Here is a 56,273-nt window from a genome sequence, read left to right on the forward strand (position 1 = left end):
CACGGGCTACGGTCTGTCATTTTCCGGTATTTCAATGTCGCTGGAGCAGATCCTGATGGCGACGTCGGCGAGTTTCATCAACCTGAAACTCATTTGATTCCGTTGATGCTGGATGCGATTGACGGCAAGCGAGATGCTTTGACGGTTTATGGTACCGACTATGACACGCCTGACGGGACCTGCATCCGAGACTACGTCCATGTTATGGATCTGGTGGCCGCACATGTTAAAGGCATTGAGTGGCTGTTAGATGGCCGCGATCCTAGGGTGTTTAACCTTGGGACTGGCAGCGGCTTTTCTGTTCGTGAGGTTATTGATCATAGTCGTGCAGTGACCAACAAAGAGGTGCCCATTGTCGAAGGGGCGCGTCGTGCTGGCGATTGCACCAAGCTGGTGTCTGGAAGTGATCGCGCGGTATCAGAGCTTGGTTGGACACCTGAGCGCTCAACCCTGGAGGCGATGATCACCGATGCATGGCGCTGGCACCAATCCGGGCACTACGAAAAATAGACCCTACTCAGTTGTTCTAGACATTACCCGACTTGTGTCACGGGTGGGTCGAGGCCCGTTGACTGGTGTTGACCGTGTCGAAATGGCCTATCTGAACTGGTGCTTGAGTGATCGCAGTGAGCCGGTCTACGGGCTTGCGCGAATCGCTGGCGGATATGTCGTTCTGGATCGTGCTGGGATGTCCACATTCAGAGCAAAGTTGCGTGGCGAAGTTCCTTGGGGAAAACCAGATTTCCGTGCTCGGCTCGGAGTGAAGACATCAAAGGAGCGAGGTGCTGCTGAGTCCGATTTGCGACGTCTCGCTATTGCCCGTTCAAGTAAGGCATCCTTGCCGGATATCCCTTTGACGCAAGGTGTCTATCTGAACACCGGTCACTCGAATCTGAGTGCGACGAGCCTGTCAGGTATCAAAAGAACTGGTCTAAAAATCGCTACGCTGGTGCATGACATGATCCCGCTGGACTGGCCCCAATTTCAACGTGACGGAACGGTTCGGCGGTTTGAAGAAAAGATGCGGGCTGCTGCTGCCTACAGTGACCTGATCATCGCGAATTCTGATGGCACGCGAGGCCGGATAGAACACTATTTTGGCCACTGGGGCGCAGATCCGTTTCAGGTAACTTCGCATCTTGGCGTCGATATATTCAATGAGGCGCGGCCGCTTTCTGGCAATAACAGACCCTATTTTGTGACGACTGGTACGATAGAGCCACGCAAAAACCACAGCCTATTATTAGACGTCTGGGACAGCTTTGAAGCAGAGATACGACCTGATCAAATCCCCGTTCTTCACATCGTTGGCCAGCGCGGCTGGAAAAATGAAGATGTCTTTCAGCGACTGGACTCTTTGCAAGGAAAGAGTTGGCTGTATGAACATAATGACATGGATGACGCTGCGCTAAAGCACCTACTAGCAGGGTCTCATGGTTTGCTTTTGCCGTCGTTTGCAGAAGGATATGGCCTGCCTTCCATGGAGGCCGCACAGATGGGTATTCCAGTGATATGTGGCGAACTTGCCATTCACCACGAGGTGTTAGGTGACTACCCCGTTTACGCAGACCTGCAAGACATATACCTTTGGAAAAAAAGAATACTTGAGCAGGCAAAGCAGAGGCAGAAAGACCTCGTCTACGCAAATTTGGCCAAGAAACCCAAAATTCCGACTTGGTCGGAGCATTTTGATGCCGTTAACGCGGCGGTGGCGAAGCTATTCTAACCAGCGTGGTCAGGGGTGACATAAAATGGGTCTCCTGAAATCATATCGGCTTCGCCTAGAGCGGAAACGGTGGCGCATGCGGGCAGTCCGCAAGCGACGGCAACTTGCGCCGGTGAAGAATCGAACTGACCAGATTGCAAAGTCGGACATCATTGTGTTTTGCACGCTGCGTAACGAAGTTGTTCGTCTGCCCTATTTCCTCAAATACTACCGCGAGCTTGGGGTTGATCACTTTGTGTTTGTCGACAACGGTTCGGATGACGGAACGACCGACTATCTTTCCGCACAGCCTGACGTATCGGTTTTTGGAACTCACCATAGCTACAAGCGATCCCGATTTGGTGTCGATTGGATAAACTGGTTGTTGCGGAAATACGGACATCAGCACTGGTGTCTGGTGCTGGATGTTGACGAATTCCTTGTCTATCCGTTCAGTGATACGCGCCCGATCAAAGCGCTGACTGACTGGCTTGATGCATCGTCGGTCAAATCGTTCGGAACGATGCTTCTGGATATGTATCCAAAGGGGCCGATAGACTCCGTTAAATATGAAGCTGGCAATGATCCGTTCGAGCATGTCCATTGGTTCGACAGCGGTAACTACACAATCCAGAAGAACGAAAGATACGGAAACCTCTGGATACAAGGCGGACCTCGCGCACGCGCATTCTTTGCCGACAAACCTGAACGCGCCCCGGCGTTGAACAAGGTTCCGCTGGTGCGTTGGGATCGGAGTTACGCTTATGTTAGTTCGTCCCATATGCTTCTGCCGCGGGGCCTCAATCTTGTTTATGATGAGTGGGGTGGCGAGAAGACATCTGGCTGTCTTCTTCACGCAAAGTTTCTCGATACCTTCACGTCAAAGTCTGAAGAGGAGCTGAAGCGCAAAGAGCATTTCGCCAATAGCCATGAGTATAAGGCGTATCATAGCGGCCTGGTTGAGGACCCGGATTTGTGGTGCAAATGGTCTGAGAAGTATATCAACTGGCGTCAGCTAGAGATTCTGGGCCTGATGTCCAAGGGGAATTGGGCATGAGTGTTGGGTTTGTCATGTTGGTGCACGACGCACTGGATCGTGCTGCGCAGGTCGCGCGGCATTGGTCCGAGCATGGCAAGCCGATTGTTATCCATGTCGACAAACGCGTCGACGGGCCGGCTTTTGAATACTTCAAAGGTAAGCTTGCTGATCTGGACAATGTCAGATTTTCGGAACGCCACGCTTGCGAGTGGGGCAATTGGTCGATCGTTGCGGCCACCCAATCTGCTTGTGAATTGATGCTGGATGCGTTCACCGAAGTACGTCACGTCTATTTGTCCAGTGGATCGTGCATGCCGCTGCGACCGGTAGAGGAAATACAGACTTATCTGGATGAGCGCCCTCGTACCGACTTTATCGAGTCTGTAACGACTGATGAGGTGGACTGGACCGTGGGTGGGCTAGATCAGGAGCGGTTTACTCTGCGTTTCCCGTTCTCATGGAAACGTCAGCGACGTCTGTTTGACCACTATGTTGATCTTCAACGGCGCCTAAAGCTTGCACGCCGCATTCCGGATGGGGTGACGCCCCATCTAGGGTCGCAGTGGTGGTGCCTGACCAGACAGACTTTATCGGCAATTCTGGAAGATCCCCGCCGCGCCGAATTTGATCGCTATTTCAGGCGCGTTTGGATTCCTGATGAGAGCTATTTTCAGACCCTATCACGGCTCTATTCTACTCAAATCGAAAGTCGCTCGCTGACTTTGTCCAAGTTCGACTTTCAAGGAAAACCACATGTTTTCTACGACGATCACCTGCAACTCCTTCGGCGATCGGACTGCTTTGTAGCGCGTAAAATTTGGCCACGCGCAGAGCGTTTGTATCGCGAATTTCTGGTACCGGCGTCTCGGGCATTGGTGATGGCAGAACCCAACCCGCTGAAAATTGACCGGTTGTTTAGCCGTGCAACAGAACGACGGACCCGTGGCCGTGCAGGTCTTTACATGCAGGGGCGCTTTCCCAACGAGGGTTGGGAGAATGGCAAAACTAGCGGTCGTTATTCCGTGTTCGAAGGGTTTACGGACCTGTTCGAAGATTTTGAAGCGTGGATTGCCCGCCGGACCGGCAATCGGGTGCATGGGCACCTGTTCGCTGAAGACCAAGTTCACTTCGCTGGCGGTGATGCAGTTTATAACGGGGCCTTATCCGATAGTGCGCAGCTGCGGGAGTATAGCCCGCAGGCCTTTATGACGAACCTGATCTGGAACACACGAGGGGAGCACCAGTGCTTTCAGTTTGGTCCGGCAGACGACCAAAAAGTTTCGGAATTTCTAGCCACCGACAGAAACGCGCAAATCTCGATAATCTCTGGTGCGTGGGCCATTCCGCTGTTTCATTCAAACCAGAACTTTTCCGACCTGCGGAAAGTCGCGGCGCATCTTCAACGCATTGAAACCGCTCATTTGGACCTGCTTCGCATGGGTAAAACCAAAGCGCGCGTCCGGATCTGGAGCCTTGCGGAGTTTATCGAAAACCCGATGGAAAATTTGCAGGCAATTCTTGATGAAATCGGCGGTATTGGCCAGAGACGCCTCTCTGAGGTGCCCGTTATGGCGGATCTCAGTGGATTTGGACAATTTTTGCAAAACTTGAAAAACCAGGGGATGAGCCCGCATCTGATGGGCGACTTCCCATTGAATCAAGACAGCCCCGAGAAACCCCAGGGTGGCCGCCCCTATTTGGTGAAATAGATCATGAGCAACCAATTCGAGTATTTCGTTGTTTTTGCCGAAATGCGCACCGGGTCCAACTTCCTTGAAGCCAGCCTGAACGAGTTCAGCGACCTTCACTGTTATGGGGAGGCCTATAATCCGCATTTCGTCGGGCATCACAACAAGGATGCGTTGTTCGGTGTCGACATGGCGCAGCGGGAAATTTCACCGCTGTCTTTGATAGAACGGATGAAGGAAAACACCGACGGGTTTCCCGGTTTCCGCTTCTTCAACGACCACGATCCGCGGGTTATGGCGCATGTGCTTGAAGACCCGAGATGCGCCAAAATTATCCTTACGCGAAACCCTTTGGACAGCTATGTCTCTCTCAAGATTGCCGCGCAAACCGGTCAATGGAAGCTGTCGGATATGAAGCAGCGCCGCTCCGCGACTGTTGCATTTGATCGTGATGAATTTCTGACCCATCTGGAGGCCAAGCAAGCGTTTCAGCTGGATATTCTCAAGGGCATGCAGGTGTCTGGTCAAACCGGATTCTATGTTGCCTACGAAGATATCGGCAATGTCGATGTGTTGAACGGAATGGCGCGATTTATCGGCTCAAGCGAACGTATTGGCGCCACGCCTAACTCGGTCAAAAAACAAAACCCAAGCGAGTTGGAAGACAAGGTCACCAATTATGACCAGATGGTTAAAGACCTTGCGAGCATCGACCATTTTGCGCTGTCAAACACGCCAAACTTCGAACCGCGTCGCGGTCCGGGCGTGCCCGGATTCTATCTGGCGGCGGAGGCTCCACTGCTGTTCATCCCGGTCGCGGCATCGCCAAAAGCCTCGGTACTTGGTTGGCTTGCGGCTCTCGATGATGTCGATGCGGAGGACCTTCAAACGAACCTTTCTCAAAAGGCTCTGCGCCAATGGAAGCGGGACAATCCAGGGCATCGGAGCTTTACAGTGATCCGGCACCCCTTGGCGCGGGCGCATCAGGTGTTTTGCGAATACATTGTTCCGAAGCGCGATGATAATTTTTCTGATCCACGAAAAGTCATGCGGAACAAATACGGTGTCGCCGTCCCGAATCAGGGTGAGCTTAGCTCGTATTCGAAAACCGAGCATCGCGCAGCCTTTGCCAACTTCTTGAAGTTCTTGAAGGGCAATTTGGCCGGGCAAACGAGCATCCGCATCGACGCGGTTTGGGCGACACAGTCTGCGTTGTTGCAAGGTGCGGCGGGTGTGGTGCTTCCAGATGCGGTCATCCGTGAAGAAGAGCTATCTGACCGGTTGGTTGCGATGGCTGAATCACTAGGGATTGAGACCGATGCAATTAAGATGGAGCCCGAGATAGGCCCCTTCCGATTGGAAGATATCTATTATGAAGAGTTGGAAAAGCTGGCGATGGCCGCCTACCGCAAGGATTACATAAATTTCGGCTTTGGGCGCTGGGACGAAAGCTAAGCTGCTTTCGATTCCACCGCTTCCGTCAATATCGCGTGAAGAGACGTGGGGTTGGTGTTGGAGCGGAGCTTGGTGCACACGTCGCTATTGCGCATTGTCCGTGACACCAGAGCCAGTGCCTTAAGGTGATCCACACCCGCTGATTCCGGCGCGAAGAGGGCAAAGAACAAGTCAACAGGATGACGGTCAGCCGAGTCAAAGTCCAAAGGGCGTTCCACGCGCAGGAACACTGCAACGACCCGATCAAGGTCCTTTATTCGTGCGTGTGGCAAGGCAACCCCATGGCCCACACCAGTTGGACCAAGGGATTCGCGTTCGAGTAGGGCTGCCAGCGAAATATCTGCCGGAATCCCATGCGCAGCATATGCAATCTCAGAGACCTCCTGAAAGAGGCGCTTCTTACTGGTGACTGCCGAGACAGTCTTCACAGCTGACGGAGTCAGGATTTCCGAGATTTGCATGGTCTGCTCTCTGAACGTGGCCTGCTACGGCTCATTTATCTAGCTGCTTGTGGGGTCAATCCAGCCTATATTGCCATCCTCGCGATGATACACGACGTTGACGTTCTTGTTTCCCTCGTTGCGGAATACGAGCACAGGTGCGCCCGCAATTTCCATCTGCATCACGGCTTCCCCGACCGAGAGCGAAGGGATGTTGGTCTCCATTTCTGCAACGATGATTGGCTGCAGATCTTCGGGCTCTGAGTCGTCCGACCCCCCGCTTGCGGCAAGGATATAGGAGGATGCGCCCGAGAGTTCAACTGGTTGTGATCGATCCTTATGATGGTCCTTGAGGCGACGCTTGTAGCGTCGGAGCTGCTTGTCCATTTTCTCGCCACATAAATCGAAGGCCGCATAGATTTCAGTGCTGTGGCCACGTGCCTGGGTCGTCAGGCCGGTGCTGAGGTGTACAACCGCTTCACAGACATATTCGTGGGCATCCTTTGAGAAGACGATTGTGGCGTCTGTTGGCCGCCCTGCATACTTCTCCAGTATGCTACTAAGTTCAGTTCTGACATGAGTCTGAAGCGCTTCGCCAATGTCAATTTGTTTGCCCGTGATCTGGTACCGCATGGCGTCTCCTTATTGATAAATAGGGGAAATAACCGACCAAAAATCAATACTTATGGCCGGATTTGGATTGAGTGTCTGGTATCGCCCGAGGGTGCGGGACGTGTCCGTTTCGGGGTTTGCGCGAGGCAAGACCAAAGCCTGGGGCTGTCGATCACTCATTGACCCCATTTGGCGACGAGGGAGGGCCATGTGTCAACTAAAGAGATTGGGAAATCGGTTTTTCGGCGTTGAAAAGTTTAGCTAATCCGAAAATTTTGCCCCAGATAGACGCGGCGCACATTCTCGTCTTTGACGACTTCTTCGGTGGTGCCGCTCATCAGGACGTGGCCATCATGTAGAATATAGGCGCGGTCCACGATTTCGAGCGTTTCGCGCACATTATGATCCGTGATCAGCACGCCAATACCCCGTTTTTTAAGGTCAGACACCAATCCGCGAATCTCGCCTACGGCTATCGGATCAACACCTGCGAATGGTTCATCCAACAGCAAATATTTCGGATCAGCGGCCAGACAGCGTGCGATTTCAGCCCGGCGACGTTCGCCACCGGACAGGGACAGGGCAGGTGCACGTCTAAGGTGACCGATAGAGAATTCGTTTAGTAACTCTTCCAGCCGTTCGCGGCGCTTTGTGCGGTTTTTGATGGCGATTTCGAGAATCGCCATGATGTTGTCCTCGACGCTCAGGCCGCGAAAAATGGACATTTCCTGCGGGAGGTATCCAATCCCAAGCTTTGCGCGCCGATACATTGGCAGCAGGGTGACGTCGCGCCCGTCAATCGTGACCGTACCAGCCTCCGGCGTCACAAGCCCCGCGATTGAATAAAAGCAGGTTGTCTTGCCGGAACCGTTCGGACCCAACAGCGCTACAACTTCACCGCGGGCGAGTTCCATTGACACGTCACGGATCACCGGGCGGCGCTTGTAGTTCTTGCGTAGCCCAAGAACTTTCAGCCCGGACGAACCGTCTTGGACGCTAAGGTCAGGCGCATCGGTCATTTGTTACCGCCGGTTTGGAAGATGGTGCGCACACGGCCTTCCATGCGACCGGAGCCGGATGTCAGATCAACGGTCAGCTTTTCTCCAGACAATGCGTTAATGCCCTGAGTGAGGATGACATTTCCTGTCATCACAATTTCCGAGCCGCCGACCGAATAGATCGCCTTGTCCGACTCTGCGGCTTCGGCGCCATTCACCAGAGTGACACTGCCGGTCGCCAGCAATTTGTCGATACGGCCGGTGGCTTGGCCATTCTCGGTTGCATATTGAACCTGCACGTGACCAGCGCTTAAACGCATCTCGCCTTGTCCTGCGACGACGTTTCCGATGAAAACCGCGCTGCCAGTGGCTTGATCCACCGTCAACTCATCAGCGGTAATCTCTACCGGCAGCGATGCATCATGTTTCAGGCCACCAAAGGCGACTGATGCTCCCTGAGCATGGGCTGAACCGGAGATCACGAGGAGGGCAAGCGCCACTGAGGCAGCAAATCTGGAAAAAACAGTCATAGTCACCCTCTACTCTTTTGGATCGTATACCAGCTTCACGCCATTCTTGAAAACAAGAACCTGTGTATCGCCGTTGGTCGTTAGTGACATGGAGCCTGCCTCCAGTTGGCCTGCCGGCCCTCTGCCGGCTACTGCGCCGGGCGCGGTGATTCCGGTTTCGGCCAGATTGGCGATAAGTTGGCCGGTTATTAGCTTATATCCTGCCGACGTGGACAAACGTACATCGCCTTCCAATTCAAGAAAGTCATCAGTCCCGTCATAAAACGCAGTTTCAGCAATGATGCCATACGATGGCCCTGCCTCAGTCTCGATGCGCGCCACGACTTTTCGGATGGTAAGGCGACGCAGGTTGCTTGGGTCGGGAATTGCGACCCCGGCTTCAACAATGATGGCGGAACCGTCGCTGGTTGTTCCCGAAAAACGAGGCGCTGTTAGCTGCTGTTCGCGTGCAATCTTCTCAACATCTATGTCTGCGAAAGGGATGGCGTCAGACGGATCTAGGTTGCGCGAAAAGAGGAACATCGTCGACAGCAGGCCAAGTGCTACCAAGGGAAAGACAATCTTAGCCCACTGCACGAAACGCGAGTACCTGTTGTCAACGCGGGCCATGCGTCAGGCGACGCCAGCGCGCAAGCAATCGTGAATGTGCAAGATGCCCAGTGGTGCGCCGCCATTGCCTGCCGCAGTCACAAACAAGCAGGTGATCTTGCGATCATTCATATTTGCCACGGCCTGCTCGGCCAAGGCGTCCGGCGCGATGGTTTTCGGGTTGGCAGTCATAACCTCGGCTGCGCTCATATCAAGCAGCCCCTTCATATGGCGCCGCAAGTCACCATCGGTGATGATGCCCGCTAGGTCGCCCTCAGTTGTGACGACGCCCACCACACCAAACCCTTTTTGGCTAATGGCAATCAGCACGTCCGACATCGGCGCGTTCATAGCGATAAGCGGAAGCTCTTCGCCGGAATGCATCAAATCAGACACTTTGGACAGGCGCGCGCCCAGCTTTCCGCCGGGGTGGAATTCGCGGAAATTTTCGGGGGTGAACTGGCGATGCTCCATCAACGCGATGGCCAGCGCGTCACCCAAGGCCAAGGTCATCGTGGTCGATGTTGTCGGCACCACGCCGGTGTCACAGGCTTCTTCGGCTTTGGGCAGAACCAGCGCGACGTCGCATTGTTTGATCAACGTGCTTTCGGCGCGGCTGGCGACGCCGATCATCGGAATGCTGAAACGGCGGGTATAGGCGATCACATCCGCAAGCTCCGGTGTCTCACCGGAGTTGGACAGGATCAGCGCCACGTCACCTTGCGCCATCATACCCAGATCGCCATGGCTGGCCTCTGCAGGGTGGACGAAATGTGCAGGTGTGCCGGTCGAGGCCAAAGTCGCCGCAATCTTGCGGGCAACGTGGCCGGATTTTCCCATACCGCAGATAATTACGCGTCCGGTGGCCCCAAGCATCAGTTCTACGGCGTCGGCGAAACTGTCGTTCAAGCTATCTGCCAGAAGTTCCAGCGCCGCTGCCTCGCGGGTGATGACACGACGGCCAATCTTCAGAAACGTCTCTGGTGAGGTTTTGTTTTCCATCTACGTTATCTAGTGCGCGAAGATGTCAATTTCAGGCCAGCCGGCCAAATCCAGCCGAGCGCGGGTCGGAAGGAAGTCGAAACAGTTCTGCGCCAATTCCATGCGACCTTCACGCTCCAGCATCCGGTTCAGTTCTGTTCTCAACTGGTGCAGGTGCAAGACGTCTGATGCGGCGTAGTCGTGCTGCGCTTTCGTAAGCTCTGGCGCGCCCCAGTCGCTGGATTGCTGTTGCTTGGAAACGTCGACGCTCAAAAGCTCTTGGAGCAGGTTCTTCAAACCATGGCGGTCCGTATAGGTGCGCACCAGTTTGGACGCAATTTTGGTGCAATAGACGGGTGCCGTGAGCGCACCGAACGCATTGTACATCGCAGCGATGTCAAAGCGGCCAAAGTGAAACAACTTCAAAACATCTGGGTCTTCAAGCATGCGGCAGAGGTTAGGAGCGTCTGATTGACCGATCGCAATTTGTACAAGATGCGCATCGCCATCGCCCGCTGACAATTGCACGACACATAGCCTGTCGCGATGCGGGTTAAGCCCCATGGTTTCGCAATCAATGGCTACAACCGAGCCGAGGTCAAGATCGTCAGGCAGGTCGCCTTGGTGCAGAAAATTGGCCACGCGTGAGGCTCCCTTCAGGTTTCCAATGCGGAATAGGCTCTTTGGGTTCGATATTCAACAACGGGGATGTTTATGCGGCGTTGCTGAGGTCCGCTACTTGCCCCTAGGGGTGGGTGCCGCTTTCACACCGGACTCGGACGAGTGTCACAAGTAGCTCTGCCTAAATCAGCTTCTTGCTGTGTCTCACGATTGAAAATAGCGGACACCTACTAGCAAAATGACCCTGTGCTGCACATGATCGAGATACCCTGACCCGTTGTCCTACTGACTAAATTCAGCGAGGTTTAGAGTACCGAGCCAAACTAAGAGCCACCGAACTGCGAAAACACTCTACTCTTTGCAGAATACGGTAAGAAAACACCTTTTTTGAGGGACACGGCAATGAAATTTATTCGCGTAACAATGGTAATTCTTATTGCTCTTGCGCAACTCTCCTCTGCTCAAGCTCAATCGAAATACGAAGCCCCGCTCTGCGAGGCTGCTAAGACAAACCGTGTTGTTGAGCTGATCTACGACAAAGACGTTAGTAAAGGGTGCCTCCCGCGTCTTGTTGATGTGCATCAAGTTGCAATTGGCAAAAACGGCAAACTATACGTGCATGGTTGGCAAACTCGTGGTTGTACAAAAGGGCGAGATTTTGCGGCCGAACGGATTTTCAGACTCGATAAGATCAAGTTCGTTGAACTCATCGAAGGTGACTTCGATAAGAAATCTCAATCCATAAAGCGAGACGGTTGGGACGGTTGCATCGGTTCGAATTGCTTTATCAAGGAGAACGTCTGTGACTAGAGCCAACTTTACCATGTTCGCCAATTTAGTGCTGAATGGCTCCCCATACATCCAGTAGAGTATTGGAAATCTCGTCGTCTTTGTTGGTATATATTGTTACCTTAAGGCACTCTTTTCCCAAACTGTTGGCAAGTGAAATGAGGCTTCCGTTCTCGATCTCGCGATGCGCCATGCTGTACGGGATCCATCCAACGCCAATTCCGTTTAGGACCAACTCTTTTACGCCGCTAGAGAAAGCTGACTCACAAACGGGATTGTTGCTGAAGGCGGATGTGCCAAACATCCTTTCCGCTGAATTAAGGAATTCGCCGAAGTAACTTCCCTCTGGATACACAACAGATGGCGTATCATGAGGAATTTTACCGTGGTCTTTGACCGTATACCGCCGCGACCCGCCAATGACGGGGATCAGATAGTCGACGCCCCACGGCTCTCGACGGATCGTGTCTCCGAAGGGCAAAGGCCCCGTATTTTCAGATTCATAGCACAGTAACGTGTTCACATCGCCTCTTAGAAAGAGGGTGACACAATCTCGTAGGTTGCCGGTACGCAAACGAAACTTCAACGCCGGAAGATGATGCTTTGCGTGCACTATCATATCAGGAAGCGTGGAGATGAAGGGCGCGTGTTGCGCCGCAATCGAGATGGTCGAACTGGCGGGGTTAAATTGCGCAATCTTACCTCGAAGGTCTGCAATCCGGGACACTAGGGCGCGCATTTCAGGCTCGTTAGCTTTCAAAGCTTGACTGATCTCGACGGAATTGGCCCCCCGCTCCAAAACCTCGACGCCAAGCCAGTTTTCGAAGGCGCGAATACGCCGAGAGAAAGCAGGCTGGGTGATGTTCCTTCGGGAGGCTGCACGGGTCATGTTGCCTTCTTCCAAAAGCACAAGGACATCGTCCAAAAATTTAAGGTCCATACTCGCTTCCTTACGCTTGCTCAAACAAACTGTACGGGCAGCCCAAGAAGAAGGCATTCTTTTTTTACTTTGGTATAGGGCAAGCTTTGGGTGAATCAGCTCAAAGGATAAGAGTGCATGACCCAGAATCCGCAAATTGCCGACGCTGACGTAGGCCTTACGCCCGAAATGACCGTCAGCTTGTGTAAAGACCTGTCGATTGCATTAGCGAAGTTTCCCAAAGTCCGCCTTGGACATCTGCCGACCCCTTTGGAGCCGATGGATCGCCTGAGCGAGCTTCTCGGTGGTCCACGCCTTTGGGTGAAGCGGGACGATTGCACCGGGTTGTCGTCTGGTGGCAACAAGACGCGGAAGTTAGAATTCTTGATGGCAGATGCGCAGGCACATGGCGCGGATACGATAATTACACAAGGTGCAACCCAGTCAAATCACGCGCGGCAGACAACAGCCGCTGCGGCAAAATTGGGGATGGCTTGTCATATCTTGCTTGAGGATCGCACGAACTCGAACAACGAAAATTACATCATGAACGGCAACGTTTTGTTGGATCGCCTGCACGGTGCATCGGTCTCAAAACGCAGCGGCGGCACTGACATGAATGCCGAGATGACTGCTCTGTCGGAGCAGTTAATCAACGACGGGCACACGCCATATATTATTCCGGGTGGTGGCTCTAACGCCATCGGGGCGCTGGGATATGTGAATTGCGCGCGCGAACTGGCTGAACAAGCGACCGATATTGGCTTGAAGGTGGATGCACTTGTGCACGCAACAGGCAGCTCCGGGACGCAGGCCGGATTGGTCACGGGCCTTGCCGCGATTCGAAGCGAAATCCACTTGCTGGGGATTGGGGTGCGCGCGCCGCGAGACAAACAAGAGCAAATGGTTTTCGATCTAGCCCAACGTACCGCGGACCACATGGGCACAGGGCTGACCATCAACCGCCAAGATGTGCGCGCGAATTGTGACTATGTCGGCCCCGGTTATGGCTTGCCGACCTCAGGTATGATCGAGGCGGTGAAACTGCTTGCCCAAACGGAGGGTCTTTTGTTCGACCCTGTCTATTCCGGCAAAGGACTGGACGGGATGATTGATCAGATCCGCAAGGGCTATTTCGATGGAATGGAAAACGTCGTGTTCCTGCATACGGGGGGGAGTGCTGCGCTCTTCGGTTACCCCGATACATTCGATCTTCCCGGATACTCAACCTAATAAAAACAAGAAAAAATCACTCAACAAGGAGAACTTAAAATGTCACTGAAAAAGACCCTCATGACGGCTACGCTGGCATCTGCCATCGGCATCTTCAGCGTGCCTGCTTTCGCCGCTGAAGAAGTCAAAATCGGCGTTCCCTCTTGGACCGGAGCCCAAGCGATTGCCCATCTTCTTGGCGCCGTCGTCGAGATGCGTATTGGCGGAACCGCCGAAATGGTGCCCGGCAATAATGCGACGATTTTCCAAGCGATGGACCAAGGCAAGGGTGACATCGACGTCCATCCCGATGTCTGGCTGCCGAACCAAGAGAGCTTCACCAAGAAATATGTTGACGGCGCAGGCACAGTAACGCTGTCATCCAACCCCTACGAAGGCAATCAGGGCTTCTGCGTGTCCCAGGACTTCGCAAAAGCCAATAGCATCACCGACATTGCGGACTTAGGGCGCCCAGATGTTGCTGCGCTGATGGACAGTGACGGCAATGGTAAAGGTGAGATGTGGATCGGCGCCCCCGGTTGGGCATCTGCCAATGTGAACGAAGTCAAAACCCGGGACTATGGGCTGCTGGATTTTGTTGAACCCATTCGGGCAGAGGAAAGCGTGAAAACTGCGCGCATCAAAGACTCTATCGCGAAGGGCGAGGGCTACGCGTTCTACTGCTACAAACCACATGCCGTCTGGTACATGTTCGACGTCGAGATGTTGAGCGAGCCTGCCTACGATCCGGCAAAATACACTATGATTCAGCCCTCGGACGATCCGGATTGGTACACCAAATCCAACGTGGCATCCAAAGATGCGCTGAAGAATGTGCAAATCGCTTGGTCCAATTCTCTGGCCGCTCGCTCGCCAGCTATTGCTGAATTCTTTGAGCGGTTTTCGCTGACCGCCGACGATGTCAGCAACTTTGCCTTTGAGATCAGCGGCAAGGGTCGCGAACCGGCTGAAGTTGCGCGCGAGTGGGTTGAAGCAAACCCAGAACGTGTTGATGCGTGGTTGGGGCTCTAGGCTACATTGACGTGATTTAAGCATGATGGCCCTCGCATGTCGGGGGCCGTCATCACCTTTGATCTCTCCCGAATAGCGAAGGGTACACGACATGAGTACCGACACAGTCATCGAGATCTCTAATGTCTGGAAGATTTTTGGTGGGCGCCCCGAAGTGGCTCTGAAGGCTATCCGGGCCGAGGGGTTGGATAAGGCAGAGGTGCTTGCGCGATACAACGCCGTAGTTGGTGTGGCTGACGTGAGCCTGTCGGTTAATCGCGGCGAGATTTTTTGCATCATGGGGCTATCTGGCAGCGGGAAGTCCACATTGGTGCGCCACTTCAACCGCCTGCTGGAACCGACATCGGGTAAAATCCTGATCGAAGGGACGGATGTGATGGGGCTTGGCACGAAAGAGCTGCAAGGCTTTCGCAACCGCAAAATCGGCATGGTATTTCAGAACTTCGCCCTGATGCCGCATCGGTCCGTGTTGGATAATGTGGCTATGCCTTTGGAAATCAGGCAGGTCAGCAAGAATGACCGCATGCGGCAGGCCGCGGCAATTCTTGACATTGTGGAGCTCGGGGCGTGGGGTTCGAAATTTGCCCACGAACTGTCGGGCGGCATGCAGCAGCGGGTGGGCCTTGCTCGTGCGTTGGCGGCTAACCCAGATGTGTTGCTGATGGATGAGCCGTTCAGCGCGCTTGACCCCCTGATCCGCCGCCAATTGCAGGATGAATTCATCCGGCTGTCGAAAATTCTTAAGAAAACCACTGTTTTCATCACCCATGATCTGGACGAGGCCGTGCGCATCGGTGACCGGATCGCAATTATGCGGGACGGGAAGTTGGTCCAGACGGGAACAGCAGAGGAAATCGTCATGAATCCTGCTGACGATTATGTGGCGGAATTTGTTGCGGGTATTTCGCGGCTCAAAGTGGTTCACGCCAACGCAGTGATGCAGCCCATCGAGGCCTACATCAAAGCCAATGGCCCCCTTGGGGCAGACGCACCTCGTGTCAATCAGGACGAAACACTTAGCACCCTGATCAATCTGGCAATCGACCACGAGAGCGCAATTATTGTCGCGCGGCAGGGGGTAGATGTCGGGGTGATCACCCGTTCAGACATTCTGCGAACTGTTGTTGAAGGGACCGAAATGTCATGACCGACGCTGCTGAAAACCCACTGGACGCTAAAGACACCGAAGCGGCGCTCGCCTACGCAAAGGCACGCCAAGACAACATACGCACCTTTGTGCGCACCAACCCGGATTATTACATCGCGCAGTTCGACACGATCGGCGAAAGCTCGAAATTTACCCCGACTTTCAATGCTATGGCGGGTCTGTTTGGCCCGATTTGGTTCGGCGCACGGGGGCTGTGGTCGTGGGCCTTGCCGTTTTTGATCTTAGAAACTCTGGCCTTGGTGCAGATCGCACGCGGATTGTTCGGAGACCTTGCCGCGGACGCCTTCAAACGCATTGCGTCTATCGAAGGCACGCTTGAACTGCGTCGTGAGCAACTCGCAGCAGCCATCGAGTCTGGCTCGGACAAGATCGACGTTTACCAGCGCACGGTCGAGTCTCTGGAGGCCGCCATCGGAGGTATCCGGGCCGAAGCGGTTGCGCAGTCAGAGCAAGGTATCTGGATTGCGCTCATGGGGCTTGTGATTTTGCTGGTGACGAAGGCCATTCAAGCCACCGTTGCCAATTGGGCGCTAGAGACACGCTTTTCAGACTGGTTGTCGGACCGCTCTGTCCGGTCTGGCCTGCCTATTTCCCATATCGTTTTCAGCGCCATTTTCATGGCGTTTATCGTGGCTGCAGCTGTGTTGCATTACAGCTTTCCCAACCGCTTCGCCATTCTCACGGCGTTTCCCACCGATCCCGACTATCGACTCGATAGCATTGAATTGGTGGAGGCGTTCTTTGCCTATTGCGTCGCAAATGGTGAGGTCCTGTTCGACTTTATCACCTACGGTATCCGATTGTTGTTAGACGCGTTGGAACTGGTTTTTGTCAGCACACCTTGGATTGTGGTCGCCAGCTTGATCATCTTGCTTACTTGGCTGACCGCCGGCATTCGAATGGCTGTTTGGTCTGGGGCGTTCCTGTCCTACATGGGATTGTTGGGATTTTGGGAGAAAGCCATGACGACACTGGCCTTGCTGGGGACAGCCGCGTGTTTGTCGATCCTCATCGGCATTCCGTTGGGCATGTTCTGCGCGCGCAGGCGACGGCTTTATGCCTTCATTCAGCCAATCATGGACTTCATGCAGACCATGCCCGCTTTCGTTTTTATGATCCCGGTCATCGCTTTTTTTGGCACCGGAAAGCCTGCCGCTGTGGTCACAACCATGATCTTTGGTGGCACCCCGGTCGTCCGCCTTACCGTGCTTGGGTTGCGCGGAGTGCCTGACAGTGTGCGCGAGGCGGCGATCTCGTTTGGTGCCACCAAATGGTACCTGCTCACCCGCGTTGACCTTCCGCTGGCAGGGCCGTCAATCCGTGCAGGGATCAACCAAACCATCATGCTGTCATTGGCCATGGTCGTCGTGGCCTCGCTGATCGGCGCCAAGGGGTTGGGCGAAGATGTATTGGAAGCGCTGCAATACGCGAATGTGGGGCAAGGTATTCTTGCAGGGTTCTCGATCCTGTTCTGTGCCATGATCCTTGATCGGATCGTTCAGGGGCACCGTAAGTGACACCGCTCGTTCTGGTTCACGGCTTCATGGGGGGAAGTGCGCAATGGGCACCGCAATTGCCGGATTTGGCAGACCATTTTAATGTCATAGCCATCGACCTGCCGGGCTTCGGGCAAAACGCACATCTTGAACCGATAGAGACAATCGGTGGGTTTGCCGATTGGGTCATCTCGGACCTGCGGGCAAAAGATGTGGACCGATACCATCTTCTTGGCCATTCGATGGGCGGCATGGTCGTTCAAGAAATGATGAGTCGGGATGCAAATTCCGTTGATCGTCTTATTCTTTATGCCACCGGTGCGACGGGTGTTCTGCCCGGCCGTTTTGAAACCATTGACGAGAGCAAGCGTCGCGCAGAAATTGATGGTGCGCGTGCCACCGCTCGCCGCATATCAGCAACCTGGTTTTTAGACGAACAGCTTGCGCAGGCCTATGAGCATTGTGCTGACATTGCAGAGAAATCTTCACCCGGTGCAATAGCTGCTGGCCTAGACGCCATGCAGGCATGGTCAGGAATCGAGTTTCTACCGAAAATACGGTCCAAGACGCTTGTCATCTGGGGAGATGGTGATCGCACATACCCTTGGCAACAAACACAACACCTCTGGCAAACCATCCCCGCAGCACGTCTAGCTGTCGTACCAGGTTGCGCCCATGCGGTTCATCTTGAAAAGCCGCGGCTTTTCAATGATCTGGTGTTGGATTTCCTCCAGTAGGTCCAACATTTAGTTTTGTCTTGGCGCGGTGTAGGAAGCAGCGTTGAGCGTGCTTATCGCCGCACGGACCTTCTAGAAAAGAGGCGCGTCCTTATGGAGTCTTGGTCTATGCACTGCTTGGGAAGGCCGACTACCGCAATATCAAATGCAGTTATTCAGTGAAACTGGGAACACCAAATGTTGACGCGCTGGGTGACCGCATCTCGAATGAGTCAGCAAAAGCTGTTTACCCACATTGTGGTTGTGACGTGGTGAAGCAAAAATATGGCGTTGAAAGGTTCCAAACTGACCCGTTCAAGACGTCAGAACAACTGAACTGCATGTGAGAATGGCGATGTATGAATGGCGTGGATGGGCAAAGTTCGGATTCTGGGAGCATATTTCTGCCGAGGATTTTCTCGGTAGTGCAGATCGCTCTGAGATCTCTGAACTGACTTGGGTACTGGAACAAGTAGTCCCAGTTATTCACGTGCCGCTGGGAGGGGATGGTCCCCTCGGGCCCAAGCGACCCGCAACGTTTCGCGATGAAAAAAAGCTACTGCAGCATATCCGCCGAGGTTCCTATGACAGAGCGCTGCGAAAAGTTTCTGAAAGATTTATCTCAGTCTCGGACCCAGATAGTGGCGAGCCCATGGACACCTACTTGGCCTGCCACACGAAAACCCACGGCGGAGACGAGGGTTTTAAGCTGCACCAGTTGAAACGGGCTGCGAATAACCTAGAAATTCTTAATGCAGGTTTACCCGAAGATCCCAACTACGAGTGGCTGCATGCCGCCGAGAGCGACGCGATTAAGGCAATTGAGAGTGAAGGGGTTACCTTTAGGGGCCTTGATGAAACTTTCCTGAAACTGGTGGAAAAGAAAAAGCGGAAAGTAGTGAGCCCAAAACGCGATGGAATTTGGGAAGAGGCTGAAGAAGCCGAAGCCGGGGCCTATCCTTTGGTTCAGATCGCTGATGAAAACGCACAATGGCTTAGAACAAGCGTTTTCCATGCAGTAAACGTGCTGTTGGGGGTGAGAACACTGAACATGCACATACGACTTTTACCGCCTGCTTGCTGCAATGAAGATCTGTGGACCCCGGAAAACGTTTCAAGACACATGGTCGAAGCGACTGCCCTTTCCTGCTCAATCGGCTACCACTGGAACGCGCTTGACGATCACTACCTGCAGAAGCTGGCACAGGGGAAAAAGAAGCAAGAAAAACCGCTTTTGGACGACAACATTAAACGTAGCGAAGCCCAAACCGATAGAGATAGCGAGATTGTGAAGCAGATGGGCGTGCTTGTACGGCGCGGGTGTAAGGTCATGCCTGCCGCTCGAAAAGTGCAGAAAGACATGGGATTATCTACTAGTCCCTCAAGAATTCAGGGCATTTACTACAAAGCACTTAAAAAGCAAAAATAAGTGTTTGCGCATTCGGCGCAGACAAAATTGCAATGGCACGGTGGTCACTACGAAACAAATCGGAGTACCGTGACATGCGATATTTAACTATGGAACAACTGCGCCAGATGCTCGGCGGTCGAGGCCGCACGACGATCTATCGTGACATCGAGGCAGGCCGCTTACCAACACCAACCAAGATTGGCGGGATCAACTACTTTCCCGATCATCTGGTCTTTGCTGCACTGAAGAAGCTAGATCCCAAACCGAGGGGTGGGAGCTAAGGTTATGTATCAGCCAGATATTTCAACCCTCAGCGGCGATTTCACACTGTCTGAACTGAAACTCCAGATCATTCAGAACATGGCGCTAGATGACAACCTGTCGCCCTCCGCTACTAAGGTTGCGACAGTTCTCATCACAGCACTACTTGATCGGAAATCTGGGTGGTGTTTTCGAACTGATGTGGAGCTTGCGAGTTGCGCTGGAATTTCAGTAGACACCCTGCGTCGCCGCGTGAAAAAGAACTCTTCATTTCTTCAATACTATTCGGTCAAGCGTGGAAAGCACAAAGGGATTGCGACTGAGTATCAATTAACCTCCCAAGCTATGCAGGATGGCGCGAAACGCCGCGCAGGAATGTTAAGCAACACGACGCGCGCTAGTGGTGAATCCGCGATCATAAATCGGAGAGCCCAATCTGAGCCGGTGGTGGGAAAAATCACCAACTCAGATTGTGAAGGTGGGAATAATTCCGACATAAGGGGGGAGGAATTACCTACAACAGGCGGGAAGAAACACCCACCCATCACAGTTCCTAAACCCAGTTCAATAACAGCTTGTAGCAGCAATCGGCTTTGCGAGACAATCGAACCGATATCCAGCATTCTTGAGTGGTTCACCAGTGCTTACCCTCGTGAAGGCAACGTCAGAAAAGTCAAATCCGCTTTGGCGTCCTTGATTGCAGAGAACATACCTCCCAACGCAATCATCAAAGCAGCCGCTGCATACGCTTGCGAGCAAAAGGGCAATGAAATTAGGTTCATGAAGCTTCCTGAGAACTGGCTGCGTGAGAAGGATTTCAGGCAACCCCGTACTCCCAAGTACAGCGGCGCTACAAAAGCTGATGTACGGCAAACTTCCGCGAACTGGATCAAAGAGAGATCTGGTCTTGCTCGCACCTGTTCGTCTGATGAGGTGCGCGAGTTGTTAGCTCAGGGATTGGTTACTCGAGAGGAGTGTTTAGCCGCAGGACTGTCGTTGTGAACGGTGAGGCCTGCTGCCAAAGAAATTATCTCGATTGGCTCGCATTTTAGGTCCCGCGAAACCTTTGCACCCCGACACCGCAAGGCGGGAGAGTAGGTGCAAACTCGTTGACTGGAAGGATGAAAAATGAACAACGTGACAGACCGTAAACATGATAGTCAAATTGGAGGAAATACTCCTACTGGCCGGTCGGCATCGACCAGCAATGATTCGGTTACTGCAAGCAACTCTGTCGCGTCTTTTGGAGCCTGCCAAACCATAAAACAACGATGCACACCGGACCTTGGAAGCGTAACGACATCTCAGATCGCAGATAACTTGCCAGATGAGACGGAGCTGCAATCGATGTACGGCGTGAAGAGCTCTACCGCAGCTCGTGGTCTTCTGATGAGCGCCCTCCAAGGCCTTGGCGAAGGGGGTGCTCATTATCGGTCCTTCGTTTTATCAATGGGAGCTGAGTTGGAACCTAACGATGCGATCGAGGCGATGCTTGTCACGCAAATGGCCGTCACTCATGCAGCCATGATGACTAGTGTGGGGAGTTCTTTGAATGCCAAGAGCGACCAAGCAAGAGAGTCATATGACAGGATCACGAACCGACTTGGTCGTACATTCGTCACGCAACTCGAGGCGTTGAAGAAATATCGCAAGAGCCCTTCGCAAACCATCCGCGTAGAGCACGTCACTGTTAACGCAGGTGGACAAGCGATTGTGGGGGACGTCAGATCTGGAGGGATAGATGTTGAATGATGACGCTAACCCCATGCAAAGGGCACATTGCGCACCTCGCTGCACAGCAATGGCGAAATCCACCAAGCTGCGTTGTCGAGCCCCCGCTGTCACGGGTTGGAGTGTATGCCGTATGCATGGAGCACGAGGCGGTGCATCATCGGGGGCGCATCACCCCAACTTCAAGCACGGCCTACGAGGAAAGGAATTTAAGGAGCTGCGAAGCCTTTCCGTTGGTTTTCGGAAACTAAAGTACATGTGAATAACCAAGTCTTCGACTTGGAAGCCTAATTGGGGTTCTGCTGCGTTAATTGAATGTGGTCGGATTCAAGCTTAAGCCTTGGGACTATGAAGCGTCGTCGAACAGCCTTGCTACGAAGGAAATTTCGTTGAGCACAGGCGTTTGTCGACGCTATCGACGCGTTCTTTGTAGCTCACGGACATACATATCCCCTTTGAAACGGTTGGTAGTGATGCGGGTATCAGGCTGCACAAGTGGCGCGTGAATACGTGAAGCACTCTAGTCTTGAGGCAAAGTAATTGAGACCGCCTAGGTCCGGGAAGGTCATACTGAACGAGCCAGTGCAGTGGCGAAATACCGTCTCAGGCTTGGTATTATGAGACAGTATTCGGTCCAATCGATAGTGCGTGCCCACTCCAAGAGGTTTAGGCACTGTTGATCGAAGCGCACTATCAGCGCAATCCGGTCATTCATTCGACACGCAGAATTGTTCAAGTTGGGCTTGAAGTTGCCGTTCGCGGCGTTGTGTATGACGCCAGTTATGGGTTGGTTACGACCAGCCACGCAGGCCTTGTCGCAACAGATGTTCGGGCCCGAGTTATACAATCCATAGCCCAGATTCGTATAAGCGCGCATATGTGAAATCTGACGTCGAAAATCTATTCAGCTAATGTCGGTTGTTCCTCTTAGACCGTATGGATGAGTGAGATCAATTTTTTACGCTGCGTGTGCAGAGCTAAAGCTGGTGTCGCACTAACCACGCTGTCAGGGTCTCGACGAGACTATCGGCTTCGGAAAAGTTGGTAGTACGAGGGTCCGTTCCTATCACACCCCAGATTGGGCTTTTCTTGTCATGCCGATCGATTGCGTCCAGTGTTTTGTCAAGACTTGGAAGTTGTGACATGTCGACGGTTTCCGGCGCGATAGCATGCATTAAATTCGTCTCGAAGGCCCCTGCGTGATCCGGTTCAATATTCGCAGCCACACAGCGGTTTACTGCCGTGGCAATGATGTTGAGACGGTCGCTTTTGGCATTCCAATCCGCAGCGAAGCAGTCAATCATCACCAATTGTTCATCTGCAAAATGGCCGCTGAAGATGATCAACCGCTCAACATGCATCGCGCAAAGGCGTTCGGCAGTTCGAGCTAACATGGCTTCAATTTCGGCGGAGTCTTCCATCATAATCGTCCATGGGTATGCACTATGTCCGCCACCTGTTCCGAAATAAAGTGGCGGCATGACAAGCCCGCCACCTTGTTCAGCAGCACGAAGGCACAGGCCGTGCGCCGTGAGGGCGTCCAGCCCGACTGGCAGATGTTCGCAATGCCATTCGATCGTGCCGAGTGGCATCCAGATAGTGGATTTTTCCGCCAAAGCGGTGCGAATTTGATGCGGGCGCAGGCGTTCAATTTGCCTTGTCATGTGTAAAAATTCCTTGCCCAGGCGTGCTTTTCTAATCGTTCGAGCAGCGCTTCCGGCAGGTGATTTCCGTCTGAATAGGCGATGTTCATATCGACCTCCTGTGGGGTTTTCATACCCGGAATCAAAACGCTAACGGCATCGTGCGACAAGACGTATCGCATTGCGGCTTCGGCGAGAGTCGGGAAAGCGTCGCCGAGTTCGCCCTTAAGCGCATCAAGCCGCATCAAGGTTTGCGCGAACCGATCTCCGCGAAACATTTCGTGTTGTTGTGATCCGGTTTCCCAAGTGGCGTAGCTGTCTTTAGTCCAGTGTCCAACCAGCGACCCGCTGTCCAAGGGCACCCGTGCGATGATCGCGGTGTCGCTGGCTTTGGCGGCTCCGAACAATGCGTCGCGGGGCTGCTGTTCGAACAGGTTAAAAATGACCTGTTGCGAGCTTACCAACCCAAGGTGCGCCAATTCTACGCCTTCGTCAGGGCGATTGTCGCGCAGCGAAACGCCGATTTGGTCGATTTTGCCTTCACGGCGCAAATCATTCAGGGTTTCAAGCCAGTCCAATTCCAGATGACCGTTTGGCGCCCAAGTGTGCAATTGAAACAGATCAAGGCGTTCCACGCCAAGGTGGCGCAGCGAGTTTTCGACGTTCTCGCGAAGATGCCAATCGGGGAAACGTCCGCGAAAAGCAGGTGTGTTGTCACTTGCGTTTGGCCAGACAGTTGGTTGGGCCTTAGTCGCGACATAAATCTTGTCGCCGCTCCATTCACGCAGCGCCCGTCCAATTATTTTCTCGGAATGTCCCGCCCCATAGAGCTGCGCAGTATCCACAAAATTTATGCCACGTTCAAAGGCGTGGAGCAGTGTGTATACGGAGACGTCATCGTCAACCGGGCCCCAAGCGCCGCCAATTTGCCAGCCGCCGAAACCAATTTCCGACACCATCCAACCTGTGCGGCCAAAACCGCGATACTTCATGTGGGCAAGTTCGCTTTGATTTTGTTCATCAACGCCTCCTTGGGTGTGGCCGCCGCAGGTGTGCGGCACCAATTGCTTTTGGGCAAACCTAGCGGTGCCGTCATGCTTTGTGCAGACACGAAGCTGATGTGAAACAATCAGGGCGCTGGCGGGATGTTCTCTGGTCCATAAAGCACAATGGGGACGTTTGAGACATAGGGGCGCGCGACTGGTCTGCCTTCGTAACCAAAGTGATCCATCAGGACATCCAGAGAGAATTGGGCTTGGAGGCGGGGGTTTTGGTCTAGCGTTAGGGTCATTATCCCATCGCGGAGCATCTGGGTCGTATATTGGGTAAGTTCATGGCCGACGAACAAAGGGCGCTTATGGAGTACGTCGGCTTCGATTGCTGCCCGGACACCTAGATTGGCGCCTCCGACATTATATATCGCGGCGATATCTGGACGCTCGCGGAATGCCGCAATGAGCTTTTCCCTTGACCGGTCACGTTCGTCCAGACCCTCAACGACACCAACAATCGTCAACTTTGGGGCATGTTCCGTCAGGTACTCCTTGAATCCGGCGATACGATCTGCGTGGGATTGGAAACCGAGGTGACTGCATAAAACCATGACAGGGCCACCAAGCGGCACCATGCGCGAGACGAAGTAGCCTGCGGTTCGTCCAGCGGTATGATGATTGGTTCCAGCATAGGCGAGTTGTTTAGAACCCGACAGGTCTGAGATAATCGAGATCACAGGAATGTTTCGTTTGCCGACATCATCTATCGCATCGTGAATCAGGGCATCGTTCTGGGCATAAGCAATCACCGCATCGCAATCCGTCGCCCTTATGGCTGCCGCGAGGGCATCGGGGGTTTCATGGGGAAGAGTGGTGATGTGAAGGCTTATGCGCCTGTCGATAGTTTTAGCAAGGTTCCGAAACTCCAACGCAATGCGGGCGAGAAGGGGAAGATCGGGACGTGCAAGGATCAGATTGAGTCGGATAAGTGGTTTGTAGGACGGCGGCAATTGACGGCGAAGCCCAAGCGCGCGTGCCGCGTCAATGACCTTGCGGCGGACGTCTTCGCTCACGTTGCCACGTTCATTTAATACGCGATCAACAGTGGCCGTGCCGACACCGGCACTACGCGCAACGTCTTGTAATCTTGGTCGTGAGTCGCCCTTTTTGGCCATTTCGCCCCCTAAACTAACGTTGCAAGGGAGCATAGATTTTTTGCAGTTGATGTAAATCAATCAGTTTCCGACATGCGACAAATTGGTCCAGCAGGCATGATGGTTCTAATCAACGGAACCGAGTTTCGATCTCTGGATCGGCACAAATTCACTGTTCAGACTGTCAGGGGGTATAGCGATGGACGACTTAAAGAGCGGCACGCGGGACAAGCGTGGCAATTGGCGCCCCAATGACGCCATTGAAAACGCGCCGGTCTTTATCTGGCCCATTCGCCCGATGAAATTCGTGCGCTGGTTGCCAAGCTATTTCCTGCCGTGGAACCTGACTTTTTTAGCTATCAGCGTGGTGTTCTGGTTTCTGTTGACACCGTCCCGTGAGACACTCGAAACGGTGGAGTGGGGGTGGGTGATTTACCTGTTTGCACGCAACTCAGCGATTGTGATCCTGTTTTACGGGGCGCTAGAACTGCGATTGTATGTGAAGCGGCGTCAGGGAACACATTTCAAATACAACGGCAAGTTTCCGTCGGAACATCCGTCGGATGTATTCATGTTCAAAAGCCAAAATGTGGACAACATCATCCGCACATTTGGCACCGGATTGCCGATTTGGACCGCCTATGAGGTCGGAATGCTGTGGGCCTGGGCCAACGGCTGGGGGCCTTGGGCCACCTTTTCTGAACATCCGATTTGGTTGATTTGCTTTGGTCTTGTTATTCCCATCCTGCACGAATTCCATTTCTATTGTATTCATCGGCTGATCCATATTCCGGTGCTGTATAAGTGGATCCATTCGGTACACCACAATTCGGTCAACCCGTCGCCGTGGTCATCGTTATCAATGCACCCCGTTGAACATCTTTTGTACTGGTCTGGCAGCCTGATCCATCTGGTTTTGCCATCGCATCCACTGCTGATGATCTATCACCTCAATATTGCGGGAACGGGAGCTGTGGTCGGGCATGTCGGCTTCGACAAGATTGAGACAGGTGAGGATGGCGCGTTCGATACACATGCCTATGCCCACTACCTGCACCACAAGTACTTCGAAGTGAACTACGCCGATGGGATGATGCCATTGGATCGCTGGATGGGCACTTGGCATGACGGTTCGAAAGCCGGTGACAAAATCATGCAAGATCGTTTTCGCAAGAAGAAAGAAAGAGCAAACGCGCGCAAAGGGGAGGCCTAATGGCCGTTGCTTACAAGTCTAGGCTGTTCGCAGGTCGGACGTGCTAGCAAACGCCGGGTCCGATTGACCCACAACGAATGTCGTCAATTGTGACGGCGCAAAGGGAGGAAACTACAATGAGTATCTTTAAGAATGTAATGGGGGCACTGCTGGCGACAGCTACGTTAGGCGTTGCACCGGTAATGGCTCAAGAAGGCGCAACCATCGCGATTATCGGTGGTCGTGCGGATGATGCGTTTTTCGCGAAAATTGGTCGTGGCATTGATGATGCAACGCTTGTTGTCGAAGCCCATGGAGGCACCGTCAATTATTTGCAGTTGCAAACCTATGATAACATTGGTGGCGACGCTGCAAACCTTGTCCGAACAGCGATCAGCCAAGGTGTCGACATCATTGCGGTTCCAAATTGGGTTCCGGACGCGCAGGACGAGGCGATCGAGGCAGCTATGGCTGCGGGCATTCCCGTTATGCTTTATAATGCTGGTGGCGGGGATAAGGCGGCAGAACTCGGCGCGATCAACTATATTGGCAACGAAGAATACCCTGCTGGCCTTGCTGGTGGTAAATACTTTGCCGAACATGGCGCGACGAACGTAATTTGTGTAAATACGGTGCCCGGTGCAGGTAACCTCGAAGCGCGCTGCGATGGCATCCGTGATGGGATGGCCGAGTCTGGTGGCGTTTCGGAACAGCTTCCGCTGCCAGCAAGCGCATTTGGAGATCCAACAGCGGTTGCCGAAGCGATCAAAGCGACATTGCTTGGCGATGAAACTATCGATGGTATCTTTACGATTTCCTCTGCGGATGCAGACAGTGCGTACATCGGGATGCAGCAGGCGGGACGGGTGGAAACCGTCGCCCTTGGTTCATTCGACATGAACGTGGCTGGCCTTGAGCGTATCCGTGACGGTGAACAGCTTTTTGCGATTGACCAGCAGCCCTGGTTGCAGGGCTTTCTGGCGGTGACGCTAGCCGATGGTTACGTGAACTATGGTCTAGCGATGGCGACGTCGCCGTTGCTGACAGGGCCGGGCATCGTGGATGCATCCAACATCGAAGCCACGCTTAAGGGCGGAGAACTCGGCTATCGCTAAGACTGAATTTGTTCGGCCCGTAGACGTTTCTGCGGGCCGTTACATCGGCATGACCTAACGATATGGTTGCCACCAGCCACCGAACAAACACGGGGACATTTCCAATGAGTCGTTTATCAATCGGCAGTCTATTTCGCCGACCAGAGGCCGGAGCCTTTTTGGGAATGGTCGCAGTCATTGCCTTCTTTCTAATTTTCGGCGGCATAAATTTTTTGAAACCGTCCGGTATCGCGAGTTGGCTAAACGTTGCCGCCAACATTGGGATTATTGCAATACCGGTCGGGTTGTTGATGATCGCAGGTGAATTAGACATTTCCATCGGGTCAATGATCCCTGCGGGGTCGATGATCGTGGCAATCATGTCCGGCCACTATGACTTCCCGATTTGGATGTCGATCATTGTGGTGCTCGGGTTTGGCGTGGTTGTCGGGTTTATCAACGGCTTTTTGGTCGTTCACACAGCCGTCCCGTCGTTGATTGTAACGCTTGGCACTTTGTTTGCAGTTGCGGGTCTCGTGCTTGGCCTATCGGTGCTGATCACCGGAACGACCAGCGTATCGATCAAGGCGCCGGACTTTTACAAAGCCGTTTTCGGGCAATTTATTGGTGGCACCTATCAAGTTATCATCTTGTGGTGGTTTGCTGTGACGGCCGTCTATATTTTCTACATTCATTATACGAAGTACGGTAATTGGATCTTCGCTATGGGCGGCGACCGTGAAAGCGCACGCAATGCCGGTATCCCGACCACGAAACTGACGATCATCTTGTTCATCCTTTCGGCGTGTAGTGCGGCGTTCGTGGGCATGTGTCAGGCGCTGTTGTTCAACTCGGCGCAAGTGTCTGCGGGGATGTCTTATATCTTTAACGTTATCATTTCGGTGGTCGTTGGGGGCGTTGTCCTGACGGGTGGATTTGGGTCCGTCGTCGGGATCGTCTTTGGCACCATTACTTTTGCGGTGGTCAATCAAGGCATCTATTTCACAAGTTTTGATCGCAACTGGTCAAGTTTGATTATTGGCGTGATGCTGTTGGCCGCCGTCCTGATGAACAACACCTTCCGCTCCATGGCGCTGTCTTATGCGCCAAAGAAGAAATGAGGGCAAACCGATGACTTCTCCAGTTCTGGAACTCCGTAGTGTTGATAAATCCTTTGGGCCGATCGACGTGCTGCATGATATTTCCCTCAAGATGAATGAAGGCGAGGTGCTTTGCCTGCTCGGGGATAACGGTGCGGGTAAATCAACGCTTATCAAGACGCTATGTGGTGTCCACAAGCCGACACGGGGTTCCATCCTTATGGATGGCGCGGAGGTGACATTCTCCACCCCGCGAGAGGCCCAAGATAAAGGCATCGCCACCGTGCACCAATTTGGCGGCACATTTCCGTTGATGAGCATTGGGCGCAGTTTCTTCGTGGGTGTGGAGCCCACCAAAGGATGGGGTCCGTTCAAGATCTACGATCGCAAGAAAGCCAATAAGATCGCGGTCGAGGCTGTGCAGAACTTCGGCATCACGCGGGTCGATGACGGTGATCGTCTGATAGGCGGCTTGTCAGGTGGTGAACGTCAGTCGCTGGCCATTGCCCGCGCGGTCCATTTCGGCGCGCGTGTTCTTATCCTTGATGAACCAACAGCCGCGCTCGGGGTCAAACAGGCCGCACACGTTCTTCGCATCGTGAACGAGGCAAAACGCCGGGGATTGGCCGTGATTTTCATCACTCACCAGGTCATGCATGCCATGGCAGTGGGCGATCATTTCGCTGTGTTGATCCGTGGCGCGATTGCTGCGGATTTCCGCAAAGGCGAACGGTCCCGCGAAGAGATCACCGATTTGATGGCAGGCGGCGAAACGATGGCAGATCTCGAAAGGCAAATCGAAGGCTATGCCGATGCTTAAGCTAACAACCCGACGCGTCGAGCTCCCAAGGTGTCGGTCGGGGAGCGCAGTCCAGTCCGGAGGTTGTCTCCCGGCCTCCCGCTCTGAAACGCGCTCCCCTCTTTATGATCTGGCAAACCTAAATGACCGTTAGAATTGCAGTCATTGGCGCAGGATTGATGGGCGCGGACCACGCCAAGATCATTGCGGAGGATTTGCCGGGCGCGCAGTTGCAAATTGTGTGCGATATGAACGTCACCCGCGCACAAGGCTTGGCGGATCGCTATGGGGCGGTCGATTTTGCCATCGACCCGGACAGCGTGATCGCCCGCGATGACGTGGATGCGGTGATCTTGGCCAGCCCGGATTTTACCCATGCGCCGCTGTCATTGGCCTGCATCAAAGCGGGTAAGCGGGTGCTATGTGAAAAACCTTTGTCGCAACTGCCGGGTGAATGTCTGGCTGTCATCGCCGCTGAAGAGGCCTCAGGTGCTAAACATGTGATGTTAGGTTTCATGCGCCGTTATGACCAATCTTATATCGAGATGAAGCAGGCGCTTGACGGTGGCACTTTGGGTCGCGCTTTGATGATGCACAATTTCCACCGCAACGTGGAAACGCCTGCCGCTGATTTCACGGGCGCCATGGCGATCACAAACTCTGCGCCGCATGAATTTGACGTGGTTCGCCATGTGCTGGGAACAGAATATGCGTCGATCACGGCCTTTCAGCCAAAGCGTTCTGACGCGCTGGTGGCCCCTGTCGTCATGGTTCTGGAAACCACAGATGGCCAACTGGTGACAATCGAGATCAACAACAATGCCGCCTACGGATACGACGTGCGCGGCGAATTGGTGGGCGAGGCAGGCACAATTGCGATAAACAATGTGGCGTACACCCGCACTGACATGAAATTGTCAAGTTCCACCCGCTATGAATCCGATTGGCGAGGCCGATATCATGCGGCTTATGTTCGCCAGAACCGAGACTTTCTGGCCTATGTCGAAACGGGAAAATTCCCTGACATTGCATCGGATTGCTGGGATGGATACTGCGCCGCGATTGTAGCGCAAGCTGGCATTGAAGCCTTGGTTTCAGGTACGAGAACACAGGTCGTGATGGCCCCTAAACCGGAGTTTTACGCATGAAAATGGGCTTTGTGTCTGACAGCCTTGGTGGAATCTCTTTCACCGACATGCTCGATCATGCGCAGCGCGTGGGCGTTTCGGGGGTTGAGGTAAACACCTGCGGGTGGTCAACGGCGCCACATTTCGATCTTCAAGGGATGCTGGGCAACATGGCTGCCCAAGCCGCCTATCAAAAAGAGTTTTCTGATCGCAACCTTGAGATCATCAGCCTGAATGCTAACGGAAATCCGCTGCACCCGACCGATCCAACACAAGGTCAGGGGCTGCGCGACACCATCCGCGTCGCGGGTGAAATGGGCATCAAGACCGTTTGCACCATGTCGGGCCTGCCAGCGGGGTCCGCCAATGATACGATGCCCAACTGGATCATTTCTTCTTGGCCACCTGAAACGCAAGATATTCTGCGCTATCAATGGAACGAGAAGCTGTTCCCGTTTTGGACCGAGATTGTTGCGCTCGCACAGGAAAACGGGGTTGAGAAGATTGCATTGGAAATGCATGGCAACCAATGCGTCTACAACGTGCCGTCGCTGTTGAAACTGCGCGAAGCTGTCGGTCCGATTGTCGGCGCTAACCTTGATCCAAGCCACCTATTTTGGATGGGGGCTGATCCGTTGATTGCAGCGCAGGCATTAGGGCATGCAATTTATCACGTGCATGCAAAAGACACGATGCTTAATGCACCTGTGCAGGCAACCACCAGCTTACTGGAGAATGGCTCTCTTATGGATGTTCCGGCCCGCAGCTGGTCTTATATCACGCTCGGGTTTGGCCACAGTGAAGAATGGTGGCGACAGTTCTGCTACCGACTCAAAATGGCAAATTACGATGGTTGGCTTTCGATCGAGCATGAAGACGTTTTGCTGAACTCGTTAGAAGGATTGGAGAAGTCCGTGACGCTTCTTCAAGGTGTTATGCCTGATCGCCCGGCAGATTATAGGCCGCAGGACATTTGAGGCCCGGGCGTGCGCCTGAGTGAATTGCCCAAACAGGGCGGTTGTTAAACAAAAGAAAAGGAGCGAGTAATGGCCCAATGGATCAATGCCTGCGCACAAGATGACATCGACCAAGAAGACGTTATCCGTTTCGATCACGGGGAGCGCACGTTCATCATCGTTCGCGATCACGAGGATAATTATTATTGCTCTGATGGGTTGTGTACCCATGAGGAAGTCCACCTGAGTGATGGCTTGGTAATTGAAGCCACCATTGAATGTCCCAAGCATTCGTCAATTTTTGATTGCACTAACGGTGAGGTGGAAACTCCGCCCGCCTGCGAAAACTTGCATACCTATCCGACCAAGCTTGAGAACGGACGGGTCTTTGTCGAGATTTAAGGCGGGGCTTTTGCGGCCTAGGGCCCCACCAAAGACACATAATCTCGCTGGACTCGGTGTCGGCACGCTTGTTAGAAAACTATGACGTAAAAACGTCATGGAGGCCAAATGGCAAACAGACCGACGATCAAAGATGTGGCGCGAGAGGCAGGTGTCAGTCCGACAACCGTTGACCGTGCGTTGAACGGGCGGTCGGTCGTACGCGAAGAAACGATGCGAAAAATTGCTGATGCGGCACACAAAGTTGGCTACCACAGCAAGGGTATCTTTCTAAGCCGATTGGACAAGCCGTTGCCGGAATTACGACTTGGTTTTGTCCTACTGAAGAAGAGCCAGCAATTTTACAGTGATTTCGCCACCCACATCGAAGCGGCCATTTCAGAACGACATGATTACCGGATTACCTCTGATATTAGGTTTTCGTCGTCGCAGTCACCTGATGAGTTTACCGATCTGTTGAAAACTCTGGGCCGCCGCTGCGATGCTCTCGCTTGCACTGCCGTGAACGACCCTCGGCTAAACCGCGTGGTGCAAGACTTGAAGGACAAGAATGTACCCGTCGTGTCCCTCCTCAATGATTTCGCGCAAGGGATCCGGAAGAACTACATTGGCCTCAACAATATGAAAATTGGGCGGCTAGCTGGCTGGATGATAACGAAAACGGTGCATCAACCCGGGAAGCTTGCTATCTTCGTTGGCGGCAACCGTTGGCATGGACACGATTTGCGTGAAGTAGGGTACCGCTCATTCGTAAGAGAACGCGATCTTGGATTTACAGTCCTTGATACCCTCGTGAACCTCGAAACGAGGCAAGTTACATATGAAGCTACGCTGGACCTTTTGCAGCGTCATCCGGACCTGCGCGGCATCTATATAGCGGGCGGTGGCATGGAGGGTGCGATTGCTGCGGTGCGAGAGGTGCATTCCACCCCGAAGGTCGCGTTGATAGTCAACGAACTTACCGCCGAAAGTCGGGCTGGACTGATTGACGGCTATGTCACCATGGTGATTTCTACGCCACTCAAAGGGCTTTGTAGGACATTAATTGACCTAATGATTCAATCGACTATCGAGGCGGACGATGGCGTGTCAGGGCAAACGTTTCTTGAGCCCCGGATCGTGTTGCCAGAGTCTTTTTGATGACGTAAAAACGTCATTTTCGCCTCCATAAGAACGTCATGAATGACGCATTAGTCACCCCGATGCATTGACCGAATCCCAAGAGTGACCTCAGTGTTCCGCAACGCAGCGATCGGCCCGTCCGAAAAGACGCCCGGGTCGTGATGAGGGGGATACGATGAACTTTGCACTTAATCATATGACAGTTCCAAACCTGAGCTACGTCGATTTCCTTGATTTGGCGGCCAAGCTTGAGTGTGTCGGGGTTGAAGTCCGCAACGATATCGATCGTGAACTGTTTGATGGAGTGGACCCCGTTGAAGCAGGTAAGATGGCAAAGGATAGAGGTCTGCGCCTCGTGGGTTTGAGCCAAGTCTATCCGTTCAACACATGGGACGCAGAACGTGAAGTTGCGGTGCGTGATCTGATTGTAGTCGCAAAGGCTGCAGGCGCCGAAACTATCAGTCTGATCCCGCGTAATGACGGAACGGGGCTGGGCAAAAGCGAACGCCAAGCCAACCTGCGCGTCGCAATGATGGCGATCTTGCCAATGCTTAGGAAAGCAAACATGGTTGCCTTGGTTGAGCCACTCGGGTTTGTGCGGTCGTCGCTGCGCTCAAAATCGGATTTGGTCGATACGATTAATGATATCGACGGTGCAGATCACTTTAAGTTGGTGCACGATACCTTCCACCACACGCTTGCTGGTGAGGATCCTATTTTCATCCGAGCCACTGGAATTATTCATATCTCAGCAGTTGTCGATCCAGACTTGCAGATAACCGAGATGGAAGACGAGCATAGGGTTTTGGTCGATGAGCAAGATCGTCTTGGCAATATCGAACAGATCCGCGCCCTGATTGCGGGCGGTTACGATGGACCAATTTCGTATGAATGCTTCTCTCCGAGAACCCATGCGATGCCGGACCCTTACTCAGAAATCAGAGCATCATTTGAATTTATTACCTCGCGATTGCGGCAGGAGGCCGCCTGAGCAAGAGGTTTGAATACCCCGAACATGAAGGGGTTCCGGCAAAAGAAATGGTGTGCCGGACACCACAACGGGAGGAACCCAATGAAAAAGACTATTATTGCCGCAGGCCTTGCTTCTCTTTTGTCCACAGCAGCTATTGCTGAAGACATCGGTGTTTCGATGGCGCTTTTTGATGATAACTTTTTGACAGTTCTGCGCAACGGCATCGAAGCATCCGCTGCTGAAATGGATGGCGTTGAAGTCCAAATTGAAGATGCGCAAAACGACTTGGCCAGGCAGCTGGACCAGATCAACAATTTCATTGCATCCGGCGTCGATGCAATCATCGTTAACCCAGTTGATACGTCAGCTACACAAGCGATGACCGCCGCTGCTGAGGCCGCAGGTGTGCCTCTCGTGTTCGTTAACCGACAGCCAATCAACGTCGACAGTATGCCAGACAATCAAGCATTTGTCGCATCAAACGAGATTGAATCTGGAACACTGGAAACGTTCGAGATTTGTAAGATGTTGCGTGCCCAAGGACTTGGTGGCGGCGCGCGGGCGTATGTCATGATGGGCGAGCTGTCCAACCAGGCGGCGGTTCAGCGGACCAAAGACATCCAAGATGTACTCGGTATGGACATGTGCAGCTTTATCGAGGTGATTGATCAGCAAACCGCTAACTGGTCCCGTGAGCAGGCCAACTCCTTGATGACCAACTGGTTGTCGTCGGGCGAAGTGTTTCATGCTGTGATCGCAAATAATGACGAAATGGCACTTGGGGCCATTCAAGCCATCAAGGCAGCCGGTATCGATATGGCCGACGTGGTTGTAGGAGGTGTCGATGCTACTCAGGACGCCTTGTCTTCGATGCAAGCTGGCGAGCTTGACGTGACCGTATTTCAAAACGCCGCTGGCCAGGGGTCAGGTGCTTTGAACGCGGCCATCGCGCTCGCCAATGGCGAAGAAGTGGAGCAGAAAGTGTACATTCCGTTCGAGTTGGTGACACCGGCCAATATCGAAGGCTATCTGACTCAGAACTAAGCCGGTCAAACTTACGTGGTCGGAGCGGTGTCCCTATCGACACCGCTCCGGAAATCGAGATTGCGGCGACTGAAACTCGCCGGCGGAGGGAAAAATGGCAAATCCAAACACTCTTGGCACCGGCGGATTGGCATATGATAAGTCCAAGCGTGCCTGGCCAAACGAAGCGAACGTATTCATCGCGCTCATCCTAATTATTCTGACCTTCGAAGCGCTCGGGCAGTTACTGCCGTACATGAAGGGTCAGAGCATGTTGTTTGATTTCAACATGAACCGCGACGGAACCATTCTAAATGTCGCGCGCATCCAAATCATCATTCTGCAAGTGTCAATCATCGGAATCATTGCACTAGGGGTAACGCAAGTCATTATTTCGGGCGGAATTGACCTATCATCAGGTCCTCTCGTCGGTGCGGCAGCCATGATAGTCATGTCTTTCGGTCAGACTGAGTTGGTCAATGGCCAGCTGAACCCCAAAGCTGTTTTTGGGGATTGGGCTTTTGACCTGCCTGTTATTGTACCCATCTTTGTAGGACTGGCATTTGGCGCGCTTATCGGATGCATCAATGGCAGCTTCATAGCGTACACGCGCATTCCGCCATTTATCGCGACACTTGGCATGTTCTTGATCTGCCGAGGTATAGCGCAGTGGTGGACGAAGGGGCAACCGGTCTCATTTCCCACCGATTCATTTGCGGCCATTGGTTCTGGTATGATGCCCGTTGTGTGGTTTGCGCTGTTGGCAATTTTGCTGTTTCTGATCATGAAATTCACGGTCTACGGCAAACACACTTATGCGATTGGATCGAATGAAGATGCCGCTCGCATGTCAGGCATCAATGTCAAACGCCACAAGGTCCTCGTTTATATGATTGCCTCCATGCTGGCTGCATTTGCAGCCGTTATCCTCAGTTCAAAAAATTTGACCGCACAGGCCGGTATGGGGCAGTTCTACGAGCTTTACGCCATTGCAATGGCCGTTATTGGCGGCGTCAGTTTGACAGGCGGGCGTGGATCTATTGTCGGCACTGTTTTGGGGGCGATGGTCTTTGGAGTAATCCAGTCTGGGTTCACGTTCATTAAGCTAGACGCTTATTACCAACTGATTGCGATGGGATCGATTATCATCGGTGCGGTCGTTCTGGATCAGTATCGTCAACAACGCGCGACAGCGGGTTGAAAGGAGATATCACATGGGCGATCAATTTATTCTCGAAACGCGCGACCTGACGAAACATTACGGCGGTGTGCACGCATTAGAAGGAGCCAACTTTCAACTGCGCGCAGGCGAGCATGTCGCAATAATGGGTGACAACGGAGCAGGAAAATCAACTTTTGTACGCCAGATTACCGGTGTTGAGCAACGGACCCGTGGGGACATCATTTTTGATGGAAAACCAGTGCATTTCTCTGGCCCGCTGGACGCGCGCGAAGAAGGCATTGAGACCGTTTTTCAAACGTTGGCGCTTGCAGATGATCTGGACGTACCGGACAATCTCTTCTTAGGAAGAGAAATAACAAAATGGAATTTTCTGGGCCCATTCCGGCTTCTTGATTACCGGGCGATGCGGGAAGCAACAATTGAAGGTTTGGAAAGAACAGCTGTGAAAATTCCTAACATCCGGAACGCTATCCGAAATATGTCGGGTGGACAGCGGCAGTGTGTCGCAATCGCACGGACGGCCACTTTCCATTCGAAACTGACGATTATGGACGAACCAACGGCAGCACTTGGCGTGCAGGAAACTGCACAGGTCGAAAACATTGTGCGCACGCTTAAGGAGGCGGGTGAACCCCTCATTCTGGTCAGTCATAACATGCGTCAGGTTTTTGATCTGGTGGATAGAGTGGTGGTGTTCCGGCGCGGCCGCATTTGCGCCAATCTAGACATCAAGAATGAGAGAATCTCAGGCGAGGATGTTGTGGCTTATATAACGGGAGCCAAGACACAAGAGGGCTATGAAGACGCGGCTTAACGACTTGGCCTTTAGGCACTAGAGGCGGGCCGTCTAGATTATTTTGATTTGAGGAACCCATGAAACTTGGACTTGTAGGCTACGGTTTCGGTGGCCGGATTTTTCACGCGCCGTTCATTCAGGCCGCTGACGGCGTCGAGATCGGCGGCGTGGTGGCGCGGTCCGCCGACAAGATCGCGCAGATTGCCGTCGATCTCCCCGGTGTTCCGGTCTTTGCGAGTCTGTCCGATCTGATCGCAGATGGCAGCTTCGACGTGGTGACAATCACAACCCCGCCCGCGACACATACGCCTTTGACGCTTGAGGCTATTGAAGCCGGATTGCACGTGGTCTGCGACAAACCGTTCTCGATGAATCTTCGGGATGCCGCCCAAATGGCTGGGGCAGCGAAGCAGAAGGGCGTTTTGCTGAATGTGTTTCAGAACCGCCGGCGCGACACCGATTTGGTTACACTGGCTTCCTTGATTGATGCAGGAGAATTGGGGGATATCCAGCGCGTCCACAATCGGATGGACTTCGATCAGATAGAAACGCTAGAGCGCGGGCCAGATGGTGGTTTGTTGCGCGATCTGGGAAGTCATCTCGTGGATCAAATGCTCTGGCTGTTAGGGCCAGTTGAGTTTGTTGATGCGCAAATCAACCATCTCGAATTTTCTGAAGGCCACACGGATGCAGATTTCGTGATCCACCTGCGCCACGTTAGCGGCGCTCACAGCTATGTTTCCGCGAGCAAAGCCAATCATCTCGATGCCCGTGAACTTCGGGTTTACGGGACAAAGGGCGCTTACGTTGTCAATGGCACCGACGTGCAGGCCCGCGGGCCATTGATGGCAAACGACCCGCTACCTCCGACAATTGGGGCGAGGAGCCCCAATCGGCTTGGGGAACGCTTTATGGTGAAAGCGGCCCGCGCAGAATTCCGTCCCTTCGATCCGACTACAGCGATTACTATACTGAATTTGCCGAAGCAGTTCGGCAAGGCACAGATGGGCCGGTCCCTGCGCGCCAATCTTTACGAACCGTCGAAGTGCTCGACGCGGCGCGCATCGCCGCTGCATCAGGGCAGATTGTTCAACTTGATTCAACACTACAACAAACCGACACACCGGTAGACTGGAGACTTCTATGACCGTTCGTTTTGCAATTCTAGGCGCTGGCCGGATCGGCCAGGTGCATGCCCGCGCTGTTGCGTCGACCGAGGGCGCGTCCCTTGTCGCAATCGCCGATCCAATGGCGGCTGCGGCGCAAAAAGTGGCTGACAATTACGGTTGCGATATCCGCTCTATTGACGCGATTGCCGCAAGCGATGATGTCGATGCCGTGGCTATTTGTACGCCGACAGACACTCACGCCGACTTGATTGAGCAATTTGCCCGCGCCGGAAAGGCAGTGTTCTGCGAGAAGCCGATCGATCTTGATCTGGAGCGGGTCAAGGAATGCCTCAAGACCGTCAGCGAAGAAAATGCGACCTTGATGGTTGGCTTCAATCGTCGGTTCGACCCTGATTTTATGGCGTTGAGGAAGGCTGTTGACGACGGCAAGATCGGTGACGTCGAGATGGTCACGATTTCCAGCCGCGATCCCGGCGCACCACCTGCGGAATACATTAAGGTGTCGGGCGGTATTTTCCGCGACATGACAATTCATGATTTTGACGTGGCGAGATGGTTGCTGGGTGAAGAAATCGCAACCGTGCAAGCGGCGGCATCTGTCCTGACCGACCCCGAGATCGGTAAGCTGGGCGACTACGACAGCGTCAACGTTATCCTGACGACGGAAAGCGGAAAACAATGCACCATCACCAATTCGCGTCGTGCAACCTATGGCTACGACCAGCGGATTGAGGTTTTGGGATCCAAGGGGTCAGTCGCGGCCGAAAACATGCGCGGAACCAACATCGTGTTGGCGGACGAGAGCGGGTTCCACCAGCCGCCGTTGCTCGACTTCTTCATGACGCGCTATATCGCTGCTTATGCCAACGAGATAGCCGGATTTGTTGCAGCCGTTTCGGGCAAGACCGCAACGCCAACCACTGGCCACGACGGAATGGTGGCGCTGGCACTGGCGGATGCGGCTTTGTTGTCAGTGGCGGAGCAGCGCGTGGTGAAATTGTCGGAACTAAAGGTTTCGACATGACCAAGACCCTTGATTTAATCACGATTGGTAGAAGTTCGGTTGATCTCTATGGCGCGCAGATTGGTGGGCGCCTAGAGGACATGGGGGCGTTTGATAAATATATTGGTGGCTCACCAACGAATATCGCCTGTGGGACAGCGCGGTTGGGGTTGAAGTCTGGGGTTGTCACGGCGGTTGGTGATGAACACATGGGCCGCTTCATTAAGGAACAATTGGCGCGGGAAGGGGTGAGCACGCAGGGGGTGAAAGTTGACCCTGACCGCCTGACGGCACTGGTGTTGTTGGGCATCCGCGACAGCGAACAATTCCCGTTGATTTTCTACCGCGAGAACTGCGCCGATATGGGGCTGACGGTGGATGATGTCGACGAGGCGTTCATCACATCGGCCCGTGCAGTAGTGGCGACAGGCACACATCTGAGCAACCCGCAGGTCGAGGCGGCGACGCTGAAGGCATTAGAAATCGCGCGGACTAATGACATGCAGACCGCGCTTGATATTGATTACCGTCCAAACTTGTGGGGCGTTGCGGGCCACGGTGATGGCGAAAGCCGTTTTGTTGAAAGCGCGGAAGTTACGTCCAAGCTTCAGACCACTTTGCATTTGTTTGATTTGATCGTGGGCACCGAAGAGGAGTTCCACATAGCTGGGGGCACCACCGACACCATCGCGGCGCTACGGGCTGTCCGCGCCGTGTCAGGTGCAACTTTGGTGTGTAAGCGCGGCGCGGATGGTGCGGTGGCGTTTACGGGTGACATTCCGGAGAGCCTTGACGATGGCCAATCCGGTCCGGGCTTTCCGATTGAGGTCTTTAATGTCTTGGGCGCGGGCGACGGCTTTATGTCCGGCCTTCTCAAGGGGTGGCTGGACGGTGAGGATTGGGCAAACACGTTGAAATATGCCAATGCCTGTGGCGCCTTTGCCGTTTCGCGACACGGTTGCACGCCAGCTTATCCATCTTGGGACGAACTCCAGTTTTTCTTTGAGCGCGGCATCAAGCAACCCGATCTGCGCAACGATGTCGAACTGGAACAGGTCCACTGGGCTACGAACCGTCGGGGCACTTGGTCTTCGGTCAAAACTTTCGCGTTTGATCACCGTTTGCAGCTTGAAGAGATGGATGGGTACAGCCTGAAGAAAGCCGGTGCCTTTAAACGACTCTGCCTTGATGCGGCTCTGCAAGTGCAGAACGGGCAGCCGGGTTTCGGAATTCTATGTGACAACCGGATCGGGCGTCGCGCGCTTCATGCCGCCAGCGGATCAGGACTGTGGATTGGCAGACCGACAGAATTGCCAGGATCACGCCCGATCGAGTTTGAGCCGGAGTTGGGCGAGGATTTTGGCCAATTGCGAGAATGGCCGAGAGAGAATGTCGTGAAACTTTTGGTCTTTTGTCATCCAGATGATGACGTCGATACAAAGAAGACTCAGGAGGAGCGGGTTAAGCGCCTATTTACGGCGGCGCGGCGCAACGATTTGGAATTCCTGCTTGAGGTGATCCCATCCAAGGTTGGCCCCGTCGATGATATGACGACGCCGAAACTGATCCAGCAATTTTACGATGTCGGCGTCTATCCCGATTGGTGGAAGCTTGAACCGTTCAAGACTGACGCCGCATGGTCCAACGCGGTAGCGGCAATCGGGCGCAACGATCCGCGCACCCGCGGGATTGTGGTTCTGGGTCTTGATGCCCCCCAGAGCGAGCTTGCAGCGTCTCTTGCGCTCGCGGCGAAACAGCCGTTGGTCAAAGGGTTTGCTGTTGGCCGCACCATCTTTGGTGATGCGGCGCGTGCATGGATGAAAGATGAAATGTCGGACGCTGACGCGGTTGACCAGATGGCGGCCCGCTTCGCAGGGCTTTGCGACGTCTGGGATGCGGCGCGTGTTGATGCCCGATTGAATAGGGAAAAAGCTAATGGCTAAAACAATTCGACTGACAGCGGCGCAGGCCATGGTGAAATTTGTTGCGGCCCAGAAAACCGAAGCCGGAGAGCCTTTTATCGCCGGATGCTGGGCTATTTTTGGTCACGGGAATGTCGCCGGATTGGGCGAGGCGCTGTACCACGCGCAAGACGACTTGCCGACGTGGCGCGGGCACAATGAACAGACAATGGCACACTCAGCGATCGCCTATGCCAAACAATTAGGCCGCAAGCGGGCAATGATGGTCAGCTCTTCCATCGGGCCGGGAGCCACCAATATGGTCACCGCCGCCGCTTTGGCCCACGTGAATCGCCTACCAGTTCTTTTGGTGCCGGGAGATGTGTTTGCCAATCGCGGTCCTGATCCGGTTCTGCAGCAAGTCGAGGATTTCAACGACGGCACGGTAAGCGCAAACGACGTGTTCAAACCTGTCAGTCGTTATTTTGACCGCATCACACGGCCCGAACAATTGTTGACGGCATTGCCGCGTGCCTTTCGCACAATGACCGATCCTGCGGATTGTGGTCCAGTGACATTGGCATTCTGTCAGGATGTGCAGGCAGAGGCCTTCGACTATCCCGAAAGCTTTTTTGCGCCCAAGGTCTGGGTCGCGCGCCGGATGCGTCCGGACGTTGATGAATTGGCCGCGATGGCGGATGCAATCAGGGCCGCCAAGCGTCCGATCATCGTTGCGGGTGGCGGGGTGCACTATTCGGGCGCAACGGAGGCCTTGCGCAGCTTTGCCGAGGCACACAATATTCCCATTGCTGAAACGCAGGCAGGGAAATCCGCGCTTCCATGGGACCATCCTCTCAATCTGGGGCCGATCGGGGTGACGGGGGGGGCGCCAGCGAATGCGGTGTGCGCCGAGGCTGATTTGGTGTTCGGCGTCGGCACACGGTTTCAGGATTTCACCACTGGGTCATGGGGATTGTTCGCCAATCCCGTTCGCCGGATCGCCTGTCTGAACGTGGCGGCCTATGATGCGGCCAAGCATGACGCTTTGCCGCTTTTGGCGGACGCAAGGGCGGGGCTTGGCGAATTGTCTGCCGCTCTGGGAAAACATCGATCGACGGCTGGGATTGACGGCCTGACATCCGACTGGTTTGACAAGGTTGATCCCTTGACCACCGCGCCGGATGGCAATGCGCTTCCTACCGACATGCAGGTCGTGGGTGCGGTGCAACGCGCGGCAACTGACGACACGGTTGTGATGTGCGCAGCGGGCACGATGCCCGGTGAGCTCCATAAGTTGTGGAAATCCAGCCGCCCGATGTCTTATCACATGGAATACGGTTTCAGCTGTATGGGCTATGAGATTGCGGGCGCTATGGGCATCAAGATGGCGCAACCAGACCGCGATGTGATCTGCTTCACTGGCGACGGCACCTATATGATGGCGAATTCAGAAATGGCGACAGCGGCGATGATGGGCATTTCGTTTACTGTCGTGGTGACGGACAATCGCGGCTATGGTTGTATCAACAGGCTGCAAATAGGCACAGGTGGGGCAGAGTTTAACAACCTGCTAGACCATTCAGTGCACTCACAGCCCTCTGCCATCGACTTTGCGGCCCATGCGGCCTCAATGGGGGCGACGAGCGTTAAGGTTACCTCCATTGCCGATCTGGAACTGGCTTTGTCAAAGCGGGGCGATGTGGCGGGACCATATGTTGTGGTGATTGACACCGATCCGTATCCCTCGACCGAACACGGCGGCACATGGTGGGACGTTGCTGTGCCACAGGTATCCAAGCGCGATAAAATAAACGCAGCACGATCCGCATATGAAATTAATAAAACAAAGCAAAGGACAGACTGATGGCTGTCAAAATTGGCATTTCCCTAATCGCTTGGCAGAACGATGACCTGCCGGACTTGACCGCCGGATTCACGACCGAGGGCGCAATGGAGGACGCAGGGCGCATCGGCTATCAGGGTGTCGAACGCGGCCGCCGGATGCCAGCCGATACGGATGGGCTGCGCAGCTATCTCGACCGTTACGGCGTGTCGCTGTGTGGGGGGTGGTGTTCAGGCAGCCTGATGACGGCCTCGCTCGAGGATGAGAAAGCCGACGTGCTTCAACAAGTAGAACAATTCGTGGCACTTGATGCGCCTTGCATCGTTTACGCTGAATGTTCGAACAGCGTGCAGGGCGACCTTTCTATGCCCGTTCGTAATCGCCCGAAGTTAAGCCGTGACGACGTGAAATCCTACGCATCAAAGCTGACGGAACTAGCCAAATGGATGTCGGACAAGGGGATGACGCTGTCATATCACCACCATATGGGCAGCATGATTGAGGACTCCGAAGACATAGATTGGCTCATGGAGGGGTCGGGCCCCGAAGTGACGCTGCTATATGATACAGGCCATTTGCTATTTGCGGGGGCCGACCCGCTGGCGGTACTCGATCGATGGGGTGATCGCGTGCACCATGTCCATTTCAAAGACGTGCGTCCCGACAAGATGGCATGGGTTCGCGCAGAAAACCGCAGCTTTCTAGATGGCGTGCGGGCAGGGGTTTACTCAGTACCAGGCGATCCCGAAGGCTGCATTGATTTTCAGGCAATAACAGATCGGCTTAAGGCGATGGACTATGGCGGCTGGATCGTGGTCGAGGCTGAGCAAGATCCGGCGCTGGCTCCGCCGTATGAGTATTCAAAGTTGGGCTATGATCATATCGTCGACATTTGTGGCCGCTCTGGCCTGACACTCGAAAACTGAAGGGAACGTCATGGCTGATTTGCTAAAAAAACCGTTTGGAACCCGCGGCAAGGTGCATCAAATCACACCCGAAAGCGCAGGCTGGCGATATGTCGGTTTCTCGCTTTATCGCCTGAAAGCCGGGGACAAAGCGGCAGAAGTGACCGGCGACCTTGAAGTCATCCTTGTTATGGTCGAAGGCAAGGCGGCCATCACCGGTGGTGGTCAGGATTGGGGCGTTTTGGGCGACCGCATGAACGTGTTCGAAAAGACGCCGCCGCATTGCCTATATCTGCCGAATGGCACGGATTGGGCGGCCAAGGCTGAAACCGATTGTGTCATTGGAGTCTGCACGGCACCGGGCATTGGCGGGCATAAAGCACGGCGCATCGGGCCCGACGGCATCACCTTGACAGAGCGCGGCACAGGAACCAACACACGCCACATCAACAATATAGCGATGGAAAACGAGGATTACTGTGACAGTTTGTTGGTGACCGAGGTGTTCACACCGGCGGGCCATTGGTCGTCCTATCCAAGCCACCGACACGATGAAGACGATTACCCCCGCATCACTTACCTTGAGGAAACCTATTACCACCGCCTGAACCCTGCGTCAGGCTTTGGTATCCAAAGGGTCTATACCGACGACGGGCAGTTGGACGAAACAATGGCGGTGTCTGATGGCGACGTCGTTTGCGTGCCGCGCGGTCATCATCCCTGTGGCGCCCCCTACGGGTTCGAGATGTATTACCTCAATGTCATGGCTGGGCCGCTCCGAAAGTGGCGTTTCGTTGCGGCTCCCGAGGTTGAATGGATCATGGAACGCGACGCCTAGAAGGATTCCGGCACATACAACTGAGGTGTCAGGAAGTGCTGGCCCGGGCTGGAAGTTTGTCCGCTAAGCTGCGACTCAATCATCAACTGAACCACATTTTCGCACAGTTCTTGCAGCGGTGTGGCAATAACCATTGTGGCATAGCGATCTACAAGGGCTTTTCGGCTGTCATCTGTCAGCTCATTTACGACGAGCGCCACCTTACCGGACGGCCGCTTTTCGCGCAAAGCGGCGATCGCGCCTTCCATCCCGCCGCCGGCGACGTAGATGCCACGCAGATCTGGTTGGCGGTCCAGGAGATCTAGCGTTGCTTCATAGGTGACCTGGCGGGTTTCGAGATTGACCACCGTGTCGATCATTGAGAAATCCGGCGCGTATTCGCGGATGTAACTCTGGAATCCCGTCTCGCGCATCAGATGTCCGTGCCACCGGTTGCCGCCCACAAATACAGCCAACTTACCGGGAGTGCGTGCGTGCGTTGTTAGCATCCATGCCGCAGTGCGTCCGACTTTGACGTTGTCCAGCCCAAGGTAGTTCTGTCGGATGTTTTGGGCAAAGTCGTTCAACAGCGCAAAGACAGGCGTGCCTGAGCGGCCAAGGTCGCTTACCAGTTCGGATAGGGACGGGTGGTTGATTGCCGATGTCGCAATCGCATCCGTCTGCTGCGCAACGACTTCTATTTCTTTTGCGAAGTCGTCTGGCGCTTGCGACGCTGCGAAGCGAATGACTGCCCGGCCACGGATGTCGGTCCGGCTATTGACAGCATCTTGCAGGGCTGCTGCGAAATTACGGTAAAACTCTTGCGATCCTTTATGAAGTACGAATCCAAAACGGATCAGAGGGCGACTGGCCTCGTCGCGTCGTGCGGATAACACGCGGGTCGGGTAGCCGATACGCTCGGCCGCGTCCAAAACACGATCGAGTGTTTCCTGGCGCACGTTGGAGCGCCCGTTAAGCGTACGATCCACCGTCGCAACGCCGACGCCTGCGGCATACGCAAGATCTTTAAGGGTCGGGCGCTTCGTCATGGGTGTCCTTGATTGAATCACATCACTTGTTGGCGTTCTGATGATGTATTTTGATGTACAATCATGCTCACCACAAGACGAGAAATGCCGCAGTCTGATACTCATAGGTTAGATTGCTGATAACGAGATATGACGATGCAAAAACGTGATTATTCGCTGCTGGGACCGGATGCGCAGCGCGCAGTTGAGACAGGATTGGCAGCTGCCAACTGGTATCATACGGACATCGCGCGCAAAGACATGAAGGCGCTGATGAAGCGCGAGGATCAGCCTGCGATCCGAGACACGGTGATCTTGTTCAGCACCATGACGATCTTTGTTGTTTTGGGTGTAGCGCTTTGGCCATCTTGGTGGTCGGCGCCGTTCTGGCTCGCCTATGGTGTTCTATATGGATCAGCGATGGACAGTCGCTGGCACGAATGCGGGCATGGTACACCATTCCGCACTGCGAAATATAATGACTGGGTCTACCAAATCGCGTCATTCTGCATGGTTCGCAATCCGGTGACGTGGCGTTGGGGTCATGCGCGCCACCATACCGATACCGTAATCGTCGGTCGCGACCCCGAGATCGTCGCGATGCGGCCACCTGCGCTGTTTCGCATTCTTCTGAACTTCTTTGGTATTCTGGATGCGTTCCAAGGCTGGAAAACGATGGTCCAGAATGCATTTGGCCACCTTGATCCCGAAGCCGCAAGTTACATCCCGCAAAGCGAGCAGCCCAAGGTGTTTCGCACAGCGCGGATCTGGGTTGCGGTCTATGCGGTTGTCCTGCTTCTTGCGGTGGCGACGCAATCTATTCTACCGCTCATGATCATCGGATTGCCGCGCCTTTACGGGGCCTGGCATCACGTTATGACCGGCATTTTGCAGCACGCCGGTCTTGCAGATAACGTCATCGACCACCGCCTGAACAGCCGCACGGTCTACATGAACCCGATCAGCCGGTTCATCTACTGGAACATGAACTACCACGTGGAACACCATATGTTTCCAATGGTTCCCTATCATCGGCTGCCCGAATTGCATGCGGCGATCAAACATGACCTGCCGGCGCCGAATCCGTCAATTTTACAAGCCTACAAAGAGGTTTGGCCAATCCTGAAGCGGCAACTGACTTATCATGATGAATTTCTGATGCGCAGCCTCCCCGGGGGAGCGCAGCCATACCGCAACGATTTGCATCAAAGCGCACTTGGAGAAACGACTCCAACAGCGACTCCGGCAGAATAAGGAATAGATAAATGGCAAACTGGATTGACGCCTGCGCGGCAGACGACATCGACGAAGAAGACGTGATCCGTTTTGATCACGATGGGCGCACCTTTGCGGTTTATCGCTCGCCCGATGACAATTATTTCTGCACCGACGGACTTTGCACTCATGAACAGGTGCATCTGGCAGATGGTCTTGTGATGGATCACACCATTGAATGCCCTAAACACAACGGTCAGTTTGACTATCGTACGGGCGAGGCAACACGCACACCTGTCTGTGTGAACCTTGGGGTCTATCCGGTCAAGGTTGAGGGCGGTCGCGTCCTGATCGACATTTGAATGTCGGGCATTGTTATCATTGGGGCAGGGGAGTGCGGTGTGCGTGCGGCCTTTGCTGCCCGTGCCGAAGGCTTTGACGGTGAAGTTACGCTGGTTGGCGACGAATGCGGCATGCCCTACGAACGCCCACCGCTTTCCAAACCCGACGCGAATGGTGCAACCCTTAAACCGATATGCACCGCAGAGATGTTGGCTGCGAAAAACATTATGCTGTTAGATGGAGTTGCGGCAAAGCATATTAATAGGGAAGCGTCATGTGTACGCCTGTCCACCGGTGAGGATTTGAAGTATTCGCGGCTGCTTTTGGCGACAGGTGCTAGCCCGCGCAGGTTGACATGCGAAGGCGGCGAACACGCGGTGACGCTGCGGACCATTGAAGACGCGAACCGGATTTACAGTGCAGCTGTGAAAGGGACGCGCACGGTAATAATAGGGGCTGGTCTTATAGGGCTGGAACTCGCCGCCGAACTGGTTGGACGTGGTAACAAAATTACAGTTCTCGAAGCCGGGCCTGTGCCGCTTGGCCGCAATGTTCCACAGCCTCTCGCACAACGTATAGTCGAGCGCCATCTAGCCGAGGGCGTGGATATCGTTTGTAACGTCGAGGTCGCGCGCATTTCCAGTCGTGCTGTCGAATTGGTGGGCGGTCAGTTGATTGCCGCAGATCTGGTTGTTGCGGCCATTGGTGTTGTTCCAAATACGGATCTCGCACAGGCCGCTGGTTTGTATATCGGTAACGGGATCGCCGTTGATGAGGCATTGCGCACCATTGACACCAACATTTTTGCCGCTGGAGATTGCGCAAGTGTGAACTTCTCGGGGCTTGGGCTTCAAAGATTTGAAACTTGGCAGAATGCTCAGTTCCAAGGTGAGATCGCGGGTCGGAACTTGGCAGGTGCGTCCGGTGTTTTCCGACCTCCAGTCTGGTTTTGGTCCGATCAATACGACCTTGGTTTGCAGGGTGTCGGTCAAACCATTGGAAAAGCTACTGCGCAACGCACGCTTTCGGATGATGCAAAGATCCTGTTTTACCTGAATGATGCCGGACAATTGGTTGGCGCGGCTGGCTTGGGTGTCGGTAACGCGGTCGCCAAAGACATCAAGCTGGCGCAGAAGCTGATTGAAGCCAAAGTGGCGGTCGCGGCTGCAAGCCTTGAAGATCCAACAACAAATTTAAAGAAATTGCTCAAACCCGCTCCGGCGAACTGAGCTTAAGGAGAACGACATGGATCTTTATCACAAGCGGCCAACAGTGGCGGATATTCGAGCGCTTAAGGGCAAGCGTCAACTGACGATGTTATACGTAGAAACGCCCGATGAGGCCGCGGCGGCGGCGGCGGCGGGGATTGATATGTTGTCGATTATTGATCCCGCTTGGACCGAAGAAATGCGCAAGGCGGCGGGAAACTGTTTTGTGCAGGTCGGGCTGCTTTACGGTCAACTCGTAACGCTTGAAGATTACCAACGTGCCGCGCACCGCGCGATGCAAGTGGGCGGCGATTGCGTCTATTGTGCATCGTCCATGGGCACGATCAAAGCGCTCGCTGATGATGGAATTCCGGTTGTAAGCCATGTTGGTCTGATCCCGTCCAAGTCAACATGGACCGGCGGCTTTAAAGCCGTGGGAAAAACCGCTGAGAGCGCAATGCAGGTTTTGGACCACGTCAGACAACTCGAAGACATCGGCTGTTTCGGCGTGGAACTGGAAGTCGTTCCTGATCGCGTCGCGCTTGAAATATCGAAACGCACAAACCTTGTTTTACTCGGCATGGGGGCTGGCCCGCATGCTGACGCGCAATACCTATTCGCCGAAGACGTATTGGGGTGCACTACGGGCCATAAGCCGCGCCACGCAAAGACGTACCGCAATTTTGCAAGCGAATTCGACCGCCTGCAGCAAGAACGCATTGCCGCGTTCCGCGAGTTCAAGGCCGATGTCGATGGGGCTGCCTATCCAGCAGCAGACCATTCCGTAAAAATCAGCGATGACGAGCTAGAAAAATTCATCGCCCGATTGAATGATACCGCGACCTGAATTTGGGTCCTTCCGCCGCACTCCATTTTGAAAGCCAATAATGCCCAATCTTGCCCTTACAGTGTCATGCGTTTCTACCATTGGTATCGTCGCAGCAATCTCGACCTTCCTTGCAAAGCATGAGTGTAACATCACCGACAGTGCACAATTTGACGACCCAATCACGGGCGCGTTTTTCACGCGCGTTAGTTTCAAGGCGCCCGACGCCATGGATATGGATGACCTGCGCGGTCGTTTTAACGAAACCGCCGCGCAATTTAGAATGGACTGGGCCATCCACGACCAAGCCACAAAAATGAAAGTTGCGATCATGGTGTCGCGTTTCGGGCATTGTTTGAACGATCTGCTTTATCGCTGGCGCATCGGTGCCCTGCCGATTGATATTGTCGCAGTAATTTCAAACCACACCGATTATCAAGAGCTGGTCGTCAATCATGACATCCCTTTTCATCACATCAAAGTCACGAAAGAGAATAAGCCGGACGCCGAGGCGCGGATCATGCAAGTGATTGAGGAGTCCGATGCTGAGCTCGTTGTCTTAGCGCGGTATATGCAGATCCTGAGCGACCAGATGTGCCAAAAAATGTCAGGCCGCATTATCAATATCCATCACTCCTTCTTGCCGAGTTTCAAAGGTGCAAACCCCTATAAGCAGGCCTTTGAACGCGGTGTGAAACTGATTGGTGCAACGGCGCACTATGTAACGGCCGACCTTGATGAGGGGCCGATCATTGAACAAGACACGATCCGCGTAACACATGCGCAAAGCGCAAGCGATTACGTCACACTTGGTCGTGACGTCGAAGCGCAGGTATTCGCCAGGGCGATCCATGCCCATATTCACCACCGCGTATTTCAAAATGGCGACAAAACCGTGGTCTTTCCGGCCAGCCCTGGGGGCTATGCTTCGGAAAGACTGGGTTAAACATAATCGGTCGTCGCATGTGAAATTTGGCTGTACGCGGCCGTAATCGCGGCCACGTATCCGTGGACTCCAAGTCCGGCAATGACGCCCGTTGCAATCCCGGATACATATGAGTGGTGCCTGAACTCTTCGCGCTTGTGAACGTTTGAAATGTGGACCTCAAAAATCGGGCAATCACACGCAGCCAAGGCATCGCGGATTGCAACAGATGTATGCGTATAAGCAGCAGGATTAATGACGACTGCGGCAGCCTCTGTACGGGCTTTATGGATCAGTTCGACCAATTCTCCTTCGTGATTGCTTTGATGAAAAGATATCAGCATTCCAAGGCTCAAGGCGGTGTCCATGCAGAGCCTTTCCACATCCCTTAATGTTTCATGGCCATAGATCTCAGGTTGGCGTGTGCCGAGGAGGTTCAAGTTGGGTCCATTAAGGACGTAAATTGTAGGTTTGCTCATTGGTGTGTCGCTGCTCCGATATGATTAACTTGGGCGCAAACGTCACAGAGGGCAGACAGGCTGCGTGCGGTCGCTCGAGCCATAGCCGGCAAGATCATCCATTCAAGCGTCCATGCAGTTCCAGAGCGTTCCTGCTCATGGACTAGGGCGTGATGCATTCCGCTAAGCTGGGTCGCGTTATAGCGTGCTAAAGTGACCAATAGTTCTGCTAGAATCGGGTTTTGCTTGTGCGGCATTGCGGATGAGCCGCCACCGGTTGCCATGCTGATTTCGCCGATGCCTTGCTGTGCCATTAGGCAGATGTCTTGACCAATCTTTCCGATCGAACCACTAATCAATGACAGCAGATTGGCATAATCTGCCAATCCGTCCCGCGTTGCGTGCCAAGATGTTTCTGGATTTCCGAGCCCAAGGTCTGCGGCCATATCCGCCGCGACATCGGTCGCATGTGTGGAAAACGCCGCCCTGTCTCCGACGGCCCCGCCAAGTTGCAGCAATTCAACCCGTGGGCGAATCTGTTCCAGACGTTGCAAGTGGTTTTGGAGTGGGTCGGACCATGTCCGCAGGCGATCAGAAACTGTGATTGGCAGCGCCGCCTGCATGCGGGTGCGGCCGATTAGGGTTTGCGTACCAAACTTTTTTTCGAGACTTGTGATGGCGCTCACTGCATCTGTAAGTCGGTTGCGCAACATGCTGTTGAACTCGATCAGTGTCAGCGCCAAAGCTGTATCGATAACATCCTGAGATGTGGCTCCTGTATGGACTGCCTTGCTATTTTCGCCTGCCATTTTGCGGAGCTGAGAAACAAGCGCCGGAACGGGGAGCCCATCTGTGGCACTCCCACTGCGCAGATCGTCGAGGTCGACCTGAAAATCCGCGATTTGATCCGCCAAATTATTCGCAATGTTGGCCGGAACCGATCCAACCTGCCCCAAAGAGCGCGTAAAAGCAGCCTCGAACGCGAGCATATGGGTAAGTTGTCGTTGCGGAGACCAGATCGCAGCAGCTTCATCATCGCCTAACAGGCCGCCAAGCCAAGGGTGATCAAAAACGGTGCTCATGTCAGGGTCCTGTGCATTTGCTTTATCGCGTCACTTATCAAGACAGGCGCTTCAATGCACGGCAAGTGGCCACAATCGGGGATGACTTGATAGGACGCATTTGGAATTAAGTTTGCCAAGTCTTTCACTAGGGCAGGGGGCGTTGCCAGATCATCACTTCCCGCAATGCAGTGGGTCGGGACCGAAATTCGTGGACTTTGAGCGCTGAAATCCGTGTCACGGATCGCGCCGCAGACACCTGCGTATCCGGCCGGGGAGGTTCTGACGAGCATGTTGCGATAGACGGCAAATTCGGCAGGCCGATGTGCGATGAACTCTGCCGAGAACCAACGCTCAAGTATCGCATCTGCCATAATGGCAATGCCCTCAGACTGCACAGTTTTGATCCGCGCATTCCAACTCTCGGCATCCCCAATTTGTGCGCCAGTGCAACATAAGACGAGACCCGCCACCAGATCGGGGCGATCCACGGCAAGCCCTTGAGCGATCATTCCGCCGACAGACACACCACAGATCAAAGCACGTTGCATGTCCAGATGGTCCATCAACGTCGCGGCATCGTCGACCAACGCTGTCATCGAAATCATGCCGTCATCGCTCAGGCCGTGGCCGCGTTTGTCGATGCAGAGAATTGGCGGGTCGTTATCCAATCCGTCAATAACCTGATCCCAGATGCGAAAGTCTGTCCCGAGCGAATTCAAGAAGACAATTGGCGTCCCTTTTCCCGGCCTAAAGCGATAATGCAGGGCAACTTCATTGAGAACGGTGACCTGCGTCATCAGACAATTGTCGCTTCGGTTGCCGCGCGCAGCTCGTTTTCGGTAACGCCCTCGGCGCATTCAACGATGCGCAAGCCACCTTCAACAACGTCGAGCACGCCTAAATTGGTGATGATCCGGTCAACCACGCCCTTGCCGGTCAATGGAAGGGTGCACGCCTTCAGCACTTTGCTTTTGCCATATTTATTGGTGTGATCCATCACGACCACCACACGGCCTACACCTGCCACAAGGTCCATCGCACCGCCCATTCCTTTGACCAGCTTGCCCGGGATCATCCAGTTCGCCAGATCGCCGTTTTCCGCTACTTCCATCGCGCCAAGGATGGCAGCAGCGATCTTGCCGCCGCGGATCATCCCAAAAGACGTCGCACTGTCAAAATAGGCGGTCCGGCTCAACTCGGTTATCGTTTGCTTGCCCGCATTTATCAGGTCGGGGTCTTCATCCCCTTCAAATGGAAACGGACCCATGCCGAGCATCCCGTTCTCGGATTGCAGTGTAATATCCTTGTCGCCGACATAATTCGCCACCAGCGTTGGAATACCGATTCCAAGGTTCACATACCAGCCGTCTTGCAGTTCATCCGCCGCGCGTGCGGCCATCTGATTGCGGTCCCACATTATGCGCGCTCCCTGACTGTGCGTTGTTCGATGCGTTTCTCGTGATCACCCTGCACAATCCGGTGCACATAGATGCCGGGCAAATGGATCATGTCGGGATCCAGCGACCCGCGCGGGACGATTTCTTCGACCTCAGCTATGCAAATCTTGCCGCACATGGCAGCGGGTGGGTTGAAGTTGCGTGCCGTTTTGCGGAAAATCAGATTACCTGTGTCATCAGCCTTCCATGCCTTGACGATGCTGAGATCGGCAAAAATCCCTTGTTCAAGAATATATTCTTGTCCGTTGAACATCTTGGATTCTTTGCCTTCCGCGATCACTGTGCCGACGCCGGTTTTGGTGTAGAACCCTGGAATGCCGCAGCCACCCGCGCGCATTCGCTCGGCCAACGTACCTTGGGGATTGAATTCCAGCGCCAACTCACCCGACAGATATTGCCGCATGAATTCGGCGTTCTCACCGACGTAAGAGCTAATCATCTTTTGGACCTGTCGGGTCTGCAACAGGATGCCGATGCCAAAATCATCAACACCCGCGTTGTTGGACGCAAAAGTCAGTTCCTTGGTGCCAGCCTGCTTGATGCCCTCTAACAACAATTCGGGAATACCGCAGAGGCCGAAGCCACCAGCGGCAATCAACATCCCGTCTTGCAATACGCCAACCAAGGCCGCTTCGGCACTCTCATATATCTTCTTCATGCTGCAACCTTTCGCAAGCCAAGGATTTGACGCGCTTGCTGCCACGTGGCGATGGGGCGCTCGTATTTTTCACAGAGCCCAACCGCAAGCTCCACCAATGCCGCGTTGGATGGGGCAAGACGATCACGATCAAGTCGAACATTGTCTTCAAGTCCTGTTCGCGCGTGCCCGCCTGATGAGATTGCCCACTCGTTGAGCGCAAGCTGATGGCGACCAATGCCTGCGGCGCACCATGGGGTATCTGGACCAAAAAGCCGGTGTACAGTTTTGATGTAGTAGTCAAAAACATCGCGATCCACGGGCATCGCATTTTTCACACCCATGACGAACTGCACATAGGGGGTGCCTTCAATTTCGCCTTTGTCGGCCATCTCTTTGGCGCGTAAGATGTGGCTGAGGTCAAAGGCCTCAATCTCGGGTTTGACACCGTAGGTGCGCATCTCTGATGCAAGCCAATCAATAAGGTCAGGCGCATTTTCATAGACGCGCGTGGGGAAGTTGGTAGATCCGACGGACATTGAGGCCATGTCGGGCCGCAGACTAAGCATTCCACCACGCTCGCGTCCCGCACCGGACCGCCCGCCCGTTGATAGCTGCACAATCATGCCCGGACAGTGTTGTTCCAACCCTTCTTTCAGCGAAGCGAAGCGGTCTGGATCGGACGTAGGCATTCCAGCGTCATCGCGCACGTGGCAATGCGCGATGCTTGCACCTGCCTCGAATGCTGCTTGGGTGCTTTCGATCTGCTCGGCAATAGAGATTGGAACAGCCGGATTGTTTTCCTTCGTGGGCAAGGAGCCGGTTATGGCGACACAGATTATGCAGGGATTAGACATCGAAGAACACCGTTTCGTTTTCGCCCTGAAGCTGGATATCAAAGCGGTAAACAGACATGCCGTCCTCTTCGCTGCGCTGCGCAATCAACGTTGCACGACGATGTGCCCACTCGATCAAGTTCAGCACAGGGTCACTGGCATTGGCCTCGGTCTCGTCATCAAAGTACATGCGCGTATTGAGTCCGATATTGATGCCGCGCGCGACGATCCAGAAGTTCAGATGCGGGGCTTGCGTACCGACGTTGCGCCCTTGGGTCTTGCCGGGCTTCACTGTCTCGAAAGACCACTCACCACTGTCAAAATCGGAAATGATGCGACCCCAACCGCAAAACCCGTCCTCGACCTCACCACCACCTTCGGGGTGGGCATAGTAACCGTTAGCGTTGGCCTGCCAGACCTCCAGTAGAACGTCTTTGATTGGCGCGCCCATGCCGTCAATCACGCGACCCTCGATGCGGATACGGTCGCCTTTGGCGTTCGGTCCGGTGATGTCGTGGCCAAGTTCCTGACGGTAGATGTCAAACCCGGCCGCTCCCGGTGCCAGACCGATATGAACGTAGGGTCCAGCGGTTTGGGATGCAGATTCTTTCAGATATGCGAGGTCTTGAGACATTAGTTCCCCTCCAGACGGTTTTCAAAGAGCGTTGAGCGGCGGCCGCGCAGCACGATGTCGAACTTGTAAGCTATGCTGTCGAGCGGGACTGTTGCGTTCAGGTCGAGCTTGGCCGTAAGCTGGTCAATGGCATCTGCATCAGGAATTGTTTGCACAATCGGGCAAATCGGGATCAACGGGTCACCTTCAAAGTAGCACTGGGTGATCAGGCGCTGCACGAAGCCCGAACCGAACACCGAGACGTGGATATGCGCGGGGCGCCAGTTGTTGACCATGTTGCGCCACGGATAGGCACCTGGCTTGACTGTGCGGAAGTAAAAATAGCCGTTCTCGTCTGACAGCGTGCGCCCGCACCCACCGAAGTTTGGATCGATTGGGGCCAGGTAGGTATCTTTCTTGTGACGATAGCGGCCACCGGCATTGGCCTGCCAAATCTCTACCAGCGTATTGGGGACAGGACGTGCGTTTTCGTCCAGAACGCGCCCATGCAGGATTATGCGCTCGCCAATCGGGCTTTCGTCCGCCTTGGCATAATTCGTGAGCAGATCATTGTCGCCTGCGTCGATGTCGCCGTGACCAAACCTTGGACCGGTGATCTCTGAGACCGAGTTCTGCAAAGAGATCATCGAATAGCGCGGACTGCGCGCCACCGACGTTTTATAGTCGGGCGTCAAGGCGGTGGGGTGAACGCTACGGTTGCGTTGGTAGAATTCTCCGGGCTGGGTCATGATGTTTCCTCCATTTCGGCGTATGTCTGCTTGGCAAGTTTGATCGCGTGGTTGGCCTTCGGCACTCCGGCGTAGATCGCGACATGCATGAAGGCCTGAATAACGTCCGCCTTTGTCGCGCCTGTATTCGCGGTGGCGCGGATATGCATCGGGATTTCCTCGAAGTTTCCAGTCGCCGCTAGAAGCGCGAGTGTGAGCATTGATCGTTCGCGGTGCGAGATCGTGTCATCCGTCCAGACTGTACCCCAAGCTCCTTCAGTGATGAGGGTCTGAAACGGCGCGTCAAACTGTGTCTTGTTGGCTTCAGCACGATTAACATGAGCGTCGCCTAGAACAGTGCGTCGGGTTTGCATGCCTTTTTCGTATCT

The 56,273-nt window shown here is 54.0% G+C and carries 60 protein-coding genes (2 of these 60 only partly in view); 39 read left to right on the forward strand and 21 right to left on the reverse strand.

What is annotated here, in order from left to right; all coding sequences use genetic code 11:
- The 5 genes in view from galE to BCF46_RS11600 are tightly spaced (at most 58 nt apart) and all read left to right on the forward strand, a layout consistent with a single transcriptional unit that may run on beyond the window.
- Positions 1–510: the 3' portion of a UDP-glucose 4-epimerase GalE gene (gene galE, locus BCF46_RS11580; RefSeq protein ID WP_121024332.1), read on the forward strand. Its footprint begins 474 nt before the window's first position; 510 of the gene's 984 nt are visible here — the last part of the coding sequence; the start codon falls outside the window, past its left edge; it ends in the stop codon at positions 508–510.
- Positions 511–568: 58 nt separating this feature from the next.
- Positions 569–1,726 carry a glycosyltransferase family 4 protein gene (locus BCF46_RS11585; protein WP_170157921.1) on the forward strand — a complete coding sequence of 386 codons (1,158 nt, stop codon included), beginning with the start codon at positions 569–571 and terminating at the stop codon, positions 1,724–1,726.
- A gap of 25 nt (positions 1,727–1,751) precedes the next feature.
- Positions 1,752–2,762 carry a glycosyltransferase family 2 protein gene (locus BCF46_RS11590; RefSeq protein ID WP_121024336.1) on the forward strand — a complete coding sequence of 337 codons (1,011 nt, stop codon included), beginning with the start codon at positions 1,752–1,754 and terminating at the stop codon, positions 2,760–2,762.
- Positions 2,759–4,453 carry a DUF5927 domain-containing protein gene (locus BCF46_RS11595; protein ID WP_121024338.1) on the forward strand — a complete coding sequence of 565 codons (1,695 nt, stop codon included), beginning with the start codon at positions 2,759–2,761 and terminating at the stop codon, positions 4,451–4,453. The genes BCF46_RS11590 and BCF46_RS11595 overlap by 4 nt, the downstream gene beginning before the upstream one ends.
- Before the next feature lie 3 nt (positions 4,454–4,456).
- On the forward strand, positions 4,457–5,887 hold the full coding sequence (locus BCF46_RS11600) for a nodulation protein NodH (protein ID WP_121024340.1): 1,431 nt from the start codon (positions 4,457–4,459) through the stop codon (positions 5,885–5,887).
- On the opposite strand, the gene BCF46_RS11605 is transcribed toward BCF46_RS11600, so the two are convergent.
- The 7 genes from BCF46_RS11605 to BCF46_RS11635 all read right to left on the reverse strand — a co-directional run bounded on the left by BCF46_RS11605 (position 5,884) and on the right by BCF46_RS11635 (position 10,678).
- Positions 5,884–6,348 (reverse strand): PTS sugar transporter subunit IIA, encoded by a 465-nt coding sequence (locus BCF46_RS11605; RefSeq protein WP_121024341.1) that lies wholly within the window; start codon positions 6,346–6,348, stop codon positions 5,884–5,886. The genes BCF46_RS11600 and BCF46_RS11605 overlap by 4 nt on opposite strands.
- Before the next feature lie 39 nt (positions 6,349–6,387).
- Positions 6,388–6,960 carry a ribosome hibernation-promoting factor, HPF/YfiA family gene (gene hpf / locus BCF46_RS11610; protein WP_121024343.1) on the reverse strand — a complete coding sequence of 191 codons (573 nt, stop codon included), beginning with the start codon at positions 6,958–6,960 and terminating at the stop codon, positions 6,388–6,390.
- 236 nt (positions 6,961–7,196) lie between these two features.
- Entirely contained in the window at positions 7,197–7,958 is a 762-nt protein-coding gene (lptB, locus tag BCF46_RS11615) for an LPS export ABC transporter ATP-binding protein (protein ID WP_121024345.1), read from the reverse strand.
- Positions 7,955–8,467 (reverse strand): LptA/OstA family protein, encoded by a 513-nt coding sequence (locus tag BCF46_RS11620; protein ID WP_121024347.1) that lies wholly within the window; start codon positions 8,465–8,467, stop codon positions 7,955–7,957. Before BCF46_RS11620 ends, lptB begins: the two co-directional genes overlap by 4 nt.
- 9 nt (positions 8,468–8,476) lie before the next feature.
- Positions 8,477–9,076, reverse strand: coding sequence for an LPS export ABC transporter periplasmic protein LptC (gene lptC, locus BCF46_RS11625; protein ID WP_121024349.1), 600 nt, complete (start codon positions 9,074–9,076; stop codon positions 8,477–8,479).
- Positions 9,077–9,079: 3 nt separating this feature from the next.
- Positions 9,080–10,057 (reverse strand): KpsF/GutQ family sugar-phosphate isomerase, encoded by a 978-nt coding sequence (locus BCF46_RS11630; protein ID WP_121024351.1) that lies wholly within the window; start codon positions 10,055–10,057, stop codon positions 9,080–9,082.
- A gap of 9 nt (positions 10,058–10,066) precedes the next feature.
- Positions 10,067–10,678: a ribonuclease D gene (locus BCF46_RS11635; protein WP_121024353.1), complete on the reverse strand. Its 612-nt coding sequence runs from the start codon at positions 10,676–10,678 to the stop codon at positions 10,067–10,069.
- 381 nt (positions 10,679–11,059) lie between these two features.
- Here BCF46_RS11635 and BCF46_RS11640 point away from each other — a divergent pair, with 381 nt between their 5' ends.
- Positions 11,060–11,467, forward strand: a complete 408-nt coding sequence (locus tag BCF46_RS11640) for a WYL domain-containing protein (protein WP_121024355.1) — start codon at positions 11,060–11,062, stop codon at positions 11,465–11,467.
- Positions 11,468–11,492: 25 nt separating this feature from the next.
- On the opposite strand, the gene BCF46_RS11645 is transcribed toward BCF46_RS11640, so the two are convergent.
- Positions 11,493–12,386 (reverse strand): LysR substrate-binding domain-containing protein, encoded by an 894-nt coding sequence (locus BCF46_RS11645; protein WP_121024357.1) that lies wholly within the window; start codon positions 12,384–12,386, stop codon positions 11,493–11,495.
- 198 nt (positions 12,387–12,584) lie between these two features.
- On the opposite strand from BCF46_RS11645, the gene cuyA reads away from it, so the two are divergent.
- From cuyA to BCF46_RS19625, 9 genes are all read left to right on the forward strand, one after another.
- On the forward strand, positions 12,585–13,598 hold the full coding sequence (cuyA, locus tag BCF46_RS11650; RefSeq protein ID WP_484175998.1) for a D-cysteate sulfo-lyase: 1,014 nt from the start codon (positions 12,585–12,587) through the stop codon (positions 13,596–13,598).
- Between the two features lie 39 nt (positions 13,599–13,637).
- On the forward strand, positions 13,638–14,609 hold the full coding sequence (locus BCF46_RS11655; RefSeq protein WP_121024361.1) for an ABC transporter substrate-binding protein: 972 nt from the start codon (positions 13,638–13,640) through the stop codon (positions 14,607–14,609).
- A 91-nt stretch (positions 14,610–14,700) separates the two neighbouring features.
- Positions 14,701–15,756: a quaternary amine ABC transporter ATP-binding protein gene (locus BCF46_RS11660; protein WP_121024363.1), complete on the forward strand. Its 1,056-nt coding sequence runs from the start codon at positions 14,701–14,703 to the stop codon at positions 15,754–15,756.
- Positions 15,753–17,294 carry an ABC transporter permease gene (locus BCF46_RS11665; protein WP_121024364.1) on the forward strand — a complete coding sequence of 514 codons (1,542 nt, stop codon included), beginning with the start codon at positions 15,753–15,755 and terminating at the stop codon, positions 17,292–17,294. The genes BCF46_RS11660 and BCF46_RS11665 overlap by 4 nt, the downstream gene beginning before the upstream one ends.
- A complete protein-coding gene (locus BCF46_RS11670) occupies positions 17,291–18,010 on the forward strand; it encodes an alpha/beta fold hydrolase (protein WP_121024366.1) in 720 nt (239 codons plus the stop codon). Before BCF46_RS11665 ends, BCF46_RS11670 begins: the two co-directional genes overlap by 4 nt.
- Before the next feature lie 328 nt (positions 18,011–18,338).
- On the forward strand, positions 18,339–19,418 hold the full coding sequence (locus BCF46_RS11680; protein ID WP_121024368.1) for a hypothetical protein: 1,080 nt from the start codon (positions 18,339–18,341) through the stop codon (positions 19,416–19,418).
- A 74-nt stretch (positions 19,419–19,492) separates the two neighbouring features.
- Entirely contained in the window at positions 19,493–19,681 is a 189-nt protein-coding gene (locus BCF46_RS11685; RefSeq protein ID WP_121024370.1) for a helix-turn-helix transcriptional regulator, read from the forward strand.
- Between the two features lie 4 nt (positions 19,682–19,685).
- Complete coding sequence (locus BCF46_RS11690) at positions 19,686–20,663, forward strand: hypothetical protein (RefSeq protein ID WP_121024372.1); 978 nt, start codon at positions 19,686–19,688, stop codon at positions 20,661–20,663.
- Between the two features lie 126 nt (positions 20,664–20,789).
- Positions 20,790–21,413 (forward strand): hypothetical protein, encoded by a 624-nt coding sequence (locus BCF46_RS19625; protein ID WP_147435991.1) that lies wholly within the window; start codon positions 20,790–20,792, stop codon positions 21,411–21,413.
- Between the two features lie 956 nt (positions 21,414–22,369).
- Here BCF46_RS19625 and BCF46_RS11700 read toward each other — a convergent pair.
- Entirely contained in the window at positions 22,370–23,056 is a 687-nt protein-coding gene (locus tag BCF46_RS11700; protein WP_121024376.1) for a creatininase family protein, read from the reverse strand.
- Positions 23,053–24,027: an aldo/keto reductase gene (locus BCF46_RS11705; protein WP_121024378.1), complete on the reverse strand. Its 975-nt coding sequence runs from the start codon at positions 24,025–24,027 to the stop codon at positions 23,053–23,055. Before BCF46_RS11705 ends, BCF46_RS11700 begins: the two co-directional genes overlap by 4 nt.
- Here BCF46_RS11705 and BCF46_RS20085 point away from each other — a divergent pair, their 5' ends adjacent.
- Positions 24,028–24,159, forward strand: a complete 132-nt coding sequence (locus BCF46_RS20085) for a hypothetical protein (RefSeq protein ID WP_281272095.1) — start codon at positions 24,028–24,030, stop codon at positions 24,157–24,159.
- A gap of 5 nt (positions 24,160–24,164) precedes the next feature.
- Here the strand turns inward: BCF46_RS20085 and BCF46_RS11710 are convergent, their stop codons facing one another.
- On the reverse strand, positions 24,165–25,202 hold the full coding sequence (locus BCF46_RS11710; protein ID WP_170157922.1) for a LacI family DNA-binding transcriptional regulator: 1,038 nt from the start codon (positions 25,200–25,202) through the stop codon (positions 24,165–24,167).
- A gap of 178 nt (positions 25,203–25,380) precedes the next feature.
- Here BCF46_RS11710 and BCF46_RS11715 point away from each other — a divergent pair, with 178 nt between their 5' ends.
- The 18 genes from BCF46_RS11715 (at position 25,381) to iolB (ending at position 44,568) form a co-directional block, all read left to right on the forward strand.
- Positions 25,381–26,394 carry a sterol desaturase family protein gene (locus BCF46_RS11715; protein ID WP_121024381.1) on the forward strand — a complete coding sequence of 338 codons (1,014 nt, stop codon included), beginning with the start codon at positions 25,381–25,383 and terminating at the stop codon, positions 26,392–26,394.
- Between the two features lie 116 nt (positions 26,395–26,510).
- Entirely contained in the window at positions 26,511–27,488 is a 978-nt protein-coding gene (locus tag BCF46_RS11720; RefSeq protein ID WP_121024383.1) for a substrate-binding domain-containing protein, read from the forward strand.
- A 104-nt stretch (positions 27,489–27,592) separates the two neighbouring features.
- Positions 27,593–28,588, forward strand: coding sequence for an ABC transporter permease (locus BCF46_RS11725; protein ID WP_121024385.1), 996 nt, complete (start codon positions 27,593–27,595; stop codon positions 28,586–28,588).
- Between the two features lie 10 nt (positions 28,589–28,598).
- Complete coding sequence (locus BCF46_RS11730) at positions 28,599–29,387, forward strand: ATP-binding cassette domain-containing protein (RefSeq protein WP_121024387.1); 789 nt, start codon at positions 28,599–28,601, stop codon at positions 29,385–29,387.
- A gap of 122 nt (positions 29,388–29,509) precedes the next feature.
- A complete protein-coding gene (locus BCF46_RS11735; protein ID WP_121024389.1) occupies positions 29,510–30,514 on the forward strand; it encodes a Gfo/Idh/MocA family oxidoreductase in 1,005 nt (334 codons plus the stop codon).
- A complete protein-coding gene (locus tag BCF46_RS11740) occupies positions 30,511–31,470 on the forward strand; it encodes a sugar phosphate isomerase/epimerase family protein (RefSeq protein WP_121024391.1) in 960 nt (319 codons plus the stop codon). Before BCF46_RS11735 ends, BCF46_RS11740 begins: the two co-directional genes overlap by 4 nt.
- A 69-nt stretch (positions 31,471–31,539) precedes the next feature.
- A complete protein-coding gene (locus BCF46_RS11745; protein WP_093993911.1) occupies positions 31,540–31,851 on the forward strand; it encodes a MocE family 2Fe-2S type ferredoxin in 312 nt (103 codons plus the stop codon).
- 108 nt (positions 31,852–31,959) lie between these two features.
- Complete coding sequence (locus BCF46_RS11750) at positions 31,960–32,991, forward strand: LacI family DNA-binding transcriptional regulator (RefSeq protein ID WP_121024393.1); 1,032 nt, start codon at positions 31,960–31,962, stop codon at positions 32,989–32,991.
- A 157-nt stretch (positions 32,992–33,148) separates the two neighbouring features.
- The gene (locus BCF46_RS11755) at positions 33,149–33,964 is read left to right on the forward strand and encodes a TIM barrel protein (RefSeq protein WP_121024395.1); all 816 of its coding nucleotides are present in this window, start codon (positions 33,149–33,151) and stop codon (positions 33,962–33,964) included.
- A gap of 81 nt (positions 33,965–34,045) precedes the next feature.
- Positions 34,046–34,990: a sugar ABC transporter substrate-binding protein gene (locus BCF46_RS11760; RefSeq protein ID WP_121024397.1), complete on the forward strand. Its 945-nt coding sequence runs from the start codon at positions 34,046–34,048 to the stop codon at positions 34,988–34,990.
- A 94-nt stretch (positions 34,991–35,084) separates the two neighbouring features.
- Positions 35,085–36,170, forward strand: coding sequence for an ABC transporter permease (locus BCF46_RS11765; RefSeq protein WP_121024399.1), 1,086 nt, complete (start codon positions 35,085–35,087; stop codon positions 36,168–36,170).
- Between the two features lie 13 nt (positions 36,171–36,183).
- Entirely contained in the window at positions 36,184–36,966 is a 783-nt protein-coding gene (locus BCF46_RS11770) for an ATP-binding cassette domain-containing protein (protein WP_121024401.1), read from the forward strand.
- Positions 36,967–37,025: 59 nt separating this feature from the next.
- Complete coding sequence (locus tag BCF46_RS11775; protein ID WP_211332805.1) at positions 37,026–38,078, forward strand: Gfo/Idh/MocA family protein; 1,053 nt, start codon at positions 37,026–37,028, stop codon at positions 38,076–38,078.
- Positions 38,079–38,091: 13 nt separating this feature from the next.
- Entirely contained in the window at positions 38,092–39,102 is a 1,011-nt protein-coding gene (iolG, locus tag BCF46_RS11780; RefSeq protein WP_121024402.1) for an inositol 2-dehydrogenase, read from the forward strand.
- Positions 39,099–41,024 carry a bifunctional 5-dehydro-2-deoxygluconokinase/5-dehydro-2-deoxyphosphogluconate aldolase gene (locus BCF46_RS11785; RefSeq protein WP_121024404.1) on the forward strand — a complete coding sequence of 642 codons (1,926 nt, stop codon included), beginning with the start codon at positions 39,099–39,101 and terminating at the stop codon, positions 41,022–41,024. Before iolG ends, BCF46_RS11785 begins: the two co-directional genes overlap by 4 nt.
- On the forward strand, positions 41,017–42,846 hold the full coding sequence (gene iolD, locus BCF46_RS11790) for a 3D-(3,5/4)-trihydroxycyclohexane-1,2-dione acylhydrolase (decyclizing) (protein WP_121024406.1): 1,830 nt from the start codon (positions 41,017–41,019) through the stop codon (positions 42,844–42,846). The genes BCF46_RS11785 and iolD overlap by 8 nt, the downstream gene beginning before the upstream one ends.
- A complete protein-coding gene (iolE, locus tag BCF46_RS11795) occupies positions 42,846–43,751 on the forward strand; it encodes a myo-inosose-2 dehydratase (protein ID WP_121024408.1) in 906 nt (301 codons plus the stop codon). The genes iolD and iolE overlap by 1 nt, the downstream gene beginning before the upstream one ends.
- Before the next feature lie 10 nt (positions 43,752–43,761).
- Positions 43,762–44,568, forward strand: coding sequence for a 5-deoxy-glucuronate isomerase (gene iolB, locus BCF46_RS11800; protein ID WP_121024409.1), 807 nt, complete (start codon positions 43,762–43,764; stop codon positions 44,566–44,568).
- Here iolB and BCF46_RS11805 read toward each other — a convergent pair.
- Positions 44,565–45,596: a LacI family DNA-binding transcriptional regulator gene (locus BCF46_RS11805; protein WP_121024411.1), complete on the reverse strand. Its 1,032-nt coding sequence runs from the start codon at positions 45,594–45,596 to the stop codon at positions 44,565–44,567. The two genes, iolB and BCF46_RS11805, sit on opposite strands and share 4 nt — an antisense overlap.
- Positions 45,597–45,731: 135 nt before the next feature.
- Between BCF46_RS11805 and BCF46_RS11810 the strand changes: the two genes are divergently transcribed.
- From BCF46_RS11810 to purU, 5 genes are read left to right on the forward strand one after another with little or no spacing between them, the layout of a single operon-like run.
- Complete coding sequence (locus tag BCF46_RS11810) at positions 45,732–46,829, forward strand: fatty acid desaturase family protein (RefSeq protein WP_245990037.1); 1,098 nt, start codon at positions 45,732–45,734, stop codon at positions 46,827–46,829.
- Positions 46,830–46,840: 11 nt separating this feature from the next.
- Positions 46,841–47,152 (forward strand): MocE family 2Fe-2S type ferredoxin, encoded by a 312-nt coding sequence (locus BCF46_RS11815; RefSeq protein ID WP_121024415.1) that lies wholly within the window; start codon positions 46,841–46,843, stop codon positions 47,150–47,152.
- A complete protein-coding gene (locus BCF46_RS11820) occupies positions 47,153–48,361 on the forward strand; it encodes an NAD(P)/FAD-dependent oxidoreductase (RefSeq protein ID WP_121024417.1) in 1,209 nt (402 codons plus the stop codon).
- Positions 48,362–48,377: 16 nt separating this feature from the next.
- Positions 48,378–49,187: a 3-methyl-2-oxobutanoate hydroxymethyltransferase gene (locus tag BCF46_RS11825; RefSeq protein WP_121024419.1), complete on the forward strand. Its 810-nt coding sequence runs from the start codon at positions 48,378–48,380 to the stop codon at positions 49,185–49,187.
- A 40-nt stretch (positions 49,188–49,227) separates the two neighbouring features.
- A complete protein-coding gene (gene purU, locus BCF46_RS11830; protein ID WP_121024421.1) occupies positions 49,228–50,112 on the forward strand; it encodes a formyltetrahydrofolate deformylase in 885 nt (294 codons plus the stop codon).
- On the opposite strand, the gene aroQ is transcribed toward purU, so the two are convergent.
- The 9 genes in view from aroQ to pcaC are tightly spaced (each overlapping or abutting the next) and all read right to left on the reverse strand, a layout consistent with a single transcriptional unit that may run on beyond the window.
- A complete protein-coding gene (gene aroQ, locus BCF46_RS11835; protein WP_121024423.1) occupies positions 50,109–50,570 on the reverse strand; it encodes a type II 3-dehydroquinate dehydratase in 462 nt (153 codons plus the stop codon). The genes purU and aroQ overlap by 4 nt on opposite strands.
- Complete coding sequence (locus tag BCF46_RS11840; RefSeq protein ID WP_121024424.1) at positions 50,567–51,631, reverse strand: 3-carboxy-cis,cis-muconate cycloisomerase; 1,065 nt, start codon at positions 51,629–51,631, stop codon at positions 50,567–50,569. Before BCF46_RS11840 ends, aroQ begins: the two co-directional genes overlap by 4 nt.
- On the reverse strand, positions 51,628–52,410 hold the full coding sequence (pcaD, locus tag BCF46_RS11845; protein WP_121024426.1) for a 3-oxoadipate enol-lactonase: 783 nt from the start codon (positions 52,408–52,410) through the stop codon (positions 51,628–51,630). Before pcaD ends, BCF46_RS11840 begins: the two co-directional genes overlap by 4 nt.
- On the reverse strand, positions 52,410–53,033 hold the full coding sequence (locus tag BCF46_RS11850) for a 3-oxoacid CoA-transferase subunit B (protein WP_121024428.1): 624 nt from the start codon (positions 53,031–53,033) through the stop codon (positions 52,410–52,412). The genes pcaD and BCF46_RS11850 overlap by 1 nt, the downstream gene beginning before the upstream one ends.
- On the reverse strand, positions 53,030–53,728 hold the full coding sequence (locus BCF46_RS11855; RefSeq protein ID WP_121024430.1) for a CoA transferase subunit A: 699 nt from the start codon (positions 53,726–53,728) through the stop codon (positions 53,030–53,032). Before BCF46_RS11855 ends, BCF46_RS11850 begins: the two co-directional genes overlap by 4 nt.
- Positions 53,725–54,564, reverse strand: coding sequence for a 3-oxoadipate:acetyl-CoA acetyltransferase (locus BCF46_RS11860; RefSeq protein WP_121024432.1), 840 nt, complete (start codon positions 54,562–54,564; stop codon positions 53,725–53,727). Before BCF46_RS11860 ends, BCF46_RS11855 begins: the two co-directional genes overlap by 4 nt.
- Positions 54,557–55,177: a protocatechuate 3,4-dioxygenase subunit alpha gene (pcaG, locus tag BCF46_RS11865; RefSeq protein WP_121024434.1), complete on the reverse strand. Its 621-nt coding sequence runs from the start codon at positions 55,175–55,177 to the stop codon at positions 54,557–54,559. Before pcaG ends, BCF46_RS11860 begins: the two co-directional genes overlap by 8 nt.
- Positions 55,177–55,905: a protocatechuate 3,4-dioxygenase subunit beta gene (gene pcaH, locus BCF46_RS11870; RefSeq protein WP_121024435.1), complete on the reverse strand. Its 729-nt coding sequence runs from the start codon at positions 55,903–55,905 to the stop codon at positions 55,177–55,179. Before pcaH ends, pcaG begins: the two co-directional genes overlap by 1 nt.
- Positions 55,902–56,273, reverse strand: the 3' portion of a protein-coding gene (gene pcaC / locus BCF46_RS11875; RefSeq protein WP_121024437.1) for a 4-carboxymuconolactone decarboxylase. 9 nt of this gene lie beyond the right edge of the window; only the last 372 of its 381 coding nucleotides appear in the window; the start codon falls outside the window, past its right edge; the stop codon is at positions 55,902–55,904. Before pcaC ends, pcaH begins: the two co-directional genes overlap by 4 nt.

The sequence above is a fragment of the Litoreibacter meonggei genome (genome assembly GCF_003663885.1).
In the GTDB taxonomy this organism is placed as follows: domain Bacteria; phylum Pseudomonadota; class Alphaproteobacteria; order Rhodobacterales; family Rhodobacteraceae; genus Litoreibacter; species Litoreibacter meonggei.

What these genes read in the sequence shown, in the direction of transcription:
- BCF46_RS11590 (WP_121024336.1), top strand. Translation starts at nt 1,752, where the DNA reads ATGGGTCTCCTGAAATCATATCGGCTTCGCCTAGAGCGGAAACGGTGG.
- BCF46_RS11595 (WP_121024338.1), top strand. Translation starts at nt 2,759, where the DNA reads ATGAGTGTTGGGTTTGTCATGTTGGTGCACGACGCACTGGATCGTGCT.
- BCF46_RS11600 (WP_121024340.1), top strand. Translation starts at nt 4,457, where the DNA reads ATGAGCAACCAATTCGAGTATTTCGTTGTTTTTGCCGAAATGCGCACC.
- BCF46_RS11605 (WP_121024341.1), bottom strand. Translation starts at nt 6,348, where the DNA reads ATGCAAATCTCGGAAATCCTGACTCCGTCAGCTGTGAAGACTGTCTCG.
- hpf (WP_121024343.1), bottom strand. Translation starts at nt 6,960, where the DNA reads ATGCGGTACCAGATCACGGGCAAACAAATTGACATTGGCGAAGCGCTT.
- lptB (WP_121024345.1), bottom strand. Translation starts at nt 7,958, where the DNA reads ATGACCGATGCGCCTGACCTTAGCGTCCAAGACGGTTCGTCCGGGCTG.
- BCF46_RS11620 (WP_121024347.1), bottom strand. Translation starts at nt 8,467, where the DNA reads ATGACTGTTTTTTCCAGATTTGCTGCCTCAGTGGCGCTTGCCCTCCTC.
- lptC (WP_121024349.1), bottom strand. Translation starts at nt 9,076, where the DNA reads ATGGCCCGCGTTGACAACAGGTACTCGCGTTTCGTGCAGTGGGCTAAG.
- BCF46_RS11630 (WP_121024351.1), bottom strand. Translation starts at nt 10,057, where the DNA reads ATGGAAAACAAAACCTCACCAGAGACGTTTCTGAAGATTGGCCGTCGT.
- BCF46_RS11640 (WP_121024355.1), top strand. Translation starts at nt 11,060, where the DNA reads ATGAAATTTATTCGCGTAACAATGGTAATTCTTATTGCTCTTGCGCAA.
- BCF46_RS11645 (WP_121024357.1), bottom strand. Translation starts at nt 12,386, where the DNA reads ATGGACCTTAAATTTTTGGACGATGTCCTTGTGCTTTTGGAAGAAGGC.
- BCF46_RS11655 (WP_121024361.1), top strand. Translation starts at nt 13,638, where the DNA reads ATGTCACTGAAAAAGACCCTCATGACGGCTACGCTGGCATCTGCCATC.
- BCF46_RS11660 (WP_121024363.1), top strand. Translation starts at nt 14,701, where the DNA reads ATGAGTACCGACACAGTCATCGAGATCTCTAATGTCTGGAAGATTTTT.
- BCF46_RS11665 (WP_121024364.1), top strand. Translation starts at nt 15,753, where the DNA reads ATGACCGACGCTGCTGAAAACCCACTGGACGCTAAAGACACCGAAGCG.
- BCF46_RS11680 (WP_121024368.1), top strand. Translation starts at nt 18,339, where the DNA reads ATGGCGATGTATGAATGGCGTGGATGGGCAAAGTTCGGATTCTGGGAG.
- BCF46_RS11685 (WP_121024370.1), top strand. Translation starts at nt 19,493, where the DNA reads ATGCGATATTTAACTATGGAACAACTGCGCCAGATGCTCGGCGGTCGA.
- BCF46_RS11690 (WP_121024372.1), top strand. Translation starts at nt 19,686, where the DNA reads ATGTATCAGCCAGATATTTCAACCCTCAGCGGCGATTTCACACTGTCT.
- BCF46_RS19625 (WP_147435991.1), top strand. Translation starts at nt 20,790, where the DNA reads ATGAACAACGTGACAGACCGTAAACATGATAGTCAAATTGGAGGAAAT.
- BCF46_RS11700 (WP_121024376.1), bottom strand. Translation starts at nt 23,056, where the DNA reads ATGACAAGGCAAATTGAACGCCTGCGCCCGCATCAAATTCGCACCGCT.
- BCF46_RS11705 (WP_121024378.1), bottom strand. Translation starts at nt 24,027, where the DNA reads ATGAAGTATCGCGGTTTTGGCCGCACAGGTTGGATGGTGTCGGAAATT.
- BCF46_RS11710 (WP_170157922.1), bottom strand. Translation starts at nt 25,202, where the DNA reads ATGGCCAAAAAGGGCGACTCACGACCAAGATTACAAGACGTTGCGCGT.
- BCF46_RS11715 (WP_121024381.1), top strand. Translation starts at nt 25,381, where the DNA reads ATGGACGACTTAAAGAGCGGCACGCGGGACAAGCGTGGCAATTGGCGC.
- BCF46_RS11720 (WP_121024383.1), top strand. Translation starts at nt 26,511, where the DNA reads ATGAGTATCTTTAAGAATGTAATGGGGGCACTGCTGGCGACAGCTACG.
- BCF46_RS11725 (WP_121024385.1), top strand. Translation starts at nt 27,593, where the DNA reads ATGAGTCGTTTATCAATCGGCAGTCTATTTCGCCGACCAGAGGCCGGA.
- BCF46_RS11730 (WP_121024387.1), top strand. Translation starts at nt 28,599, where the DNA reads ATGACTTCTCCAGTTCTGGAACTCCGTAGTGTTGATAAATCCTTTGGG.
- BCF46_RS11735 (WP_121024389.1), top strand. Translation starts at nt 29,510, where the DNA reads ATGACCGTTAGAATTGCAGTCATTGGCGCAGGATTGATGGGCGCGGAC.
- BCF46_RS11740 (WP_121024391.1), top strand. Translation starts at nt 30,511, where the DNA reads ATGAAAATGGGCTTTGTGTCTGACAGCCTTGGTGGAATCTCTTTCACC.
- BCF46_RS11745 (WP_093993911.1), top strand. Translation starts at nt 31,540, where the DNA reads ATGGCCCAATGGATCAATGCCTGCGCACAAGATGACATCGACCAAGAA.
- BCF46_RS11750 (WP_121024393.1), top strand. Translation starts at nt 31,960, where the DNA reads ATGGCAAACAGACCGACGATCAAAGATGTGGCGCGAGAGGCAGGTGTC.
- BCF46_RS11755 (WP_121024395.1), top strand. Translation starts at nt 33,149, where the DNA reads ATGAACTTTGCACTTAATCATATGACAGTTCCAAACCTGAGCTACGTC.
- BCF46_RS11760 (WP_121024397.1), top strand. Translation starts at nt 34,046, where the DNA reads ATGAAAAAGACTATTATTGCCGCAGGCCTTGCTTCTCTTTTGTCCACA.
- BCF46_RS11765 (WP_121024399.1), top strand. Translation starts at nt 35,085, where the DNA reads ATGGCAAATCCAAACACTCTTGGCACCGGCGGATTGGCATATGATAAG.
- BCF46_RS11770 (WP_121024401.1), top strand. Translation starts at nt 36,184, where the DNA reads ATGGGCGATCAATTTATTCTCGAAACGCGCGACCTGACGAAACATTAC.
- BCF46_RS11775 (WP_211332805.1), top strand. Translation starts at nt 37,026, where the DNA reads ATGAAACTTGGACTTGTAGGCTACGGTTTCGGTGGCCGGATTTTTCAC.
- iolG (WP_121024402.1), top strand. Translation starts at nt 38,092, where the DNA reads ATGACCGTTCGTTTTGCAATTCTAGGCGCTGGCCGGATCGGCCAGGTG.
- BCF46_RS11785 (WP_121024404.1), top strand. Translation starts at nt 39,099, where the DNA reads ATGACCAAGACCCTTGATTTAATCACGATTGGTAGAAGTTCGGTTGAT.
- iolD (WP_121024406.1), top strand. Translation starts at nt 41,017, where the DNA reads ATGGCTAAAACAATTCGACTGACAGCGGCGCAGGCCATGGTGAAATTT.
- iolE (WP_121024408.1), top strand. Translation starts at nt 42,846, where the DNA reads ATGGCTGTCAAAATTGGCATTTCCCTAATCGCTTGGCAGAACGATGAC.
- iolB (WP_121024409.1), top strand. Translation starts at nt 43,762, where the DNA reads ATGGCTGATTTGCTAAAAAAACCGTTTGGAACCCGCGGCAAGGTGCAT.
- BCF46_RS11805 (WP_121024411.1), bottom strand. Translation starts at nt 45,596, where the DNA reads ATGACGAAGCGCCCGACCCTTAAAGATCTTGCGTATGCCGCAGGCGTC.
- BCF46_RS11810 (WP_245990037.1), top strand. Translation starts at nt 45,732, where the DNA reads ATGCAAAAACGTGATTATTCGCTGCTGGGACCGGATGCGCAGCGCGCA.
- BCF46_RS11815 (WP_121024415.1), top strand. Translation starts at nt 46,841, where the DNA reads ATGGCAAACTGGATTGACGCCTGCGCGGCAGACGACATCGACGAAGAA.
- BCF46_RS11820 (WP_121024417.1), top strand. Translation starts at nt 47,153, where the DNA reads ATGTCGGGCATTGTTATCATTGGGGCAGGGGAGTGCGGTGTGCGTGCG.
- BCF46_RS11825 (WP_121024419.1), top strand. Translation starts at nt 48,378, where the DNA reads ATGGATCTTTATCACAAGCGGCCAACAGTGGCGGATATTCGAGCGCTT.
- purU (WP_121024421.1), top strand. Translation starts at nt 49,228, where the DNA reads ATGCCCAATCTTGCCCTTACAGTGTCATGCGTTTCTACCATTGGTATC.
- aroQ (WP_121024423.1), bottom strand. Translation starts at nt 50,570, where the DNA reads ATGAGCAAACCTACAATTTACGTCCTTAATGGACCCAACTTGAACCTC.
- BCF46_RS11840 (WP_121024424.1), bottom strand. Translation starts at nt 51,631, where the DNA reads ATGAGCACCGTTTTTGATCACCCTTGGCTTGGCGGCCTGTTAGGCGAT.
- pcaD (WP_121024426.1), bottom strand. Translation starts at nt 52,410, where the DNA reads ATGACGCAGGTCACCGTTCTCAATGAAGTTGCCCTGCATTATCGCTTT.
- BCF46_RS11855 (WP_121024430.1), bottom strand. Translation starts at nt 53,728, where the DNA reads ATGAAGAAGATATATGAGAGTGCCGAAGCGGCCTTGGTTGGCGTATTG.
- BCF46_RS11860 (WP_121024432.1), bottom strand. Translation starts at nt 54,564, where the DNA reads ATGTCTAATCCCTGCATAATCTGTGTCGCCATAACCGGCTCCTTGCCC.
- pcaG (WP_121024434.1), bottom strand. Translation starts at nt 55,177, where the DNA reads ATGTCTCAAGACCTCGCATATCTGAAAGAATCTGCATCCCAAACCGCT.
- pcaH (WP_121024435.1), bottom strand. Translation starts at nt 55,905, where the DNA reads ATGACCCAGCCCGGAGAATTCTACCAACGCAACCGTAGCGTTCACCCC.